The organism is Streptomyces sp. NPDC048623, assembly GCF_040650755.1.
GTDB lineage: Bacteria > Actinomycetota > Actinomycetes > Streptomycetales > Streptomycetaceae > Streptomyces.
The window spans coordinates 1-57,671 of record NZ_JBEZHV010000026.1; the positions used below are offsets into that span (position 1 = coordinate 1).

44 protein-coding genes, 6 tRNA genes, 1 pseudogene and 1 riboswitch (1 of these 52 running past the window's edge) are annotated in these 57,671 nt (G+C 72.3%); of the genes and pseudogenes, 19 read left to right on the top strand and 32 right to left on the bottom strand.

Annotated elements, in window-relative coordinates; genetic code table 11:
- Positions 1-419: 419 nt before the first annotated feature.
- The gene (locus AB0C73_RS29700) at positions 420-986 is read right to left on the bottom strand and encodes a MarR family transcriptional regulator (RefSeq protein WP_362536181.1); all 567 of its coding nucleotides are present in this window, start codon (positions 984-986) and stop codon (positions 420-422) included.
- A gap of 142 nt (positions 987-1,128) precedes the next feature.
- Here AB0C73_RS29700 and AB0C73_RS29705 point away from each other — a divergent pair, with 142 nt between their 5' ends.
- Positions 1,129-2,409 carry an MFS transporter gene (locus AB0C73_RS29705; protein WP_362536331.1) on the top strand — a complete coding sequence of 427 codons (1,281 nt, stop codon included), beginning with the start codon at positions 1,129-1,131 and terminating at the stop codon, positions 2,407-2,409.
- Between the two features lie 44 nt (positions 2,410-2,453).
- Here AB0C73_RS29705 and AB0C73_RS29710 read toward each other — a convergent pair whose 3' ends face one another.
- Entirely contained in the window at positions 2,454-4,094 is a 1,641-nt protein-coding gene (locus AB0C73_RS29710; RefSeq protein ID WP_362536183.1) for a SpoIIE family protein phosphatase, read from the bottom strand.
- 106 nt (positions 4,095-4,200) lie between these two features.
- Positions 4,201-5,589 (bottom strand): NAD(P)/FAD-dependent oxidoreductase, encoded by a 1,389-nt coding sequence (locus AB0C73_RS29715; protein ID WP_362536184.1) that lies wholly within the window; start codon positions 5,587-5,589, stop codon positions 4,201-4,203.
- A 353-nt stretch (positions 5,590-5,942) separates the two neighbouring features.
- Here AB0C73_RS29715 and AB0C73_RS29720 point away from each other — a divergent pair, with 353 nt between their 5' ends.
- Complete coding sequence (locus tag AB0C73_RS29720) at positions 5,943-6,746, top strand: helix-turn-helix domain-containing protein (RefSeq protein WP_362536185.1); 804 nt, start codon at positions 5,943-5,945, stop codon at positions 6,744-6,746.
- Positions 6,747-6,955: 209 nt separating this feature from the next.
- Positions 6,956-8,941 (top strand): sigma-70 family RNA polymerase sigma factor, encoded by a 1,986-nt coding sequence (locus AB0C73_RS29725; RefSeq protein ID WP_362536187.1) that lies wholly within the window; start codon positions 6,956-6,958, stop codon positions 8,939-8,941.
- Between the two features lie 23 nt (positions 8,942-8,964).
- Here the strand turns inward: AB0C73_RS29725 and AB0C73_RS29730 are convergent, their stop codons facing one another.
- Both AB0C73_RS29730 and AB0C73_RS29735 read right to left on the bottom strand, forming a co-directional pair.
- Positions 8,965-12,198: a BTAD domain-containing putative transcriptional regulator gene (locus AB0C73_RS29730; RefSeq protein ID WP_362536189.1), complete on the bottom strand. Its 3,234-nt coding sequence runs from the start codon at positions 12,196-12,198 to the stop codon at positions 8,965-8,967.
- Between the two features lie 127 nt (positions 12,199-12,325).
- Complete coding sequence (locus tag AB0C73_RS29735) at positions 12,326-14,455, bottom strand: asparagine synthase-related protein (RefSeq protein WP_362536191.1); 2,130 nt, start codon at positions 14,453-14,455, stop codon at positions 12,326-12,328.
- A 553-nt stretch (positions 14,456-15,008) separates the two neighbouring features.
- Between AB0C73_RS29735 and AB0C73_RS29740 the strand changes: the two genes are divergently transcribed.
- From AB0C73_RS29740 to AB0C73_RS29755, 4 genes are all read left to right on the top strand, one after another.
- Complete coding sequence (locus AB0C73_RS29740; RefSeq protein WP_362536193.1) at positions 15,009-16,487, top strand: MFS transporter; 1,479 nt, start codon at positions 15,009-15,011, stop codon at positions 16,485-16,487.
- Positions 16,488-16,592: 105 nt separating this feature from the next.
- Positions 16,593-17,792 (top strand): L-2-hydroxyglutarate oxidase, encoded by a 1,200-nt coding sequence (gene lhgO, locus AB0C73_RS29745; RefSeq protein WP_362536195.1) that lies wholly within the window; start codon positions 16,593-16,595, stop codon positions 17,790-17,792.
- Between the two features lie 31 nt (positions 17,793-17,823).
- Positions 17,824-18,657, top strand: coding sequence for a tRNA (guanosine(46)-N7)-methyltransferase TrmB (gene trmB, locus AB0C73_RS29750; RefSeq protein ID WP_362536197.1), 834 nt, complete (start codon positions 17,824-17,826; stop codon positions 18,655-18,657).
- A 242-nt stretch (positions 18,658-18,899) separates the two neighbouring features.
- Positions 18,900-20,192 (top strand): PrsW family intramembrane metalloprotease, encoded by a 1,293-nt coding sequence (locus AB0C73_RS29755; RefSeq protein ID WP_362536333.1) that lies wholly within the window; start codon positions 18,900-18,902, stop codon positions 20,190-20,192.
- Positions 20,193-20,205: 13 nt separating this feature from the next.
- Here AB0C73_RS29755 and AB0C73_RS29760 read toward each other — a convergent pair whose 3' ends face one another.
- The 8 genes from AB0C73_RS29760 to AB0C73_RS29795 form a co-directional block, all read right to left on the bottom strand.
- Positions 20,206-21,153: an aldo/keto reductase gene (locus AB0C73_RS29760; RefSeq protein ID WP_362536199.1), complete on the bottom strand. Its 948-nt coding sequence runs from the start codon at positions 21,151-21,153 to the stop codon at positions 20,206-20,208.
- A 48-nt stretch (positions 21,154-21,201) separates the two neighbouring features.
- Positions 21,202-22,314, bottom strand: coding sequence for a M23 family metallopeptidase (locus AB0C73_RS29765; protein ID WP_362536201.1), 1,113 nt, complete (start codon positions 22,312-22,314; stop codon positions 21,202-21,204).
- An 11-nt stretch (positions 22,315-22,325) separates the two neighbouring features.
- Positions 22,326-22,473: riboswitch (cyclic di-AMP (ydaO/yuaA leader) on the bottom strand.
- A 201-nt stretch (positions 22,474-22,674) separates the two neighbouring features.
- On the bottom strand, positions 22,675-23,796 hold the full coding sequence (locus tag AB0C73_RS29770; RefSeq protein ID WP_362536334.1) for a PP2C family protein-serine/threonine phosphatase: 1,122 nt from the start codon (positions 23,794-23,796) through the stop codon (positions 22,675-22,677).
- A gap of 229 nt (positions 23,797-24,025) precedes the next feature.
- Complete coding sequence (locus AB0C73_RS29775) at positions 24,026-25,345, bottom strand: MFS transporter (RefSeq protein ID WP_362536203.1); 1,320 nt, start codon at positions 25,343-25,345, stop codon at positions 24,026-24,028.
- A complete protein-coding gene (locus AB0C73_RS29780) occupies positions 25,342-26,430 on the bottom strand; it encodes a PLP-dependent cysteine synthase family protein (protein ID WP_362536205.1) in 1,089 nt (362 codons plus the stop codon). The genes AB0C73_RS29775 and AB0C73_RS29780 overlap by 4 nt, the downstream gene beginning before the upstream one ends.
- 106 nt (positions 26,431-26,536) lie before the next feature.
- Complete coding sequence (locus tag AB0C73_RS29785) at positions 26,537-26,938, bottom strand: hypothetical protein (RefSeq protein ID WP_362536207.1); 402 nt, start codon at positions 26,936-26,938, stop codon at positions 26,537-26,539.
- Between the two features lie 150 nt (positions 26,939-27,088).
- Positions 27,089-27,162, bottom strand: a tRNA-Met gene (locus AB0C73_RS29790).
- A gap of 62 nt (positions 27,163-27,224) precedes the next feature.
- The gene (locus AB0C73_RS29795; RefSeq protein ID WP_362536208.1) at positions 27,225-27,719 is read right to left on the bottom strand and encodes a rhodanese-like domain-containing protein; all 495 of its coding nucleotides are present in this window, start codon (positions 27,717-27,719) and stop codon (positions 27,225-27,227) included.
- 193 nt (positions 27,720-27,912) lie between these two features.
- Between AB0C73_RS29795 and AB0C73_RS29800 the strand changes: the two genes are divergently transcribed.
- Complete coding sequence (locus AB0C73_RS29800) at positions 27,913-28,830, top strand: sigma-70 family RNA polymerase sigma factor (RefSeq protein WP_362536210.1); 918 nt, start codon at positions 27,913-27,915, stop codon at positions 28,828-28,830.
- A gap of 1,156 nt (positions 28,831-29,986) precedes the next feature.
- Here the strand turns inward: AB0C73_RS29800 and AB0C73_RS29805 are convergent.
- Both AB0C73_RS29805 and AB0C73_RS29810 read right to left on the bottom strand, forming a co-directional pair.
- Positions 29,987-31,963: a HEAT repeat domain-containing protein gene (locus tag AB0C73_RS29805; RefSeq protein WP_362536211.1), complete on the bottom strand. Its 1,977-nt coding sequence runs from the start codon at positions 31,961-31,963 to the stop codon at positions 29,987-29,989.
- A gap of 336 nt (positions 31,964-32,299) precedes the next feature.
- Positions 32,300-32,794: a hypothetical protein gene (locus AB0C73_RS29810; RefSeq protein ID WP_362536213.1), complete on the bottom strand. Its 495-nt coding sequence runs from the start codon at positions 32,792-32,794 to the stop codon at positions 32,300-32,302.
- A gap of 630 nt (positions 32,795-33,424) precedes the next feature.
- Between AB0C73_RS29810 and AB0C73_RS29815 the strand changes: the two are divergent.
- Together AB0C73_RS29815 and AB0C73_RS29820 are read left to right on the top strand one after the other, a co-directional pair.
- Positions 33,425-33,748, top strand: a pseudogene (locus AB0C73_RS29815) (site-specific integrase); the annotation flags it as partial.
- Positions 33,749-33,820: 72 nt separating this feature from the next.
- Positions 33,821-34,228: a S1 RNA-binding domain-containing protein gene (locus AB0C73_RS29820; RefSeq protein WP_362536215.1), complete on the top strand. Its 408-nt coding sequence runs from the start codon at positions 33,821-33,823 to the stop codon at positions 34,226-34,228.
- 36 nt (positions 34,229-34,264) lie between these two features.
- On the opposite strand, the gene AB0C73_RS29825 is transcribed toward AB0C73_RS29820, so the two are convergent.
- The 3 genes from AB0C73_RS29825 to AB0C73_RS29835 all read right to left on the bottom strand — a co-directional run bounded on the left by AB0C73_RS29825 (position 34,265) and on the right by AB0C73_RS29835 (position 36,827).
- On the bottom strand, positions 34,265-35,656 hold the full coding sequence (locus AB0C73_RS29825; RefSeq protein ID WP_362536217.1) for a Mucin-2: 1,392 nt from the start codon (positions 35,654-35,656) through the stop codon (positions 34,265-34,267).
- 61 nt (positions 35,657-35,717) lie between these two features.
- Positions 35,718-36,119, bottom strand: coding sequence for an ankyrin repeat domain-containing protein (locus AB0C73_RS29830; protein ID WP_362536219.1), 402 nt, complete (start codon positions 36,117-36,119; stop codon positions 35,718-35,720).
- 21 nt (positions 36,120-36,140) lie between these two features.
- Positions 36,141-36,827: a hypothetical protein gene (locus AB0C73_RS29835; protein ID WP_362536221.1), complete on the bottom strand. Its 687-nt coding sequence runs from the start codon at positions 36,825-36,827 to the stop codon at positions 36,141-36,143.
- Positions 36,828-36,884: 57 nt separating this feature from the next.
- On the opposite strand from AB0C73_RS29835, the gene AB0C73_RS29840 reads away from it, so the two are divergent.
- Entirely contained in the window at positions 36,885-37,433 is a 549-nt protein-coding gene (locus AB0C73_RS29840; RefSeq protein ID WP_362536222.1) for an SMI1/KNR4 family protein, read from the top strand.
- Positions 37,434-37,591: 158 nt separating this feature from the next.
- Here the strand turns inward: AB0C73_RS29840 and AB0C73_RS29845 are convergent.
- The 4 genes from AB0C73_RS29845 to AB0C73_RS29860 form a co-directional block, all read right to left on the bottom strand.
- Positions 37,592-37,667 (bottom strand) — tRNA-Lys (locus AB0C73_RS29845).
- Between the two features lie 146 nt (positions 37,668-37,813).
- Positions 37,814-40,030: a DEAD/DEAH box helicase gene (locus tag AB0C73_RS29850; protein ID WP_362536224.1), complete on the bottom strand. Its 2,217-nt coding sequence runs from the start codon at positions 40,028-40,030 to the stop codon at positions 37,814-37,816.
- Positions 40,031-40,230: 200 nt separating this feature from the next.
- Positions 40,231-40,839 carry a hypothetical protein gene (locus tag AB0C73_RS29855; RefSeq protein ID WP_362536226.1) on the bottom strand — a complete coding sequence of 203 codons (609 nt, stop codon included), beginning with the start codon at positions 40,837-40,839 and terminating at the stop codon, positions 40,231-40,233.
- Positions 40,840-41,043: 204 nt separating this feature from the next.
- The gene (locus AB0C73_RS29860; protein WP_362536228.1) at positions 41,044-41,400 is read right to left on the bottom strand and encodes a metallopeptidase family protein; all 357 of its coding nucleotides are present in this window, start codon (positions 41,398-41,400) and stop codon (positions 41,044-41,046) included.
- Between the two features lie 127 nt (positions 41,401-41,527).
- Here AB0C73_RS29860 and AB0C73_RS29865 point away from each other — a divergent pair.
- From AB0C73_RS29865 to AB0C73_RS29875, 3 genes are all read left to right on the top strand, one after another.
- A tRNA-Glu gene (locus AB0C73_RS29865) sits at positions 41,528-41,600 on the top strand.
- A gap of 40 nt (positions 41,601-41,640) precedes the next feature.
- Positions 41,641-41,714, top strand: a tRNA-Asp gene (locus tag AB0C73_RS29870).
- Positions 41,715-41,736: 22 nt separating this feature from the next.
- Positions 41,737-41,810, top strand: a tRNA-Phe gene (locus tag AB0C73_RS29875).
- A 43-nt stretch (positions 41,811-41,853) separates the two neighbouring features.
- Here the strand turns inward: AB0C73_RS29875 and AB0C73_RS29880 are convergent.
- The 3 genes from AB0C73_RS29880 to AB0C73_RS29890 form a co-directional block, all read right to left on the bottom strand.
- On the bottom strand, positions 41,854-42,690 hold the full coding sequence (locus AB0C73_RS29880; protein WP_362536230.1) for a cytochrome c biogenesis CcdA family protein: 837 nt from the start codon (positions 42,688-42,690) through the stop codon (positions 41,854-41,856).
- Positions 42,687-43,421: a DsbA family protein gene (locus tag AB0C73_RS29885; protein ID WP_362536232.1), complete on the bottom strand. Its 735-nt coding sequence runs from the start codon at positions 43,419-43,421 to the stop codon at positions 42,687-42,689. Before AB0C73_RS29885 ends, AB0C73_RS29880 begins: the two co-directional genes overlap by 4 nt.
- Before the next feature lie 66 nt (positions 43,422-43,487).
- Positions 43,488-43,844, bottom strand: coding sequence for a hypothetical protein (locus AB0C73_RS29890; protein WP_362536234.1), 357 nt, complete (start codon positions 43,842-43,844; stop codon positions 43,488-43,490).
- A gap of 108 nt (positions 43,845-43,952) precedes the next feature.
- On the opposite strand from AB0C73_RS29890, the gene hrpA reads away from it, so the two are divergent.
- Positions 43,953-47,939 carry an ATP-dependent RNA helicase HrpA gene (gene hrpA, locus AB0C73_RS29895; RefSeq protein ID WP_362536236.1) on the top strand — a complete coding sequence of 1,329 codons (3,987 nt, stop codon included), beginning with the start codon at positions 43,953-43,955 and terminating at the stop codon, positions 47,937-47,939.
- 160 nt (positions 47,940-48,099) lie between these two features.
- Positions 48,100-48,173 (top strand) — tRNA-Asp (locus AB0C73_RS29900).
- 412 nt (positions 48,174-48,585) lie between these two features.
- Here AB0C73_RS29900 and bldC read toward each other — a convergent pair.
- Positions 48,586-48,792 (bottom strand): developmental transcriptional regulator BldC, encoded by a 207-nt coding sequence (bldC, locus tag AB0C73_RS29905; protein ID WP_003949541.1) that lies wholly within the window; start codon positions 48,790-48,792, stop codon positions 48,586-48,588.
- Positions 48,793-49,346: 554 nt separating this feature from the next.
- A complete protein-coding gene (locus AB0C73_RS29910; RefSeq protein ID WP_362536238.1) occupies positions 49,347-50,195 on the bottom strand; it encodes a hypothetical protein in 849 nt (282 codons plus the stop codon).
- Between the two features lie 154 nt (positions 50,196-50,349).
- Between AB0C73_RS29910 and AB0C73_RS29915 the strand changes: the two genes are divergently transcribed.
- Both AB0C73_RS29915 and AB0C73_RS29920 read left to right on the top strand, forming a co-directional pair.
- Positions 50,350-51,438, top strand: a complete 1,089-nt coding sequence (locus AB0C73_RS29915; protein WP_362536240.1) for a Glu/Leu/Phe/Val dehydrogenase dimerization domain-containing protein — start codon at positions 50,350-50,352, stop codon at positions 51,436-51,438.
- A 332-nt stretch (positions 51,439-51,770) separates the two neighbouring features.
- Positions 51,771-52,025: a DUF3073 domain-containing protein gene (locus AB0C73_RS29920; RefSeq protein WP_362536242.1), complete on the top strand. Its 255-nt coding sequence runs from the start codon at positions 51,771-51,773 to the stop codon at positions 52,023-52,025.
- A gap of 166 nt (positions 52,026-52,191) precedes the next feature.
- Here the strand turns inward: AB0C73_RS29920 and purM are convergent, their stop codons facing one another.
- The 4 genes from purM to AB0C73_RS29940 form a co-directional block, all read right to left on the bottom strand.
- Positions 52,192-53,262, bottom strand: coding sequence for a phosphoribosylformylglycinamidine cyclo-ligase (gene purM, locus AB0C73_RS29925; protein WP_362536244.1), 1,071 nt, complete (start codon positions 53,260-53,262; stop codon positions 52,192-52,194).
- A 134-nt stretch (positions 53,263-53,396) separates the two neighbouring features.
- A complete protein-coding gene (purF, locus tag AB0C73_RS29930; RefSeq protein WP_362536246.1) occupies positions 53,397-54,923 on the bottom strand; it encodes an amidophosphoribosyltransferase in 1,527 nt (508 codons plus the stop codon).
- Between the two features lie 253 nt (positions 54,924-55,176).
- A complete protein-coding gene (locus AB0C73_RS29935) occupies positions 55,177-55,995 on the bottom strand; it encodes an META domain-containing protein (RefSeq protein ID WP_362536248.1) in 819 nt (272 codons plus the stop codon).
- A gap of 37 nt (positions 55,996-56,032) precedes the next feature.
- Positions 56,033-56,860, bottom strand: a complete 828-nt coding sequence (locus AB0C73_RS29940) for a sterol carrier family protein (protein WP_362536250.1) — start codon at positions 56,858-56,860, stop codon at positions 56,033-56,035.
- A gap of 64 nt (positions 56,861-56,924) precedes the next feature.
- On the opposite strand from AB0C73_RS29940, the gene AB0C73_RS29945 reads away from it, so the two are divergent.
- Complete coding sequence (locus AB0C73_RS29945; RefSeq protein WP_362536252.1) at positions 56,925-57,335, top strand: nuclear transport factor 2 family protein; 411 nt, start codon at positions 56,925-56,927, stop codon at positions 57,333-57,335.
- Positions 57,336-57,412: 77 nt separating this feature from the next.
- Here AB0C73_RS29945 and purL read toward each other — a convergent pair whose 3' ends face one another.
- Positions 57,413-57,671: the final stretch of a phosphoribosylformylglycinamidine synthase subunit PurL gene (gene purL, locus AB0C73_RS29950; protein WP_362536254.1), read on the bottom strand. It continues 1,991 nt past the right edge of the window; only the last 259 of its 2,250 coding nucleotides appear in the window; its start codon lies off the right edge, out of view; the stop codon is at positions 57,413-57,415.

Below are 57,671 nucleotides of genomic sequence, written 5' to 3' on the forward strand. Positions count from 1 at the left end.
TCTTGCGTTTCCGACTCTATCAGATCTTTCCGATCCGATTTCCTCGGTGCTTTCCGGTCCCTTTTCGACTTTCGTCGTTCCGGGCCCTTCCGGCGGTTCCGACTCTATCAGATCCTTTCGGCGTCTGATTCCCAGTCAGCGGGTTTGTCTTCCCGGCCCGTTGGGCCGTTCCGACGTCCTGAACTCTAGCGGATTTCCCCGGCGACTCATAACTGAGCCATTCGAGCCTTCGAAATGAATTTCGGCATGCCGAAATTCGTCCCGGTGGGGAGATCGTGCGGAGTTGAGGTGCCGCTACTGCGGCGGGATGGCTGCCGAGGAACCGTTCCGGCTCCGTGACAACTCGGAGAACATTACGCATGCACGAGGGGCGTGTCAAGGCCCCCTCGCCCACCTCAGGAGGGACGAGCCAGGGACGTCTAGTCCAGGTCCGTGAGCCGGCCGCCCGCGTCCGGCTGGGTCAGCTCCACCCTCCGCAGCAGGCGGATCAGCATCTCGCCGAGCACGCCGCGCTCCTCCGTGGAGAGGTCCTGGAGGAGCTCCTCCTCGAAGTCGGTCGCCATGCGCATGGCCTCCAGCCACTTCTGGCGGCCCTCGTCCGTCAGCTCGACGATCACCCGCACGCGGTTGTTCTCGTCGCGGTCGCGGGTCACCAGGCCCTCGCCGGCCATGCGGTCGATGCGGTGGGTCATGGCGGCCGGCGTGAGGCCGAGGCGCTTGGCGAGCTCGCCGGGGCCAAGGCGGTAGGGGGCGCCGGAGAGGACCAGGGTCTTCAGGACCTCCCATTCGGCGTTGCTGATGCCGAGGTCGGCGACCTGGCGGCCGTACGCCACGTTCATCCGGCGGTTCAGCCGGCCGAGCGCGGAGACCACCTTCTCGACCTGGGGGTCGAGGTCGCGGAACTCGCGCTGATAGGCGGCGATCTGCTCGTCGAGGCTCGGCTCCTGGGGGGCCGTGGCGCCGGACTGCGCGGGGGTGTCGGACATGCGGCGAGTATCCCACGGGGGCCGTTGGCGTTGAAGTCCTTCTATGTGTATCGTTAAGGATCGAACTTTAGAGTTGAAGTCTTCAGGGTTCAGGGCTACAGCACTGAACCCGCGACCGAAGTGGGTGAGTGTGACCAAGGCGATGGGCGCGGCGATGCGCCGGATTCAGGCAGGCAGCGCGCTGAGCGCGTTCGGACTCGGCTTCACCGTGCCGTACCTCTATGTGTACGTCGCTCAGGTGCGGGATCTGGGCGCGAGCACCGCGGGTGTCGTTCTCGCCGTCTTCGCCATGGCCGCACTCATGGTCCTCCCCTTCAGCGGGCGCGCGATCGACCGGCGCGGGCCGGTGCCCGTGCTGCTCGTGTCCTCGCTGCTCGCCGCGGCCGGCGCGCTGGCGATGGGTCTCGCCTCGACCGTGCCCGCGGCGATCGGTGCCGCGGCGCTGCTCGGCGCCGGTACGGCCGTGATGCAGCCGGCGCTCGCCACGATGATCGTGTGGTGCTCGACGCCGGCCGGCCGGACCCGCTCGTTCGCCATGCAGTTCTTCCTGCAGAACCTCGGTCTGGGTGTCGGTGGTCTGATCGGCGGCCAGCTGGTCGACGCCAGCCGGCCGGACAGCTTCCTGCTGCTGTTCTCGATCGAGGCGGCGATGTTCCTGGTGCTCGCGGCGATCGTGCTGACCGTGAAGACGCCCCGGTCCCCCGCGCTCCAGGGCCCGCGGCCGGCCGGCCGCGAGGCCGGCGGCGGGGTCCGCGCACTGTTCGCTCACAAGGCGATGGTGCAGCTGTGCGTGCTCGGTTTCGTGCTGTTCTTCGCCTGCTACGGGCAGTTCGAGTCGGGTCTCGCGGCGTACGGCACGGAGGCCGCCGGGATCACCCCGTCGGCGCTCGGTATCGCTCTGGCCGCCAACACCGGAGTCATCGTGGTCGCCCAGTTCCTGGTGCTCAGGTTCGTCGAGCGCCGCAGGCGGACCCGGGTCATCGCGGCCGTCGGTCTGATCTGGACCGTGGCCTGGCTGTTCGCCGGGTACGCGGGCCTGGGGCACGGCAGCCAGGCGATGGCGACGGCGGCGTTCGTCTCCACGTACGCGCTGTTCGGTCTCGGCGAGGCGATGCTGTCGCCGACGGTCGCGCCGCTGGTGGCGGACCTGGCGCCGGAGTCGATGGTCGGCACGTACAACTCGGCCTTCGCCCTGGTGAAGCAGCTGGCCCTGGCGGTCGGCCCGGCGGTCGGCGGGCCGATGGGGGCCGCGCTGCACGGCCCGTACATCCTGACCTTCGTGCTGTTCTCGCTCGGGATCACCTTCCTGGCGGTCCGGCTCGGCAGGCGGCTCACGCCGGCGCAGGACCAGCCGTCGCTCGCGGCCAAGCCCTCGCGGGTGGTGGCCCAGCACCAGCCCGCGAAGGAGACCGCCGCCGCCTGACCCGTACGGTCACCTGATCCGTACGGTCACCTGACCCGTACGGATCAGTCGGGCAGGGCGAACTCGCACCACACCGCTTTGCCGCCGCCCGGAGTGCGGCGGCTCCCCCAGGACGAGGCGATCGTCGCGATGATCGAGATTCCGCGACCCGCCTCGTCCTCCGTTTCCGCCCTCCGGCGGCGCGGCAGATGGTCGTCCCCGTCCGTCACCTCGACGATCAGGCGCCGGTCGGTACGGCGAAGCCGGAGCCGCATGGGCGGGGTGCCGTGCTGGAGGGAGTTCGCGACCAGCTCGCTGGTGGCGAGGACGCCGAGGTCGCACAGCTCGACCGGGAAGCGCCAGCTGGCCAGGACGCCGGAGGCGAACGCACGCGCGCGTGGCGCGGCCTCCACCCCGCCGAGCAGCTCAAGGGCCGCGTTGTGGAACAGCTCGGCGTCGACGCCCTTGCGGGCGGGGTGCTGGACGACCAGGACGGCGACGTCGTCGTCATGGTCCGCGGTCACGCCGAGGGAGCGGAGCAGCCGGTCGCAGACGACCTGCGGGGTGCCGGTGGCGCCGGAGAGCGCGCGCTCCAGGGCGCTGACGCCCTCGTCGATGTCCTCGCGGCGCCGCTCGACCAGGCCGTCGGTGTAGAGGACGGCGGTGGAGCCGGGCGGCAGCGCGATGGAGCCGGAGGTGTGGAGCCAGCCGCCGGTGCCGAGCGGGGGCCCGGTGGGGTCCTCGGCGCGGCGGACCGTGCCGTCCTCGTCCCGGACGAGGATCGGGAGGTGGCCGGCGGAGGAGTAGACGAGCTTGCCCTCGTTGGGGTCGTGGACCGCGTAGACGCAGGTGGCGATCTGGCTGGCGTCGATCTCGGCGGCGAGTCCGTCGAGCAGCTGGAGCACCTCGTGCGGGGGCAGGTCGAGGCGCGCGTAGGCGCGGACGGCGGTGCGCAGCTGGCCCATGACGGCGGCGGCGCGCACCCCGCGCCCCATGACGTCGCCGATGACGAGGGCGGTGCGGCCGGCGCCGAGGGTGATGACGTCGTACCAGTCGCCGCCGACGGCGGCGTCGGTGCCGCCGGGCTGGTAGGTGGCGGCGATGCGGAGGTCGTCGGGCTGCTCCAGCTCCTGCGGGAGCAGGGAGCGCTGGAGGGTGACGGCGGTCTCGCGGTGGCGGCGCTCGCTGGCGCGGAGCCGCTCGGCGGCCTCGGCGTGGTCGGTGACGTCGGCGGCGTGGACGAGGACGCCGCCGTCGGCGAGTCGGGGGCTGTCCACGGGGAGGCAGGTGACGGTGTAGGAGCCGCCGTCCTGGGTGCGGCGGGACTTCACGGTGCGGGGCTTGCCGCTGCGCAGCACCTGGTCGAGCAGGGGGAGCAGGCCGAGCTCCTCCGCCTCGGGGCAGGTGTCGGCGACGGTCGCGCCGGCCGGGCGGGGGCCGAAGGCCGCGGCGTACGCCTCGTTGACGTACGCGATGCGGTGCTCGGGGCCGTACACGAGCGCGACCAGGCCGGGGAGACGGCCGATGATCTCCCGCACGGTGAAGTCCTCGAGGGCGGGGACGTCGGCGGTGCCGGTCTCGGCGGCCAGGTGGTCCGGCTGCGGCCCGTACTCACCGCGGGCCGCGGGCACGGAGCCTTCGGTCCCACGGGACGCCGCGCGGCGCTGCGTACCGGGGAGCCGGGCGCTCCAACGGGTGAAGTTCACGGATCTGTATGCCTCGTGGTGTCGTTGCCGTGCAGAGTCACTCTGTGCAGGTGTGAGCCCACCTATGGTCACACGTCCAGTGTGGACGAGTGCACTGACAGTGATGTCAGCCCGCGGGCTCGTCCGGGGACTTGTCGGGGGACGGGTCCTTCGGCGCGGGTGGAGGTGTGGCGGCGAGTTCGAATTCGGCGCGCGGGTGTTCCAGCGAGCCGAGGGAGACGATCTCGCGTTTGAACAGGCCGGACAGGGTCCATTCGGCCAGGACGCGGGCCTTGCGGTTGAACGTGGGGACCCGGCTGAGGTGGTAGACGCGGTGCATGAACCAGGCCGGGTAGCCCTTGAACTTGCGGCCGTAGACGTGGGCGACGCCCTTGTGGAGGCCGAGCGACGCGACGGAGCCGGCGTGGGCGTAGGCATAGTCCTTGTGGGGCTGTCCGCGCAGTGCGGCGACGATGTTGTCGGCGAGCACCTTCGTCTGGCGCACGGCGTGCTGGGCATTGGGGGCGCATTCCTTGCCGGGCTCCCCGGCGGTGAGGTCGGGGACGGCGGCGGCGTCGCCGGCGGCCCAGGCGTGGTCGACCCCGGCGACGGTGAGCCGGGCGGTGCAGACGATCCGGCCGCGGTCGTCCACGGGCAGGCCGGTACGGGCCACGATCGGCGCGGTCCTGACTCCGGCGGTCCACACGAGCGTGCGGGTGGGCAGCCGGGTGCCGTCGCTGAGGGTGGCGACGCGGTGCTCGCAGGAGTCGAGGCGGGTGCCGAGGCGCACGTCGACATTGCGTCGGCGCAGCTCGCGTACGGCGTAGCGGCCCATCTCCTCGCCGACCTCCGGCAGGATCCGGTCGGAGGCCTCGACGAGCACCCAGCGCAGGTCCTCCGGTCTGAGGTTGTGGTAGTAGCGCGCGGTGTAGCGGGCCATGTCCTCGAGCTCGGCGAGCGCCTCCACGCCCGCGTAGCCGCCGCCGACGAAGACGAAGGTGAGTGCGGCGTCGCGGATCTCGGGGTCGCGGGTGGCGGCGGCGATGTCCATCTGCTCGATGACGTGGTTGCGCAGGGCGATGGCCTCCTCGACGGTCTTGAAGCCGATGCCGTGGTCGGCGAGGCCGGGGACCGGGAGGGTGCGGGAGACGGAGCCGGGCGCGATGACCAGCTCGTCGTAGCCCAGCTCCAGGTGCCCGGTGCCCTCCTCCTCGGTGGCGAGGGTGGAGAGGGTCGCGGTGCGCTTGGTGTGGTCGATGGAGTGGACCTCGCCGATGACGATGCGGCAGCGGCCGAGGACCCGGCGCAGCGGGACGACGACGTGGCGGGGCGAGATCGAGCCGGCCGCGGCCTCGGGGAGGAACGGCTGGTAGGTCATGTACGCGTCGGGCGTGACCACCGTGATCTCGGCCGCGCGGCTCCTCAGCTCCGTCTTGAGCTGCCGCTGCAGGCGCAGCGCGGTGTACATACCGACGTAGCCGCCGCCGACGACGAGAATGCGCACAGGTTCGGTCACTGTCCCATGACGCAACGCCGTCCGGGGTTTGTCCACAGGCCCGGCAAATTGTGTGACCGGAGGGGTACGGAGGCGCGGGGTGGCGAACGAACCGGGCGCGGCGGGAAGTCCGCAGGTCAGGGTGGGGGTGCCCGGTGGCGTCCGGGGCCGGAATCGGGAGGGTCCGGGTCCTTGCTCCGATCGGGGGGCGCACCGTACGGAACTGCCCCTTCTGAATTGACCCCGACTCAACTATGTTCGTACTTCGTCGGGGTGTCGGACGGCTGCGCGTGGACCAGGGGCGCGGCCGGATCGGACCCCCGTGTCAGGGCGGGGAGTCTCCGGGGGGAGACATCATGAGCGGGGGAACGCTTATGCAGATTCAGGATTCGTACGGACAGGTCCGTACGGCGCAGTCGGCGCCGGGCGGACGGTCCGCGCCGCTGCGGGTGGACGCGCAGCGGAATCTGGAGCATGTGCTCCGGGCGGCGCGCGAGGTGTTCGGCGAGCTCGGGTACGGGGCGCCGATGGAGGACGTGGCGCGCCGCGCCCGCGTCGGTGTCGGCACCGTGTACCGCCGCTTCCCCAGCAAGGACGTGCTGGTCCGGCGGATAGCCGAGGAGGAGACCGCGCGGCTCACCGAGCAGGCGCGGACCGCCCTCGGCCAGGAGGACGAGCCGTGGTCGGCGCTGTCCCGTTTCCTGCGCACCTCGGTTGCCTCGGGCGCCGGTCGGCTGCTGCCGCCGCAGGTGCTGCGGGTGGGTGTGGACGACGTGCTGCTGCCGACCGGGGCCACCGGGGCTGTGGACGACGAGGCTCGGGTGCCGCAGCAGCGGGCCCTGCAGCCGGGCGCGGGCACGCCCGCCGCTCCGGGTGTGAACGGCCAGGCGGTGAACGGGCAGGCGGCGTACGGCGAGCAGGCCGAGCAGCGGGTGGTCGCGCCACGTGCGGTGCCGGCGGCCGAGCAGGACGACCCGGGGGCCGCCGAGCTCCTGGAGGTCGTGGGCCGGCTGGTGGACCGGGCGCGGGAGGCGGGCGAGCTGCGCGCCGACGTGACGGTGTCCGACGTCCTGCTCGTGATAGCCACGGCGGCGCCCGCGCTGCCGGACGCGGCGCAGCAGGCGGCGGCCTCGGCACGGCTCCTGGACATCCTTCTGGAGGGCCTGCGCTCGCGATAGGCCACGGCCGGCCCGGGCGGCTGAGGAGGCACGGTTCTCGTCGGTCCGAGTGGACCGACGAGCATGGCACGAACGGATGAGCGGTTACGCCCGTACGCGGGAAGTCGCCCCGGACGGGTGGTAAGTGGACGCGGGGGTTCGGCATGCCCGCGCTCTGTGGCAGGCTTGGCCATTGTTCGGGTCCGAGCGTGTATACGGGGGCTTCCGCGATGAGCGGTGAAGGTCGGGACGAGACGCCGGGCGCCGCCGGCACGGCGGAGCCGGGCGGGCTGCCCACCGGGCACGTTCCGAGCCAGGGCGGTCCGGCCGATCCCGGGGCCAAGGCGCCTGCCGAACCGAGCGTGCCGCAGCAGCGCGAGGGCGGTTCCCCGGCGCACCCGGTGGCCGACGAGGCCGGCTCCGCGTCTCACTCTGCCTCCGGTTCCGTGCTGCCGCCGCCGCTGGACCTCGGACCGTCCGACGCCGAGCTGATCCAGCGCATGCGGGACGGCGACGACAGCGCGTACGAGGAGCTGTTCCGCCGGCACTCCGCCGCCGTCCGCCGCTATGCCCGCAGCTGCTGCCGGGACGCCGACACCGCCGACGACCTGACCGCCGAGGTCTTCGCCCGCACCCTGCAGGCGGTACGCGGCGGGGCCGGCCCCGAGCAGGCGGTGCGCGCCTACCTGCTGACCTCCGTGCGCCGGGTCGCCGCGACCTGGATCCGGACCCAGAAGCGGGAGCATCTGGTCGAGGACTTCGCGGTGTTCGCCGAGGATGCCGCCCGGGCCGCCGAGGTGTCCGACCAGTCGGCGACCTTCGGCGCCGGGCTCGACCTGGGCGCCGATGTCCTCGCCATGCACGAGGCCGAGCAGTCGCTCGCCATGCAGGCGTTCCGCTCGCTGCCCGAGCGCTGGCAGGCCGTGCTGTGGCACACCACGGTCGAGGAGGAGTCGCCGAGCGAGGTCGCCCCGCTGTTCGGGCTCACCGCCAACGCGACCGCCGTGCTCGCCAGCCGGGCCCGCGAGGGTCTCAAGCAGGCCTACCTCCAGGCGCATGTCAGCCAGTCGCTGACGGCGGGCGGCGACTGCGCCCGCTACGCCGACCGGCTCGGCGCGTACGCGCGCGGCGGGCTGCGGATGCGAGCCGAGCGCGGGCTGCGCAAGCACATCGAGGAGTGCGCCAAGTGCCGGCTGGCCGCCGGTGAGCTGGCGCATGTGAACGCCGGGATCCCCGCGCTGCTGCCGGTCGCCGTCATCGGCTGGTTCGCCGCCGGGTACTCGCTCAAGGCCGCCGGTGTGGTGGCCGGAGGTGTCGCCGGAGCGGGCGCGGCCGGTGCGGCGGCGGCCGCCACCGGCACGGGCACCACCACCGGCACGGCGGCCGCGGGTGCGGGCGCCGCCGCGTCCGAGGGCCTGGGCATCCCGGCCAAGGCGGGCATCGCCGCGGTCGCCGCGGTCGCCGCGACCGCGGGCCTGGTGTGGGCGCTGACCGGCTCCGAGCCGGAGCCGGTCGCCCAGCCCGCCGCCACACCGACGGTGGCCGCACCCGCCGAGACCCCGCCACCCCCGCCCCCGGCGCCGCCGGCGAGCCCGAAGCCCACCCCGAAGCCGACGCCTCCGCCCGTACAGGCACCGCCGCCCCCCGCGCCGAAGCCGACGCCGAAGAAGACCGTGGCTCCGAGCCCGGCACCGACCACCGATCCCGCCCCGAAGGCGGCGCTCAGGCCGCTCGCCAAGCCCAAGCCCCGGCCCAAGCCGTCCCCGACGCAGGGACCGGCCGTCTACCAGGTCAGCGTCCTCCAGTACGGCATCTTCGGCGACGGCACCAAGCCGGAGATCGACCTCGCCCGGAGCAGCCCGGTCTGGCAGCGCTCCGGCCTGACGATGGACGGCACCCGCTACGCCCACGGCGTGAGCATGCACGCCCCGTCCTCGCTGTACATCGACCTCAACCGGCAGTGCACCGGCTACGACGCGATCGTCGGCATCGACGACATCACCGTGCCCATCGGCCCGGGCGGCGTCCGCTTCGCCGTCTACGGCGACGGTGAACGCCTGTGGCGCTCCCCGGTCCTGCGCCGTGGCGACTCCCCGATCCCGGTCCATGTCAGCCTCGCCGGCCGCCGCACCCTCCGCCTGGTGGTGGAGGAACACACCCCGTTCGGCCAGGCCGCGGTGGCGGACTGGGCGGAGTCGCGGATCAGCTGCCGGTAGGCCCCCCTCGTGGGGACCGGGTGCTAGCCGCGCGGCACGGCGTACGGCTCGGTCAGTTCCAGGACCTCGTCGAGCGTGAGGCCATGGCCCGACGCGCGGGCGGCCTCGACGGAAGGCGCGTCGAGCACCGCGCCGGCCCGGGTGAGGACGGCGTCCACCTCGTGGAGTTCGGGGAGGCCGCGGGGGACGGCGGGGCGCCAGGTGTCGGTGGCGCCGAGGACGCGCAGGGCCAGGGCGGGCTCGCCGGCGAGGGACAGGGCTGTGGCCACTCCCTCGGCGAGGCCGGAGGTGATGAACTCGGCGCTCCCGGCGTCCCGGGCGAGCCGCAGTGCCTCGACGGCCCGGGCGACGGCCGGTGCCCCCGCGCCCTCCGCCGCCTCGATACGGGCGGCGAGGCCCTCGACCACGGCGGCGAAGTGCGGCGGCGGGGTGCCGGCGGCGATGAGCGTGCCGGCCTCCTCGACATGGCCGCGGGCGGCGACGACATCGCCTTCGTACAGGGCGATCCCGGCCCGCAGGAACCGTATGTACGTCAGGGCGTCGCCGGTGCGCAGGCTCTCGGCCTCCGCGGCGGCCTCCGCCAGGCGCTTGAGCGCCGCGTCCGTGTCGCCGCCGCGGAAGTCGAGCTCGGCGAGCCGGGCGGTGAGGAACGGGGCCTCGGCGTGCGCGCCGACCTCGCGGGCCAGGCCCAGCGCCTCCACATACGCCTCGCGGGCCTCCTCGTGCCGGCCGCGCATCATGTTGGCCTCGGCGGCGGCGCTGGCGACCTGGGCGCGTATCCAGCGGTCGCCGACCTCGCGGGACAGGGTGCGCAGCTCGGCGAGGTCGTCGTCGATGCCGGGCATGCCGCCGGGCCAGTCGATGACCATGTGGGTGCGGAACATCAGGGCGACACCGGTCTCCCAGTCGCCGCCGTGGCGGCGGCAGTTGGCGACGGCGCGGTCGAGGAGCTCGCGGATCTCCTTCGGCCGGCTGCCCAGGTAGGCCGTGAACGGCCAGAGGAGTCCGGGGAAGCGGGCGGACTCGGGGCCTTCGTGGGTGCTGAAGGCGGTGCGCACCCTGGCGACGATGGCGACGGTCTCCGGGTCGTCGATGAACTTCTCGATGCTCTGGCTCTCCACGGCGAGGAAGAAGTGGAGCATGTGGAGGTGCATCCGGGGCCAGAAGCGGGGGTCCTCGGGGTCCTCCGGGTCGGTGTCGAGGGCGAGCGTCCGGGCGACCCAGGAGACGCCCTCGGGGCGGTAGTTGCGCAGCCACCAGAACCAGCCCATGGCGAAGACGAGCCGGTGGGCGGTGGCCTCGTCGGGTTCGGTGACGACGGCGCGGTGCAGGGCGGCCCGCACGTTGTCGAGGTCGCGCTCGATCCTGGCGATCCACGGGAGCTGTTCGCCGGAGCGCAACAGGGGTTCGGCGGTCTCGGCGAGGGCGGTGAAGTGGGCGGTGTGGGCGGACTCGGCGGCGGCGAGCAGGGCGGGGGTCTCGGCGGCGCGCTCCACCGCGTACTCGTGGATGGTCTCCAGGAGGCGGTAGCGCATCTCGCCGTCCTCGGCGGGGGCGGCGACGACGAGGGACTTCTCGACGAGGCTGCCGAGGACGGCGACGGTGTCGGGCCCCCTGCCGGCGTTCAGGGCCTCGGCGGCGGCGAGGTCCCAGCCGCCGGCGAAGACGGAGACCTGGCGCAGCAGATCGCGTTCGGCGGCGTCGAGGAGGTCCCAGGACCAGTCGACGACGGCCCGGAGGGTCTGCTGGCGGGGCAGCACGGTGCGGGAGCCGGAGGTGAGGAGGAGGAAGCGGTCGTCGAGGCGGTCGGCGATCTGGCGCGGGGTGAGCAGCCGCAGCCGGGCGGCGGAGAGTTCGATGGCGAGCGGCAGTCCGTCGAGACGGCGGCAGATCTCCTCGACGGCGGCGGCGTCCTCGGCGGTGGCGTCGGCACGGAAGGCGGGGCGGACGGCGCGGGCGCGCTCGGCGAAGAGGCGGTGGGCCGGGGTCGGCGGGAGGGGTTCGACGGGGCGGACGGCCTCGCCGGGGACGCCGAGCGGTTCGCGGCTGGTGGCGAGGATGCGCAGCTCGGGGCAGTGGGTGAGGAGGGTCTCGGCGAGGGCGGCCGCGGCGTCGATGACGTGTTCGCAGTTGTCGAGGACGAGGAGGAGGGGGCGGCGGGAGAGGTGCTCGACGAGGTGGGAGGTGGGGTCGTCCTGGAGGGGGACGCCCTCGCGGGTGATCAGGTTGGTCTCGCGCAGCCGGAGGGCGGAGAGGACGGCTCCGGGTACGGCGCCGGGGTCGTCGAGCGGGGCGAGTTCGGCGATCCAGGCGGCGGGGCCGACGGCGAGGCGGGCGGCCTCCTCGGCGAGCCGGGTCTTTCCGGAGCCGCCGGGGCCGGTGAGGGTGACGAGCCGGGAGCGGTCGAGGTCGGCGCGGAGGGCGGCGAGGTCGGGTTCGCGGCCGACGAAGGAGGTGAGGCGGGGCCGGATGTTGCCGGTCTCGGGGAGGGGCACGGGCGCGGCAACGGGTGCGGGGCCTGGGCTCGGCGCCGGTGCGGGGGCCTCTCCGGCGAGGAGTTCGGCGTGCAGGGCGGTGAGTTCGGGCCCGGGGTCGGTGCCGAGGCCGTCGGCGAGGGTGCGGCGGGCGGCCTCGTACGCGGCGAGCGCGTCGGCCGGGCGGCGCTCGGCGCGCAGGGCGCGGATCAGCTGGGCGTGGAAGGTCTCGTCATAGGGGTACGCGCCGGTCAGCTCGGTCAGTTCGGGGACCAGGCCCGCGGTGGCGCCGCGCCGCAGGTCGGCCTCGACGCGCTGCCGGAGCGCGGCGAGCCGCTGCGCCTCGGGGCGGACGCCCGCGTGCTCGGGCAGATCGGCGAGCGCGGGGCCGCGGAACAGGGCGAGGGCGGTACGGAGCAGGGCGGCGGCCGCCTCTGGCTCGCCGGCGTCGAGCCGGGCGCCGGCCTCCCGCGCGTGCCGCTCGAACACGTACAGGTCGATGTCCTCGGGCCCGGCCGCCAGCCGGTATCCCCCGGGCCCCGACCCGACGGCCTCCTTCCCGAGCACCCTCCGCAGCCGCCCGACGAGCGCCTGCACCGCCGCCTGCGCGTCCAGCGGCGGCTCGTCCCCGTACACGTCGTCCACCAGCTCCCCGACGGACACCGTCCGCCCGCCCCGCAGCGCGAGCGCGGCGAGCAGCGCCCGCAGCCGGGCGCCGCCGAGGGGAAGGGGCGCGCCGTGGGCGTCGAGGACATCGGTCGTTCCGAGGATCAGATACCGCACCGGCCCATTCTCGCGGCTGCCCCCGCCGAACGCCTCGGGGTTTCCCTCGGGGTTTCCCCGGAGAGGGGCGCACGGGTCGCGCGCGCCGCCGGCTTGTCCCCAGGCTGTGGAGAGGGGGCCAGGGCCCTCACGCCGGGAGCGAGCGCGCCGTCGGGATCAGCGGGCCCGGGACCGCGCGGTGGCGTGGGGCGGCGGTGCCGGTCCAGCAGGAGCCGCGGCGGGCGAGGAGGCGGCGGAGCCAGAGTTCGGTGGAGACCAGGTCGGCGAGGCCGTCGAGGGGGACGGGTTCGCCGTCGGTGGCGGCGCGCAGGGCGCGGCGGACCACCCGGGCCTCGATCAGGCCGGCGTCGGCGAGGAGCGGGGCGTCGAAGAGGGCCATCAGCTGGGGGAGGGCGGCGCGCAGGCCGGCGCGGATGGCGGCGGGCGGGACGGCCGGGTGGGGGGCGCCCCAGCCGGGCGGGAGGTCGTGGATGCCGGCGCCCGAGAGGACGGTGCGCAGGACGCCCGCGCGCGCGTCCGGCTGGACCCGCAGCGATTCCGGGAGGTCGCGGCAGGCCCGTACCACCTGGTTGTCCAGGAAGGGGGCGTGCAGGCGCTGGCTGCGGATCTCCGCGGCCTGTTCCAGGACGCGCAGGTCGGCGGCGGCGCGGGCGAGGGCGGCACGCGCGCGTGCCTCGCCCGGGCGCTGCACGGAGGCCGGCAGGGTGGCCGCGCGGTTCAGCCGGACCGACACCTCGGCCAGCGCCTCCCCCGTGAGCCAGCGCGCCGCGGGCCCCGGCCGGGACCAGGCGAGCGCGGACAGCGAGGCCTCCAGGGGACCGTGCGCCCCGGCGGGCGCCCGGTTGGCCTCGAGCACGCGCGTGGCGGCGGCCTCCAGGCCGGTCCGGTACGGCGTACGGGCGAGCCGCCGGGCCGCCCGGTAGACCTGGAGCGGGACCAGGAGCGCGCCCGCCGACGGTCCGGTCGCCCTGGCGAGCGCGGTCACCGGCCGCACCAGGGAGCGGCGCCGGCGGTCCATCAGGAGGTCGGCGAGGCGCGCCGGGTGGGCGTCCAGGACCTGCCGGGCGCCGAAGCCGGTGAAGTGGTCGGCGCTGCCGCCCGCGAGCCGCCGCCGGTGCCGCTCGGCCGACACCAGAGAGGGGCCGGGTTCGTCCGTCAGCGGCCCTTCGAGATCGGCGTACGGGAGCGCCTCCTCGCCCGCCGCGACCACCACGTGGTGCAGCCGCGGGTTGGCGGCGATCTCGCGGGCCCGGCCCAGTTCGTCCTGACCGCCGGGCCTGGTCAGGTCGTTGAAGGTGACGGCGAGCAGCCGCTCCCCGGCCCCCGTGCCGTGCCCCAGGATCGTGCCGGGCACCCCGGGCAGCCCCGCCGCGAGCAGCGCGAGGGTGCCCGACGCGCTGCCGCCGGACAGGTCGGCGCCGATGCCGGGCGCGGGCGCGCCGCCACGGGCCGCGCGCCGGTCGGCGGGCCCCATGCCGGGCACCGGGCCCGGGTCGGGCAGCGGCACCTCGGGCGCGTGCCGGGGCGCGGTGAGCCGGGCCCGTACCGCCTCGACCAGCGCGTCCCGCACCCCCTCCACGGCCTGCCGGGGATCGGCCTCGGGCGCGGCGACCGCGAGCGAGGCGACCGTCTCGTAACCGGTGATCTCGCGCGAGCCCTCGCGCAGGATCAGCGCGTGGCCGGGCGGCACCCGGCGCACGCCCTCGTACGGCGTGGAGTCGCGCAGCGCCTCGGGGGTCTCGGGGCAGGCGAGGAGCGCCGCCAGGTGTCCGATGTCGAGCTGTGCCTCGGTGAGGTCGGCGAGCGGCAGCGCGGCGGTGCCGAAGGCCGTGCCGCCCGCCCACGGGGTGTGGAACACCGGCCTGGCGCCCGCGAGGTCGCCGGTCACGGTGATGCGGCGGCCGGCCTTCACCACGGCGGTATAACTGCCCGCCCAGGCGGTGAGGTGCCGCAGTGCGCCCCCGCGCGCGGTCAGCAGTCCTCGGCGCAGTTCGTCGTCGCTCGCGGCGCAGCAGCCGAGGACGGCGAGCCGGGTCTGCGCGTCGACGTCGACGAGCCGCACCTCGTCGGGCCGCCAGTCGCCGACCGCCCACAGCGGATCGGGGTCGCCCCACAGGAGCTGCGCGCCCACCGGGTGCACCGTGCGCCCCTCGGTGGGGTCGCCGACCGCGCCGGCCGCTCCCGGTGTGCCGGGCGCCGCCGTGTGCACGGCGCCGAAGCGCGCGGCGACACTGCTCCAGCCCACCAGCCACCGCATCGCCGCCTCCACAAAGGTCGAGTGGAGGACATGCTGCCATGACAACGGCGCACGGGGGGTGTCACGGGAGGCATCGCGACAACGCGAATGCGCCCCTGGCATGGGCCAGTTGAGCACTCCCGCCGAACCGTCGCGTTTCGGCCATTCTCAACTGCCCGGCGGGGCCGGGGTTTCTTCGGCAGTCCGGGAGGCTGACGCCTCCCGGAGCCGTCCGCCGCCCGCGGGGAATGGGGCGGCGGTGTCCCCCAGCCCACCTGGTCCGGGACATCGGTCCTCGGCCAAGTGGGCCGACCCACGCAGCACTCATGGAAGCGCTCTCCCCGACCCCGGACGAGAGCGCACGGCCGGGCGCACGGCCACACGGCCGGAGCACGGTGACCCCGGCGCGGACCGCCGCTCATTCCATCGCACAACAATCTCGCCATACGGACGTCCGCCCCTTAACGGTCGGGATCCGGCGAACTACGCTGTGCTTACGAATGCCGCACGCCTATGCCCGGCGTTGTGTCCGGGGTGCGGCGGCCGTCTGGGTGTCGTGTCGAGGGGTGGCGTCATGTCCAGGGAGCAACGCGGGCCGAACGAAAAGCTCGGCACGGTTCTCGCCCTCGCGGGAATCAGCAATGCCGGGCTCGCCCGGCGCGTCAACGATCTCGGTGCGCAGCGGGGCCTGACGCTTCGCTACGACAAGACCTCGGTGGCCCGGTGGGTCTCCAAGGGCATGGTGCCGCAGGGCGCCGCCCCCCACCTGATCGCCGCCGCCATCGGCCAGAAGCTCGGCCGGCCCGTCCCGCTGCACGAGATCGGGCTCGCCGACGCCGATCCCGCACCCGAGGTGGGCCTCGCCTTCCCGCGCGACGTCGCCGACGCGGTCCGCTCCGCCACCGACCTGTACCGGCTGGATCTCGCCGGTCGGCGCGGTGGCGGCGGCATCTGGCAGTCGCTCGCGGGCTCCTTCTCCGTGAGCGCCTACGCGACCCCCGCCTCACGCTGGCTGATCACACCCGCCGACCCGTCGGTCGAGCGCCTCGTGCCACGCCCCGACGGCACGGCGGGCGGCGCCGGCGGCGGCATGGGCGCCACGGGAACGGCGGCCGCCGGCGACATCGCGGAGCACGCGCGCGTGGGGCACAGCGACGTCGCCAAACTGCGCGAGGCCGCCGAGGACGCCCGCCGCTGGGACTCCAAGTACGGCGGCGGCGACTGGCGCTCCTCCATGGTCCCCGAGTGCTTACGCGTGGACGCCGCACCGCTGCTGCTCGGCTCGTACTCCGACGAGGTCGGCCGGGCCCTGTTCGGCGCGACCGCCGAGCTGACCCGGCTGGCCGGCTGGATGGCCTTCGACACCGGCCAGCAGGAGGCCGCCCAGCGCTACTACATCCAGGCGCTCCGGCTCGCCCGCGCCGCCGCCGACGTGCCCCTCGGCGGCTATGTCCTGGCCTCCATGTCGCTCCAGGCCACCTACCGGGGCTTCGCCGACGAGGGCGTCGACCTCGCCCAGGCCGCGCTCGAACGCAACCGGGGCCTGGCCACCGCCCGCACCATGTCCTTCTTCCGGCTCATCGAGGCCCGCGCGCACGCCAAGGCCGGTGACGGCACCGCGGCCGCCGCCGCGCTCAAGGCCGCCGAGGGCTGGCTGGAGCGCTCCCGCGAGGGCGACCCCGACCCGAGCTGGCTCGGCTTCTACTCGTACGACCGGTTCTGCGCCGACGCCGCCGAGTGCTACCGCGACCTGAAGCTGCCCCGGCAGGTGCGCCGCTTCACCGAGCAGGCGCTCTCCCGGCCCACCGAGGAGTTCGTGCGCTCGCACGGGCTGCGGCTCGTGGTGTCGGCGGTCGCCGAGCTGGAGTCCGGCAACCTGGACGCGGCCTGCGCCGCCGGCACGCGCGCGGTGGAGGTCGCCGGACGGATCTCCTCCGCCCGCACCACCGAGTACGTACGGGACCTGCTGCACCGCCTGGAGCCGTACGGGGACGAGCCCAGGGTGATGGAGCTGCGCGAGCGGGCCCGCCCGCTGCTCGTGACCCCGGCGTGACCGGGGCCGCCCCGGCCGCACCGCGTGACACTCGTCCCATGGTGCGGTCGGTTTAGCCGGGATGTCAGTGGGCCAGTGCACTATCAGGGGTGGGAGGTGGCGCTGGTGTCCAGGTCGGACCGCTACGACTGTGACGTGCTCGTGATCGGCGGCGGGATCGTCGGTCTGTCGACCGCGTACGCGATCACGCGCGCCGCGCCGGGCACCCGGGTCACCGTCCTGGAGAAGGAGCACGCCCCCGCGCGCCACCAGACCGGGCGGAACAGCGGTGTGATCCACAGCGGGATCTACTACCGGCCCGGCTCGCTCAAGGCCCGCTTCGCGGTCGAGGGCGCGGCCGAGATGGTCAAGTTCTGCGCGGAGTACGGCATCGCGCACGAGGTCACCGGCAAGCTGATCGTCGCCACCGACCGGGACGAGCTGCCCCGGCTGCACGCGCTCGTGCAGCGCGGCCGGGAGAACGGGATCCCGGTGCGCGAGCTCGGCCCCGCCCAGATCTCCGCGTACGAGCCCCGGGTGCGCGGCCTGGCCGCGATCCATGTGGGCAGCACCGGCATCGTCGACTACGGGCAGGTCGCGGCCACCCTGGCCGAGGCCTCCGGCGCCCGCATCCGTTACGGCTCCGCGGTCACCCTGATCGACCGGCGCCCCTGGGGCGTGGCCGTGCGCACGGCCGCCGGACAGGTCGTACGCGGCCGGGTCCTGGTGAACTGCGCCGGCCTGCACTGCGACCGGGTGGCGCGGCTCGCGGGCGACGACCCGGAGATGCGGATCGTCCCCTTCCGCGGGGAGTACTACGAGCTGGCCGACCCCTCGCTCGTCCGCGGCCTGGTCTATCCGGTGCCCGACCCGGCCTTCCCCTTCCTCGGCGTCCATCTGACCCGCGGCATCGACGGCGGCGTCCACGTCGGGCCGAACGCGGTCCCGGCGCTCGCCCGCGAGGGCTACGGCTGGTCGGTGATCCGCCCCCGCGAGCTCGCCGGCACCCTGGCCTGGCCCGGCAGCTGGGCCATCGCCCGCGCCCACTGGCGCTACGGGGCGGGCGAGCTGCACCGCTCGCTGTCCAAGCGCGCCTTCACCGAGGCGGTACGGCGCATGCTGCCGCTCGTGCAGGAGCGCGACCTGCACCGGGCCACCCCGGGCGTGCGGGCACAGGCCGTCCTCAGGGACGGCACCCTGGTCGACGACTTCCTGATCCGCGAGTCCACCCGCACGGTGCATGTGCTCAACGCGCCCTCACCGGCGGCGACGGCCTCGCTCCCGATCGGCCGCGAGGTCGCGGGCCGGGCGCTGGCGCTGCTGTAGGACACGCCGGGCCCCGTAGAATCGGGGCATTGTGTCTGAGCAGCCTGAGAACACCCCGCACACCGCCCCCGCCACCACCGGGCAGCCCGCCGAGCGGTCGGCCGAGCAGCGCGCCGAGGAGCGCGTCGTACGGCTCGGCAGCCAGCGGTTCGCGCCCGGCGAGGGCCCGCTGGCTGATCCGGCGGGCTCGCACTACGAGCGGCGGATCCGCAGCTTCCAGCCGCGCCGCAGCCGCGTCACCACCGGCCAGGCCGAGGCCCTGCTGAAGCGCTGGCCCGACTGGGGCCTCGACATCGACGGCAAGCGGGTGCTCGACCTGGACGAGATGTTCGGCGGGCTGCCGGTCGTCCTGGAGATCGGCTTCGGCATGGGCGAGGCCACCGCGCAGATGGCCGCCGCCGACCCCGGCACCGGCATCCTCGCCGTGGACGTCCACACCCCCGGCCAGGGCAATCTGCTCGGCCTCGCCGACCGGAACGGGCTCACCAACGTCCGGGTCGCCAACGGCGACGCGATCATCCTGCTGCGCGAGATGCTCCCGCCGGAGTCCCTCGCGGGCTGCCGGGTCTACTTCCCGGACCCCTGGCCGAAGAGCCGCCACCACAAGCGGCGCCTGATCCAGCCGGACTTCCTGACCCTGCTCGCCCCCCGGCTCACGAAGGGCGGGCTGCTGCACTGCGCCACGGACTGGGAGCCGTACGCGGAGCAGATGCTGGAGGTGCTCAACGCGCACCCCGACTTCGAGAACAGCCAGGCCGACGGCGGCTACGCGCCCCGGCCCGGGTTCCGGCCGCTGACCCGCTTCGAGGGCCAGGGCCTGGACAAGGGGCACGTGGTCCACGACCTGCTGTTCCACCGCCGGTAAGGCCCGGGGTTCCACCGCCCGTAGGCCCGGGGGTTCCACCGCCGGAAACTCCGACGCCGCACCGGACTTCGGCCGGCACCGAGTTGTCCACAGGCTGGAAGAACCCCCTCGCCGCTGTCGGTGCAGGTGGCTAGGGTCGTTGCGTGTCGTCGAATCCCATCGCCGGACCTGCCATCGAGCCCGGCTCCGTCCCCGCGCAGGCGGTCGCCCACGACCGGGCGTTCGTCCCCGCGCCCGCTCCCGTGCCCGCGCTCGAGAGCGAGCAGCCGGACTTCGCCGCCGTGCCGGAGCGGTCCAAGTGGCGCTACAAGCCGCGCAAGGCATTCTGGCGCAGCCGGGTGGTCCGGGCCGTCGCCGTGATCACCGTGCTCGCGCTGTGCGCGCTCGTGATCCTGGCGATCGTCCGGGACGAGACCGGCACCGAGGGCTTCCTCGTCGGCCTGGGCCTCGCCGTGCTGCCCGTCCCGCTGCTCGTCTTCGCGTTCCGCTGGCTCGACCGGGTCGAACCGGCACCCTGGAAGAACCTGCTGTTCGCGCTCGCCTGGGGCGCGTTCGCCTCCACCCTGATCGCGATCTTCGCCAACTCCTTCGCCGTGAAGTGGATCAGCAGCGCCCTGGCCGACCCCGGCTCGGCCGAGTCCCTGGGCGCGACCGCCGTCGCCCCGGTCGTGGAGGAGACCGCCAAGGGCGCCGCGGTGCTGCTGCTCTTCCTCTTCCGCCGCCGCGACTTCACGGGCCCGGTCGACGGCCTGGTCTACGCGGGCTTCACGGCCACCGGCTTCGCCTTCACCGAGAACATCCTCTATCTGGGCAACGCCTTCGGCGAGGACCAGGACCTCGGCTCGGGCGGACTCGGCGTCACGATGGCCACGTTCTTCGCGCGGGTCATCATGTCCCCGTTCGCGCACCCGCTGTTCACCTCGCTCACCGGGCTCGGCCTCGGCTTCGCCGCACTGCTCCCGGCGAGTGCCCGGTTCCGCCGCACCCGGATGTGGCTGCTGCCGCTCGGCGGCCTGCTGCTCGCGATGGGTCTGCACGCCACCTGGAACGGCTCGGCGAGCTTCCACCCGCTGGCGTTCGTCCTCGTCTACGGCATGTTCATGGTGCCGGTGTTCGCCCTGCTGACCTGGCTCGCGATATGGAGCCGGCAGAAGGAGCTGCGCACGATATCCGGCGAGCTCCCCGCCTACGCGACGGCCGGCTGGCTCGCCCTCGACGAGCCGCTCGCGCTCTCCTCGATGCGGGCCCGCGCGCTGGCCCGCGGCTATGCGGCCCGCAGCCTCGGCAAGCCGGGCGCGCAGGCGGTCGGCGAGTACGAGGCCTTCGCCACCACCCTGGCGTTCCTGCGCCACCGGGCCCGGCGCGGGCAGGTCGCGCAGGACTTCACCGCCCGCGAGCAGGAGCTGCTGCACCACCTGTGGCAGCGCCGCCGAATAGCCTCGCCCGCGCTGACGTACGCGGCGCGGGCGACCGGCCGGGTGTGGGTGCCGCCGCAGTACCTGGACTACGGCGGCTACAACCCGTACCGCAGCTGACGGCTCGGGGGCCTCAGGCCGCCGACGCCTCCGTGAGGACGGCGAGCTCGGCGTCGGTCAGCTCCAGGTCGGCGACCGCGAGGAGCGCCGGGAGCTGTTCGACCGTACGGGCCGAGGCGATCGGCGCGACGACGGTGGGGCGGGAGGCGAGCCAGGCGAGGGCGACGGTGGCGAGCTCGGCGCCACGGGCCTCGGCGACCGCGTCGAGGGCGGCGAGCACGCGCCGCCCGCGCTCGGTCTCCAGGTGCTTGCCGGCACCTGCGGCCCGGACGCTGTCCACGGCCTTGCCGGCGCGGTACTTGCCGGTGAGGAAGCCGGCCGCGAGGCCGTAGTACGGCACGGCCGCGAGGCCGCCCTGCGCGGCGGCGTCGAGCAGCGGGCCCTCGTAGGTGTCGCGGGAGACCAGGTTGTACTGCGGCTGGAGGGCGACATAGCGGGTGAGGCCCTCGGCCTCGGCGAAGTCGAGGGAGGCGCGCAGCCGCTCCGGGGAGAGGTTGGAGGCGGCGACGGCCCGCACCTTGCCGTCCTTCACCAGCTGGTCCATGGCGGTGACGATCTCCTCCACCGGCACGGACTCGTCGTCGAAGTGGGTGTAGTAGAGGTCGATGTGGTCGGTGCCGAGCCGGCGCAGCGACTCCTCGGCGGCGGCCTTGATGTTCGTGGCGCCCAGGCCCTTGAAGCCGGGGTGGGCGCCGACCTTGGTGGCGACGAGGATGTCGGAGCGGTTGCCGCGGGAGGCCATCCAGCGGCCGATCACCCTCTCGGACTCGCCGCCCTCGTTGCCCGGCGCCCAGGCCGAGTAGACATCCGCGGTGTCGACGAAGTTGCCGCCGGCGGCGGCGTAGGCGTCGAGCACCGCGAAGGACTGTGCCTCGTCGGCGCTCCAGCCGAAGACGTTGCCGCCGAGGGCGAGCGGGAAGACATGCAGATCGGAGGTGCCCAGCTTGCGGAGAGAAGTCATGAGGAGATCAACTCCGCGCGCCGCCACCGCTATTCCGGCGTCCAGGACTCAGACGGACAGGCCCTTGTCCTGGAGCCAGGCCATCGGGTCGATGCCGGTGCCGGACGGGGTGTGCACCTCGAGGTGGAGGTGGGGGCCCGTGACGTTGCCGGTGGCGCCGACGCGGCCGATGGTCTCGCCGGTGCCGACGGTCTGGCCGACGCCGACGGTCATGGAGGAGAGGTGGCAGTACCAGATCTCGGTGCCGTCCTCGAGCTCCAGGACGATCCGGTAGCCGTACGAGCCGGACCAGCCGGCCGACTTCACGGTGGCGCCGTGCACGGCCTTGACCGGGGTGCCGGTGGGGGCGGCGAAGTCCAGGCCGGTGTGGTAGCCGGAGGACCACATGGAACCGGCCTGGCCGAAGGTCGAGGTGATCGTGTACGAGGAGGTCGGCAGCGCGTAGCTGGCGGCGAGCTGGGCCAGGCGCTCGGCCTCGGCCTTCGCCGCCGCTTCCTCCTCGGCCTTCTGCTTGGCCTCGGCGGCCGCCTTCGCCTCCGCGTCGGCCTTGGCCTGGGCGTCCGCCGCGGCCTTCTCCGCCTCGGCCGCGGCCTTCTCGGCGGCGGCCTTCTCCGCGGCGGCCTGCGCGGCGGCGTCGGCGGCGGCCTGCTGCTGCTCGGCCTGCTGGAGGATGCGGGCGCGCAGCGCCTCGCCGGCGTCCGCCGTCGCCGTCTCGGTCCGCGCCTCGGCACCGGAGCCCTGGCCGGCGGTCTCGGTGGTGGTGTAGGTCAGCGCGGTGAGCGGCTGGGTGGCGTTGCCCGCGGTGTCCTCGGCACCGTCCCCGTCGACCGCGTCGATCAGCGCGCCGACGCCCGGCAGGCCGGAGGCGTCGGGCAGGTTGACGTCCGGCAGGGCGATCGAGACCGGCGGCTTCTGCTGCGCGGTGGCCAGGCCGCCCGCGCCGACGGCGGCGATGACACCGACACCGAGGACGGTGGAGGAACGTGCGAAGTTGGAGCGCTGCTTGACGACCCGGTGGCGTCCGCCGGCGCGGCTCTGCGCCCGCAGGGAGTCCTCGGTGGGGTTCCACTCCTCCGCGGCCCCGTCCAGATCGCCGCCCGCCGAGGCGGAGGTGCCGAAGGGGGCGAAGGGGGTTTGCGGAGCAGGGGTGTTGGACGCCACGGAGGCGCTCTCCTTTCCTTCCTTCTCGCCTACCGGGTTAGCTGACGGGTTCGGAGCAGGAAGGTCTCCTACGGACCGTGCCGCACGAGTGCGGTGGGGCCCGATTCACCCCAAGTGGTGGTTCCCCGGTTCCCTTGCGGGATTCGGCGCGTGCGCACGGTGCCGTCTCTTGCGACGGCTGGGACGACCGCGCTGCGTTATCGAACGTTAATAGACACGGCCCCCCGATTCCAAGCCGTTCCCCTTGATCATTAGCTGAATTAGGAGGGAATCGCCCGAGTTGAGCGCCCTTCAGAAAGGAGGAGATTCACAGCAGGAATCTGACGTTGCGTCAGTTGTTATCGCAGGGAGATCCTGCGACTACGCCGTGTCATGGCCGCCGCCCCCACCGTCCGGCGGCACCACACGCATCGTGCGGCGCCGCTCCGGCTGCCCCGCCGCCGGGCGGCTCACCGCGAGCAGCGCCATGTCGTCCGTCGTGTCCCCACCCGTGTGCAGGCGCACATCCGCCACCAGCGCGTCGAGCAGTTCCTCCGGCCCCGGGAAGATCCGCCCGTCGAGCCGCCCCCGCGGGTCGTAGAAGGTCCCCGTCGTGTCCCGCGCCTCCGAAAGACCGTCCGTGTAGAACAGCAGGGTCGCACCCGGCGGATACGGCGACACGTCCGCCCGGTCCGGCAGCACCGCCAGCTCCCCCATGCCCAGCGGCAGCGCGTGCTCCGTCGGCACCAGCGGCCTGACGCCCCCGTCCCCGTACAGCAGCAGCGGTTCGGGGTGCCCGCGGTTGACCACCCGTACGACCTGGTCACCGCCCGGGATCTCGGCGAGCACCGCCGTCGTGAAGCCCTCGAAGGCGTCGAACCCGGTGCGCCTCATGCCCTCCCGGGCCAGCGCCCGTTCGAGCCGCGCCGCGACCCCCTCCAGGGTCGCCTCCAGCTCGGCGGCCTCCCGGAACGCGCCGATGACCACCGCCACCGCCTCCACCGCGTCAAGCCCCTTGCCCCGGACGTCCCCGACCACGAGACGCACCCCGTAGGGGGTCTCCTGGACCGCGAACAGATCGCCGCCGATGAACGCGTCGGCCTGCGCCGCCTCGTACCGCGCCGCGATCTGCAGCCCGCCGATCCGCTCCTCCGGCGCCGGCAGCACCGCCTTCTGCGCCGTCTCGGCGATCACCCGCGCCGAGGCGAGACGTTCCCCGCTGCGCCGCACCACCCGGCTGATGAGCACGGCGAGCCCGGCGACCGTGAGGACCGTCAGGGACTCCGTGACCGCCTGGACCGTGTCGGCCGTGGTGCCGTAGTCGTGCAGCCCGAAGCTCGCCAGGACCGCCGCGATCCCGGTGAGCAGCGTCGTCAGGGTGGAGAAGAAGGGAGCGGCGATCAGCGGCGCCGCCGAGAAGAGAGGCGCCGCGGTGTAGACGGGCGGGGTGAGGAAGTCGTAGGCGACCCCGCCCAGGATCACCAGCGGGGGCAGGGCCCGCAGGAAACGCCGGGCGCCGCGGTACGCGTCCGAGGACGGAGACGTGGACGCGGACGCGGACGGGTGCCGGGAGGCGGACGCGTACCGGGACGAGCCGGGGCCGCCGTCGCCCCCGGGCCCACGCCGCGTTCCCGCTGCTCGCGCCACCCTGTGCTCCCTCCCCGGCCCGGTACATGCGTACGTACGTCCGTGTCGACGGCCGCGGACACCACCGCGACACCTCAGGGTGCCGTCAGCCCGCGCGGGTCGGCGACTCCTCCTCGGCCGACTGGCGTACGGCGGCGGCCGGGCGCTCCGCGAGCCGCCCGCCCCGCGCGAGCGCCGCCATGGCCGCCGCGCAGCCGAGCCCGACCGCGCACAGCACCAGCCACGGCGCCGCCGACCAGCCGGTCGCGTCGAGCAGCACGCCCGTCCCCAGGTTCCCCAGGGTGATGCCGATCCCGCAGACCGTGTTGTAGAGCCCGTAGTGGGTGGCGACCCAGCGCCCCCGGGACAGCGCCACGACGGTGTCCATCTCGTACGGGTAGAGCACCGCGTTCGCCACGGCGAGCACCGCCGCGCACAGCAGCAGCGCCACGAGCGGGCGCCCGAGCGCGGCCGGGACCAGGAACGCCGCGCCCATCAGCCCCAGCCCGAGCACCAGACACCGCTCCCGCGAGAGCCGCGCCCCGCACCAGGCGGTGATCCGTAGCTGCCCGGCGAGCGCCACCAGGGCCGACACCACGAACAGGGCCGTGGTCGCCGCCGTGCCGTCCGCGGCCAGCGGCAGCGCCAGATAGACCTGGAAGGACAGCACGTACGAGCCGGTCATCGCCAGCGAGAACAGCCAGAAGGTGCGGTTCGAGAGCACCGTGCGGAACTGCCCCCGCGCCGCCTCCCCGTCCGGGGCCGGGGTGGCCTCCGGGGCCGGGGTGGCCTCCGCCGCCTCCGCCGCCTTGTGCCGTACGGGCAGATGCCTCAGCTGTACGAGCGTGAGCCCGGCGAACAGCAGCGCCGCCACCCCACACGTCAGCCGGAACGACACCCCTGTCAGGGCCACCCCGACGAGCGGCCCGAGCAGGATGCCCGCCTGGTAGTACGCGTTGAACAGGGCGAACGCCTGGACGCGCCGCTCCTCCCCGGCCTCCGCCGCCAGATACGCGCGCACCGCCGGGTTGAACAGCGCCCCGGCCAGGCCCGTCGCGAGCGAGGCGGCGATCAGCCACGGCAGCGACTGCGCGAAGGCGAGCGCGCCGAAGCCGACGGTCCGCAGCGCGCACCCGGCCACGATCAGCGGCTTGAAGCCGAGCCGGTCGGCGAGCGCGCCGCCGACCAGGAACATGCCCTGCTGGGACAGGTTCCGGGCGCCGAGCACCAGGCCGACGGCCCAGGCGGCCATGCCGAGACCGCCGGCCAGATGGGCCGCCAGAAACGGCATCAGCATGTAGAAGCCGAGGTTGATGGTGAGCTGGTTGAGGAAGAGCAGCCGCACGGCCGGTTCGAAGGTGCGCGTCTGCTTCCAGATCCCGCCCTGGACGGGCACGGCCGTGGCCTTGTCCGTAGTCGCGCTCATCGGACCCGCTCCTCGCGGCTCGTACGGGCGGCGCGGTCGGCGCGGGCGGCCCGGTCGGCACGGGCGGCGCGGTCCAGGACCCTGCGGGTCCAGCCGCTGACCGGCTCGCCCTCGGCGAAGACGGCCGGCTCCTCCCGTACCGGACCGACGAGCAGACCGTGAGCCGTGCAGTACTCGTCGTTGAAGACGGTGTCGAAATAGCGCTGCGGCCCGTCGGGGAAGACGGCCGCGATCCGGGTGCCGCGCGGCCGGGTGCGGGCCAGCCAGCCGGCCACGAGCGCGACCGCGCCCACGCTCCAGCCGCCGGTCGCGAACTGCCGGGCGGCCAGGCGGCGGGCCGCCCGTACCGCCTCGGCCGGACCCACCCAGTGCACCTCGTCGAAAGCGCCGTGGTCCACGTTGCCCGGGTGGATGGAGGAGCCGAGACCGCGCATCAGGCGGGGGCCGGCGGGCAGGCCGAAGACGGTCGAGGCGATCGAGTCGACCCCGACGAGTTCCAGGGCCGGGCTCGAACCGGCGCGCAGCGCGCGGGAGATGCCGGCCGAGTGGCCACCGGTGCCGACCGCGCAGACCAGCACGTCGATCCGGTCGAGCTGCCCGGAGAGCTCGGCGGCGAGCCCGGCGTACGCCTCCGGGTTGTCGGGGTTCCCGTACTGGTCGGGCCACCAGGCCCCGGGGAGCGCGAGCAGCAGCTCGGCGACCCGGTCCATCCGGGCCTGCTGCCAGCCGCCCCGCGGGCTGGGCTCGGACACGACATGGACCTGGGCGCCGTGGGCGGTCAGCATCCGCTCCACGATCGGTTCGAGCCCGGGGTCGGTGACGACATGGACGGGGTGGCCGTGCAGGATCCCGGCGAGCGCGAGGCCGAGCCCGAGGGTGCCGGAGGTGGACTCGACGATCGGCGCGCCGGGCCGCAGCTCGCCGCGGCGGCGGGCCGCCTCGACCATGTGGAGCGCGGCACGGTCTTTGATGCCGCCGAAGTTGAAACCTTCGAGCTTGGCCCAGTAGCCGTCGTCCATCCACAGGACGGGGGTGTTGCCGACGGTCTGCCCGGCGGCGGAGAGGAGGTGGGCGGGGTGCGTCATGGGGGTTGCGTCCCTTGGGGTGAGGTCCCGCGCGACGCCGGACGGGGCGCGCGGGCATGCGGAAGGAGGAGCCGGGGTCGAGGTCGTGTTCGACCGTGACGCCGGCTCAGTTCCGGTTCACTCCGAGGGCGATGAGCAGTCTGCCCGGCTCGGGGCCGGGCCCGGCGCGGCCGTGGACGCAGCGCGTGTGCGGGGCCGCGGGGAACATCTCGTCGTACGCGAGGACGACGGCGCTCGTGGCGTCCGGCGCCGACAGCGGGGTCCCGGTGGACTGCGCGGGCAGATGGGCGTCGAAGGACCAGCCCTCGCCGGGCCGCTCGCAGCCGTGCGGCAGGGCGGGAGCGGTGACGCTGGTGCCGGCGCCGGCGCCGGGGCCGGCCGCGAGCGGCAGGGAGTGCCCGTGGGCGCCGTGGCACACGCCCGCGACGAGTGCGAGGAGCGCGAACAGAAGGAGGACGGCGGGGGCCCGCCGTCCTGCCTCGCGCACTGCCACTCGATGGTCACTCATGGTGTGCGCGAGGTTACGCGGCGCGCTCGACGGCCCGCAAAAGGACGTGCGCGGTTTTGGCCACCGTTTACTTCGGACGTGCGATCGATCGACACAGGAACGACGAAGGCCCGGATCCGTCATCCGGATCCGGGCCTTCGTGCTACTGAGTAGCGGGGACAGGATTTGAACCTGCGACCTCTGGGTTATGAGCCCAGCGAGCTACCGAGCTGCTCCACCCCGCGTCGGTGAACACAACCTTACGGCATGGGTGCCCCGGATCGGAAATCCATATCCGCGGCCGCTCTCAGCAGCCGCAGTCCTCGGCGTCGGCCGGCGCCGTCAGCGGGTCCGCGGCGCGCTGCCCGGGCCCTTCCCAGGTCTCGTACGCGAAGCCCTCGCGCACCCAGTACTCGAAGCCGCCCAGCATCTCCTTCACCCGGAACCCGCGCTCGGCGAGGGCGAGCGCGGCGCGCGTGGCACCGTTGCAGCCGGGGCCCCAGCAGTACGTGACGACCGGGACGGCCTTGTCGAGGAGCCGCTCGGCCTGCTCGGCGATGAGCGCGGTCGGCAGATGGACGGCGCCCGGGACATGCCCCTGGTCCCAGGACTCGGTGGAGCGGGAGTCGAGGAGGACGAAGCCGGGATCGGCGCCGGTGGCGCGGGCGCCCGCGAGGGCGGCGGCCACGTCGGAGACGTCGGCGTGGAAGGCGAGGCTCGCGGAGAAGTGGGCCGCGGCGACGGCCGGGGCGGCCGGCGGCACCCGGAGCACGGGGTTGACCTGGGGCGATGTCGTCGTCATGGTCATCAATCTAGGGACGGTGAACACCGTTCTGAAGGGACCGTCCACGGCGGTCGGGGGCCTCGGCCGGGGATTCCCGGGTGTTCGGCGGCGTGCGGCGCGGATCTCACGTTTCTCATGCCGGGACCCGTCACATTCCCGGACGCCGGTCCGTCATGTCGGTGTGGACCACGACGAAGGGGAAGCACGGCTGATGGACAAGGACCAGGACCTGGACCAGGACCTGCTCGCGAAACGGTTCGAGGCCGACCGCGGCCGTCTGCGCGCGGTCGCGTACCGGATGCTCGGCTCGCTCAGCGAGGCGGAGGACGCGGTCCAGGAGGCCTGGTTCAGGCTCGACCGCTCCGACATCGGCGACGTGCGCAACCTCAGCGGCTGGCTGACCACCATCGTGGGCCGGGTCTGCCTGGACCTGCTGCGCTCGCGCGCCGCCCGGCGCGAGGACCCGCTCGAGTACTACATCCCCGATCCGGTCGTACGGGAGGAGGGCGCCGCCGACCCCGAGCGGGAGGCGCTGCTCGCGGACTCCGTCGGGCTCGCGCTGCTCGTCGTCCTGGAGACGCTGGCCCCGGCCGAGCGCCTCGCCTTCGTCCTGCACGACATGTTCGCGGTGGCCTTCGACGAGATCGCGCCCATCGTCGACCGCACCCCGGCCGCCACCCGCCAACTCGCCAGCCGCGCCCGCCGTCGCGTCCAGGGCGCCACCCCGGCGACACCGGCCCCCGACGCGACCCGTCAGCGGGAGGTCGTGAACGCCTTCCTCGCCGCCTCCCAGGGCGGCGACTTCGACGGCCTGCTCGCCGTCCTCGACCCGGACGTGGTCCTGCGCGTCGATGCCGGCACCCTGACCGGGGCCCTGACCGGCGTCCCGACCGCCGCCGCGTCCAAGCTGGTCCGCGGCGCCGAGGCGGTCACGGCCCAGGCCCTCACCTTCGCGAGGTTCCGCCACTCCTCCCGCCCGGTCACCGTCAACGGCGCCGCCGGCCTGGTGTCCCTGGTGGACGGCGCGCCGGTCGGCCTCATGGCGTTCACGATCGTCGAGGACCGCATCGTCCGGATCGACATCGTCGCGAACCCGGAGCGCCTGGCGGCACTCGGCGTCACCGGCTGACGAACGCCGAGGCGCCCCACCCGGTTCCGGATGGGGCGCCTCGTTCGGTAGGCCGTGTGGGACTCGAACCCACAACCAATGGATTAAAAGTCCTGGCCGGGTCCGAGTGGGTAAGGCCGGAGGGTGCCACACCGTCCGGGGCAGCCTGGTCGGACGGGGGGCACGGTGCCGCGAGGTCCGGACGGAACCGGGCCGTGCCGGAACGTCCGCTCACGCATCACTCACGCACGGACCGCGCTGCGGTGTGGTCGACGCCAATCCCGCTAGACACCCCATCGGATGAATCCGGCGTGTGGAGCCCGGTTATTCCACCGACTATGCCGGTACCGTCGGCTGCAACCGGTCCGCGGAGGCCCGGAGGACGTAGCGGGTCGCCCGGGTTTCCTGGCTCGTCCAGGGTGCGGCGCGCCCACTCCGCGACTCCCCTGATGTGCCTCCCGATGTGCGAACACGGACGCGAACCCCAGCTGACCCGGCAGCAACCAAGGACATCGCGCCATGCCACACACCACGGCCAAGGCCGCCTCGCTCATCCGCGCTGGCTTCACGGGAGAGGTTCCTGCCACCGCTCTCCCGGGAATCGATCGATCCGGCGGGCTGGGGCTGGACCACTGCACCCCGGAGCAGACCGAACTGCGCGCTCTGCTGGCCCTTGCCTGCTTCAACCACGGAACGCTGACCGCGCCCCGACTGCGCTGGCGGGTGGGGCAGATCGGTGCTTCATTGACCCGCTCGACCGCGCCACCCAGCGAGCCCGCTGGGCGCCCGCGAGCCGTCTGTGGGGGCACCAGGAGCGATGGGACCTCGAATGGCGGGGCTACCCCTTCCCTGGCGACCTCACCGCGGCTCTCACCCACCCCACGGCTGGCATCGAAGGCGTCACGGTGGACCGCACGTCGTCGCACAGTTGGCTTATCCGACTCGACGATGCCGAGTTGTATCTGCACGACGAAAAGCTATGAGCTTGGGAATCTGTGCGCGCCAAGCCCCGAAAAGGGGTTCTGACCTGCGGCTATCGGCAGTATCGAGGGTTGCTGCTGCGGTGCCTGAGCATATGGATTGACCGCTTTTTACCGCTCTGAAGGGCACGGTTGGGGCACGGGCGCGACAGGCACAGCACCCCCCACCAGGGGTGGGACCGGTCGAGGCGTTCGTCTCAAGGGGATGACGCGCTGAGCAGCTCCTGCACGGCAGAGCGGATGTCCTCGTCCTGGGTGAAGCCTCGCCAGCCGCCGTCGGACCGCAGCCGCCGGTCGCGGGCGGGTACGCCGCGTAGGAGGTCCGCGGCAGGTCGGGCCGCTTGCCCGATCCGGGCCAGATGCCGCATTGCGGGGAGCATGACCGGCAAGTAGGTTCCCTCGGCCAGGTCGCGTACGACCGCCGTCAGGACAGGAACAGTGTTCTCGGTGTCTCCGGTGGCGGCCCACAGAGCATGCGCGGCCTCGACGCGAGTCCAGGGGTCGGTGTCGGCGGTCATTGTCCTGAGCCGGTCCGCATGGGGCGCGGCATACGCTCCCAGACCGGCGAGCTTTCGCAGTTCCGGATGCCGGATGCGCTGTTTGACAAGGCTGCAGCCAAGGAGCTCCAGGACTGCTTCGGGTTCGCCGCAGACTCTCCAGTACGCCCAGGCCGCGAGTTCCCCATTCGGCCCGTCGGCACGCACCCGGGACAGCAGCAGGCTCCCTGCTTCGGCCCCGCCCCTTCCGATTCCGGCCAGGGCCGTTGCCGCCGCAGTCCAGGTCCGGTCGTCCCCCAGCAAACCGAGCAGTCGTGGAACGGCCTTCTCTGCCACCGGTCCCCACTCGGCGAGCGTCTTGCAGATCTGGTGGAGCAGGCGGTCGTCCGTGACGGTGCCGATTCGGTCGCAGATCGCCGGAAGGAGCAGCTCGGCGTGATCCGAGAGGCGGCTCAGGGCCTCAGGGAGCGAGGGGAGGCCGACGTGATGCCAGTCGGTCACGGGGTAGTGGGCGGAGTTTGACGCGAAGCCGGATGGTGCGCCGGCGATGAGCTCGATCAGGCTCGGCAGGCAGCGCGGGTCATTCATCCGGGCCAGCGCCCACAAGGCAGCTTCACCCACGCTCTCCCGTCTCCGTGTGGTGCGGACCGCGCCGTCGGTCAGGAGGGAGGCGGCCTCGTCCGCGTGGGTGGTGGCCTCCGGGCCGAGGCAGGCCAGCAGTTCGACAGCCCGGAAACGGACTTCGGGGGCGGGATCGTCCAGCCGCCCGACGAGACGTGGCAGAAGGGCGGCGGTCGGCGAACGCCACTTGGACAGCAGTCCGCCCGCCTGGGCCAGGGCGCCGATCCGCTGTTCGTCGTCGTGATGGTCGGCCAGCAGGCCGAGCGTGAAGGAGGGATCCGGACCGGTGATCAGTTCCGAGGTCCAGTGGTGGACACCCAGTGCTCCGGTCTGCACCGAGCTGGTGTGGCGCCACAACTCGACGCTCGGGTCCCGGACCGCTACGAGCACGTCGTCCAGCCGCCGCGCGGGAAGGCCGGGATCGATCGGGGCCAGTGCGTGCACCGCCGCCAGGCGCATCTGCGACTGAGGAGCGTCGAGCAGCCCATGGAGCAGGTCGAACACCTCGGCGCCGCGTGCGCCGGCCGGCGCACGCAGAGCAGCGTGCCCCAAGGCGAGAACCAACTCAAGGCGAGTCGCCGGATCGTCCTCCGCCTCCCAGGACCGAATCAACCCGGGAAGAATCAGTTCACCAGGACTGTTGCAGGCCCCGAGCACGTCGGCTGCGGCTCGCCGGATCTCCGGCTTGGGATCGTCCAACAGTCGCAGCAGCTCGGGCAGAGCCCGCTCCCACCCCGACGCCCAGCCCGGATCGAGGAACCGGGCTTCGACTCGTCCGGCTTCCGCTGCCAACATCGCCACCAGTTCCAGCATCGCGCAGCGGTTCGGCACCTGTGGTGCCGCTGCCAGGCGCAGCATGAAGGGCAGCGCGGCCGATGCGGCGGAACAGATCCAACCGCCCTGATGAAACAGCAGGTTGAGCAACTCGGACGAGGCGTCGTCGGCATCGTCCGGATCCGGACCGGCACACCGGCGGAGCAGTCCCGGTATCTCCTCGGCAGAACCGTAATTGTGTTTCAGCCCAGCCCAGTCGACCGCATCGACTCCCACCCACATGGGCGCGACCCTATCGGTCTGGTCGACCGCGGTGCTCGGGCCGTCCCTGATCCTGCACCAAGGGAGCAGAGGTAGGCCGGCGAGTGGGGCGCAGAGGGACCTGAGGAGTATGGACAACGACGAATCCCCAGGTCGCTGACCTGGGGATTCGCAGAAGAGCGGATGACGGGAATCGAACCCGCGCTCTAAGCCTGGGAATCACCCAGCACTTGAGCGCTCAGTGGCCCTCTGACCTGCGGAGAAGGGCATCAGATGCAGGGCTCTCGGCCGTGTTCCCGTGCCTGTTGTTGACCGCTGATCACCGCCCCTGCTGGCACGTTGTGGCACGAGGTTCCGTCAGTCGTCCCCGTCGGTTGCCGGTGCTCGCCCCACGATGTCGGACAGGGAGCCGCGGTAGGTGGTGCCGAGCTTGGTGACCACACCCACTGCGGAGCCCGGGCCATCCTTGAGCTTGCTCAGCCAGTTCTCGGGCAGCAGCACGCGGTCACCGACTTGGAGCGGGTCGCTCCCGCGCCAGCGATAGCTGTACCTGCCGACTTGCACGACTTGGGAGCCGTCGACCTCGTACACTCGCCGCGCACTGTCCAGCTGCTCCTCGAGCTCCTTGACGCGTTTCTCCAGATACGCGATGTGGGACTTGGAGGAGCTCGCGCCGCTTTCGCATCCAGCCTCGTAGCCTTCGTTCCACCCCCTCCCGTGCGCCTCGGCCACAGCTTTGTCCTGCTCGGTGGCGTGTGTGCCGCACGCCACGTCCGAGCCTGATATCCGGATCTTGCAGGGGTTGCCCGAACGGGTCGGGCGCCCGCAGGTCCGGTCCGGCTGGTAGGTCACGCGTAGCGGTCCTCTCGGTTGTCCCTACTGCGTTGCGTCGCAGGTCATGCAGCGGCTTACGGCCGCTCGCTCGGTGTTGCCCTGCGTGGCGTGGAGCGAGTGGGAAGGCGCGAGGCGACGCCATGCTCCCGGCGAGGGGGTGAGCACCCAGCCATAGAGGGGTGGTCGAATGTCGGCCGGGACGATGTGCCCGCAGCCGGGAAGGTGGGCCTTGCCGCTGGCGTGGATGATGATCGCGGCCGCCGGCCACTCGTCCCATTCACTGGCGGGCGCGCCGCTGCGAGGTGTGCGCGGAGCGCAGTCCGCACAGTTGTGCATTCCGTGGCGTTCGCAGTACTGCATCGCCCTCTTCCCCGTCAGGTCCGGCAAGCAGCCTACTTGTCTCGAGCTTGGCGCCAGGCCAATTCCCGGGTATGCCAGCCGACATGACGGGTTCACCCGGGAGGGCTGTTGAGCACCCCACGGACGCGCACGGGGATGTCGGAGTCATGGCAGCGGACTGCCTCGTGATAGCCGGCGTCGGGGAGGTCCATCCAGACCGTGCGGCTGCGTCGCTGGATGAGGGCTTGGACGCCCACCCTGCCTGTCTCGTCGTCCGGATGCAGGTTCAGGTGGGTGACCGATCAGGCGAAGGAGCGGAAGAAGGCCGGTACCGCCTGGCAGGACACGGGCAAGGTCTTCACCAAGGAGGACGGCTCCTGGCTCCACCCGGAGACGGTCTCGGAGACCTTCCGCCGCATCCTCGCCACGACCGACCTCCCGCCCATCACCCTGCGGGACCTCCGCCACGTCTCGGCCACGCTCCCCCATGGCGCCGGCGGCGACATCCACACGATCAAGGAGACCCTCCGCCACTCCACGATCACCCTGACCTCGGACACCTACACAAGCCTGTTCCCCGAGGTCGACCGCGCTGTGGCCGAGGCCGCCGCCGCCCTAATCCCCCCCGGGTGAGCAGGGCCCAAGCTCCCTCCGAACCCAGCTGAGGCACGAAGGCTCTGAAGGCCGTGTGGAAGGGTGGCTGCCATGGACTGGCAGCCTGAGAACCCGGAGCTCTGGGCGTTCCTGGAGTCGCTGCGCCAAGGCGAGGTCGTGTCCGGCACGATCTCGGCGATCGAGCGGTTCGGCGTGTTCGTGGCCCTGGACAACAGCCCCAGCCATCCCGCGTACCCCGGCGCCGGGTTCATCGCGATCCCCGAGCTGTCCTGGCGGCACATCGACGATCCCGCCGATGTCGTCGAGGTCGGGGACGGAATCGAAGGGCTGGTCCCCTCCGCAGAGGTCCATGGCAGGCCCGCATCAGGGCCGGCGGAGACCCTCCGGCCTGGCGACAAGGCAACGTTCGTCGTCACGGACATGGAGCGCCCACAGCGCAGACTGCTCCTCTCCCGAGGGCAGGAGGCACCAGCTCTGGTCGAGCCGGACAAGCCGTAGGGGAGCGAAGCAGAGCAGAGCGGTTCTGCTCAGCGGTCAGGCAGGAACGCCGGCCCGGTCCAGGACGGCGGCCATCTCGTCCTCGGGGAGCGCCGGGTTGGCACCCGCGCTGGAGGCCAGTTCGGGGACGTGGAGAGCCTCCCGGAGCCGGTGGAGCGGGAGGCGCGGGTCACCTGCCGCCGCCTGACGCGTCCAGACCGCGGGGTCATGGCTGAGCCGTTCGATCAGTTCTGGCGTGGCCGCCGGGTCCCGGACGGCCAGCCGACGGTAATTCCCGTCCGGGTGGTCCGCGTAGCGCACGGCGAGACCCTCGCGGGGAAAGCGGGGATGCGTCTCCGCCATCCAGGCGGAGAACGTCCCGCCGAGCCGCGCGAACACACGCATCAGGACCTCCTCCGGGGTGTCGGGGTGGTGAATGCCCAGGAGGTTCTCCAGCACCGGGTCCTCGACTCGTGCGAGCAGGCGCAGCAGGTCGGGCGGCAGGTGGGGGCTCTGGGCGGCGGCGCGCCGGAGCAGCGGGTGGGTGGAGGTCGCGGCCCGACGCAGCACCTCGGGGTCGGCCAGCCCGTCCCGTACCCACTGCACGACGTCGCCCCTGTCGAAGTCCCCGGCCGTGAAGTCGATCGCCATGCGCCGCGTCTCGTCCAGCTCGGGCCGGAGGGAGACCGCGAGCCGTACGGCCTCGTCGGGATCGACGGCGAGCCGCTCCACGAGGTCGGCGGGCAGCGACGGGTTCTCGGCGAGGGCGGCCAGGTGCGTCCGCTCGGCGACGCACCGCTCGGCATCGGCGCGGACGAGGAGCCCGCGACGCAGCGCTTCGGCGGCGGACTTCGGATCGCGGAGGAGTTCGGCGGTGACGTGTGCGTCCCATCGGCACTCCTCCAGTGCGGCGGCCCGCCGCACCTCGGGGTCGGGGTCGGCCGGCAGCGCCGACCGCTCGCCCGGCGGCAGGATCTTCCATGCACGCACCGCGACCCGGCGCGCCGCCGGATCGCGGTGCGCAGCCATCGAGGCCACGAACGACGGCGCCAGATGGGGCGAGTCCAGCAGGGCCGCGCGGACGGAAGGGTCGGGGTCGTCGAGCAGGCGGGCGCACACGGCGTCCGGCAGCGGCTCGACCGTCGTACGTGGAAGGCGCTCGGGGCCGTACGCGAGAGCAGCCCGCACCTTGGGAGAGGGGTCGTCCGCGAGCCGTGCCCGCTGCGCAGGCTCCGCCCTGGCGCTCATGGCGAAGTCGATCCGGGCGCGCGGGTTCGGGTGGGCCAGGATCACCGCGACGGCCGGCTCGGGAAGTTCGGCTCGCTGGAGGGCGTGACGGGGCGGGCCGTCACCGCCACCGTCGAAGGCCAGCAAGCGCAGCAGCAGCGGTGTTGTCAGCGCCGGATTGCGGGCGATTCCGTCCAGCGCGGACGCGTGGAACGCGGCCATGATTCCCCTGCCCCTGTGTCTTCCCCCGGTTGGTCCGCAGCCATGATCTCCCGGATGCCCGTCAGGAACCGCCGAGCGGCACTGTCCGTCCGGCCGGGTCTGCGTTGTCCGGGTGCCGGGCGACTCGGCCGTGCTGAGCGGTGAACCGGTCCAGCAGCCGGATCGCCATGTCGTGGCCGTAGAACTGGGCCATCTCGTAAGCACTTCCACTGCCGTCGAGGGCGACGGCGGGGTCGGCACCGTAGGCAAGGACGATCGCGGTGAGAGCGCTGTCGATCGGCTGCCCCGACTGAAGAGCCGAGTCCCCCTCCAGTTCAATGGCGTGCGTCAGCAAGGTCATGCCGCAGCAGACCTCGTTCACGTCCGCTCCCTCGTCCAGGAGGCGCGTGAGCGTGGCGTGATCGCTCGACTCGACCGCCTGATGGGCGGGCGTCCAAGGGCTTTCGATTTCGACGATGTTCACCACAGCATCATGTCCGACTGCTCACCACCTTGACCGGCCGGACTGGCCGGAACAGGGCAATGGACGCCGTCGCAGCCCTTCCGGTGTGAAGGTGAACGCCTCCGCCACAGGGACGTCGCCGAGCCGTACGGCGAGCAGAGCGGGCTCCTCCCTTTCTGGAGGCCACGGCGCGTCGGGCCCGTCCGTGCCGTTCCAGAGGTGGAAGAAGACCATCGGCTGCCCCACGTCCTCGGTGAAGTAGCCGAGGACCTTGCCGAAGTACGGATTGGTCCCCCCGATCAGCACCGACGGTTGCCCGTAGCGGCCGGTCACGTCCGACCAGGTCCTGTCCGAGGCTGCCCAGCCCTCCACCGTTGCGCGAAGGCGTGTGTACTCCTCGCCGGTCAGCAGACGGTCGTCCGTCAGCCAGCCCTGCCGGCGTGCGAACTCCGCGTAGAGGGAGGCCATGCCGTACCCGTCGTCGCGCGGGAGGAACTCGTCGAAGGCGTGGGTCAGTCCCGTGGCGCTCCAAGCTCCCCGGGTTTCCAGCGTGCGCCGCTCCTCCTCCCACGCCTCCGGTCGGCGCTCCACGAAGAGGAGGTGATCCAGCAGGATTCTGATACTCACCTCTCCGCCCATCATGCCGATGCGGCGCAGCCCCATGCCGAGCTGCCCGACGAGGTACGCGTGTATCTCATCCGGCGAGGCGAGAGTGTTAGCTGAGGACACAAAGGCAGTCTGCCGCACCGGCCCTGGCTGTCAGAGGTGTCGGCGAGGATGCCCGGCATGAACGAGTACGACGATCTGCTGGAGCGCGTCTCCATCAGAGCCGCGGCGAGCAGACCGCACCGTCCCCCTGTGACCGCAGGCGCCCTCGCCGCGGCCGAGGAACGCCTTGGGTTCCCCTTGCACCCCCTCCTTGCAGCCCTCTACCGGCAGGCGGGGGACGGGGGCTTCGGCCCTGAGTACACGCTCTTCCCTCTCACCCGAGCAACGGCTGCCGAAGAAGACACCGTGGTCGACGGCTACCTCGACCGCGTACCGCCCGCCGACGCGGACACCTGGTGGTCCTGGCCCAAGGGGGTCGTGCCGATCCTCGACTGGGGCTGCGCCATGATCGCCGCCGTCGACTGCCTGAGCGAGGACGGGACGGTCCTTCTCTTCGATCCGAACGCGATTACCGACCAGGACCTCACCGGCGCCTGGTTCGTCGACGCGAGCAGCCTGACCGAATGGCTGGAGACGTGGCTGGCCGGCACCGGCTGGTACGAGGAGGACATGGTCGACGAGGAGTTCGACATGGGCCCGTGGTCGGATGCCGCTTCACGCTTGTAGCCGGGGAGGCCCTCTCCTGCCCCTCGGTCCGCATCCAGCTCAGCCCGTCCGCTCACGCACCGCTCACGCAAGCACCCCCGAACGACGAAGCGCCCCGACCGGCCGAAACCGGTAGGGGCGCTCCGTAGCAGGTCAGAGGGTCACCCCTCACCTGCACTTGGTAGGCCGTGTGGGACTCGAACCCACAACCAATGGATTAAAAGTCCACTGCTCTGCCAATTGAGCTAACGGCCCGTGGACAAGCACACCCGAGCAGCATAGCCCGATACGCCCTGCAAACCGATCGGGTATCGGCCCCGGCACACCGAGGGCCCGGACAGTGCCGCGAGAGCGGCACTGTCCGGGCCCATCAGTCACCGAGCCGTGAGGCTGCCGGTGTGTCAGCCGTTGTGCTTCCAGCGCGGCTTGTCGTCCCGGCGGAAGCCACCGCGGTCGTCGCGGCGGTCGCGGTTGAACGACGGACGGTCGTCACGGCGGTCACGGTTGAACGGGCGGTCGTCGCGACGGTCGCGGTTGAACGGACGGTCGCTGCCGCGGTGGCCGCCGGTGGGGCGGTCGTCGCGACGGAAGCCACCGCGGTCGTCACGGCGGTCGCGGTTGAACGACGGACGGTCGTTGTCCCGGCGGTCGCGGTTGAACGACGGACGCTCGTCACGACGCTCGTCACGGCGGAAGCCGCCACGGTCGTTGTCACGCCGGTCGTCACGACGGTCGTCACGACGGTCGCGGTTGAACGACGGACGGTCGTTGTCGCGGCGGTCGCGGTCGCGGTTGAAGGACGGACGCTCGTCACGGCGGAAGCCACCGCGGTCGTTGTCCCGACGGTCGTCACGACGGTCGCGGTTGAACGACGGACGGTCGTTGTCCCGGCGGTCGCGGTCGCGGTTGAAGGACGGACGCTCGTCACGGCGGAAGCCGCCACGGTCGTTGTCCCGACGGTCGTCACGACGGAACGACGGGCGGTCGTCACGGCGCTCCTCGCGGCGCTCCGCGTCGCGGCGCTCCTGCCGGGCGCGCTCCGCCTCCGCGGCGGCGGCAGCGGCGGCGAGCTCGGCCTCGGCGGCCTCGGCCACCTCGGCGACGGCGGCCTCCGGGTCCTCGCCGCGCTCGCGGGCGGCACGGGCCACCAGGCGGTCGGCCTCCTCGCGGAGCTCGACGGCGCGGCGCTGCAGGCGCTCCAGCTGCTTGGTCAGGTCGGCGACCTCGCGCTCGGCCTGCTTGGCGGCGTTGTTCGCGGAGTCGGCCTGGACCTCGGTCAGCGAGCGGGCGCCGGTGATCTCGGCGACCTCCGGGTCGAACGCGCCCGCACCGCCGACGATGTGGCGCGAGGCGTCCACGCCCGCGTCCTCCATCAGGCGGAAGATCTGGCGGCGCTGGTGCGGCAGGGCCAGGGAGACGACCGTGCCGGACTGGCCGGCGCGGGCGGTACGGCCCGAGCGGTGCAGGTAGTCCTTGTGGTCGCCGGCCGGGTCCACGTTGAGGACCAGGTCGATGCCGTCGACGTGGATACCGCGCGCGGCGACGTCGGTGGCGACGAGGACGTTGACGTAACCGTCCTTGAAGTCGGACAGGGTGCGGGTGCGCGCGCCCTGGGTCATGCCGCCGTGCAGCGCGTCGGCCTTCACGCCGGACTCGCGCAGCTGCTCGGCGACGCGGTCGGCGCCGAGCTGCGTGCGGACGAAGATGATGGTGCGGCCCTTGCGGGCGGCGATGGCGGCGGTGACCGGGGCCTTGTCCTTCGGCTTCACGACCAGGACGTGGTGGGTCATCGTCGTGACGGCGCCGGCGGACGGGTCGACCTCGTGGGTGACCGGGTTCACCAGGTAGCGCTTGACCAGGCTGTCGATCTCGTTCTCCAGGGTGGCGGAGAAGAGGAGACGCTGACCGCCGGCCGGGACCTGGTCGAGCAGCTCGGTGACCTCGGGCAGGAAGCCCAGGTCGGCCATCTGGTCGGCCTCGTCGAGGACGGCGACCTGGACCTGCTCCAGGGAGCAGGCGCCGCGGTTGATGATGTCGCGCAGTCGGCCCGGGGTGGCGACGAGGATGTCGACGCCGCGCTCCAGGGCGTAGATCTGGTTGCCCATCGACGTACCGCCGCAGACGACCTTCATACGGAGGCCGAGCACGTCGCCGTACGGCTGGAGGGCGTCCGCGACCTGCATCGCGAGCTCACGGGTCGGGGTGAGGATGACGCCGCGGGGCTTCTTCTTCTCCGTGTCGCCACCGGCCAGGGTGGTGAGCAGCGGGAGGCCGAAGGAGAGGGTCTTGCCGGAGCCGGTACGGCCGCGGCCGAGGATGTCCTTGCCGGCCAGGGCGTCCGGGATGGTCGCGGCCTGGATCGGGAAGGGCGTGGTCACACCGTTCTGGGCGAGCTTGCGCACGACGCCCTCGGGCAGACCCAGGTCGCCGAAGGTGATCTCCGGGACCTCGGGGGTGTCGTCGGCCTCGTCGGCGGCGGTCACGTCGGACTCGACGTCGAGGTCCGTGTCGAGATCCATGTCGAGGTCGGTGTCGAGTTCGGCCTCGACGGCCTCGACGGCCGCGTCGACGATCTCGTCGTTCTCGGGCAGGACGGCGTGATCAGAAAAAATGGACATGCGAAATGCGAAACCTTCCGGAGTCTCGGCACGCGCCCGTCAACTCCGTGTTTCGCACTACGACCGCCTCAATGCGGTCAGCCACGGCAAGGGAGAGTACGCGCCAGTCACGGCGCTCTTCGGTCTTGGCGCCGGGCAAATGGGATCAAACGATCTACCACCATACGCACTCTCCCCCACCCAAGGCAAACCGATCCCCGTCACACCGGTCCGGCCTGCGGCGATGCCTTCGGCTCCTTGGCCCGGCCCGGGCCGTCGGCCGCCCGCATCGCGCCCAGATGGGTGTCCGCGCCGGGCGTCGTGGTCGGCGTCTCGGAGACCGTCGGCTCGGGCGTCGGATCCTGGGTCGGCTCGGGGGTCGGTTCCTGGGTCGGCTCGGGCGTCGGATCCACCGGCGGCTGCGTCTCCCCGCCCGGCTGCCCGGACCCGCCGCCCACCGCCGCGTCGCCCGGGACCCCGGCCGGCGGCTGCTGCGGCTTCGGCGCCCCGCCCGGGCCGCCGCCCGCGTCCGGCGCGCCCGACGGCTCGGCCGACGCGCTCGGCGAGCCGCTCGGCACCGGCGTCTCCTCGCCCTCGCCGTCCGGATCGGGTCCGCTGCGGCCCGTGCGGTCGTAGCCGCTCCCGGTGTGACCGCCGGAGAGCCCGCCGTCGGCCGCGGTGCCGGCCGCCTCGCCGCGCTTGCCCGCGGACGTGCTGGGCGCCGGCTTCGCCCCGTCGTCGCTCACACTCATACAGCCGCTCAGGCCCGCGCAGGCGGCGACCGCCAACGCGGTGGCGGCCCATCTCACGGGGGTGGGCAAATGGCGCACGGAGGGCACCTCCAGGACACGACGACGACAGTCGACGACGACAGTCAGGAAACGGACGCGGTTCGAACGCGTCGCCCTGCCCAACTCCCGTGGCGCCACGAGGACACGCCCGAAAGGCACACCCTCTCGGCCGGCCCCGCCCCGGCGGCCCGGTATGGCACGACGGCCCGGCCGTGCCGGGCCCTGCCAGGCCGCGCCGTCGGCTCAGCCGTAACCGAGCGCGTGCAGCCGCTCGTCGTCGATGCCGAAGTGGTGGGCGATCTCGTGCACCACCGTGATCTCGGTCTCCGCGACCACGTCCTCGCGCGACTCGCACATCCGGAGCGTCGGCCCCCGGTAGATGGTGATCCGGTCCGGGAGCACCCCGGCGTACCACTCGCCCCGGTCGGTCAGCGGCGTCCCCTCGTAGAGGCCGAGCGGCTCCGGGTCGCCGGTCTCGGGCGCCGGCTCGTCCTCGACGAACACGGCGACGTTGTCCATCAGCCGGGTCAGTTCCGGCGGGATGCGGTCCAGGGCTTCGGCGACGAGTTCCTCGAACTCCTCGCGCGTCATCTCCAGCACGCGCCCATTCTCCCTCGCGGCCTGCCGGGGAAACCGCCCCGGGGAAACCGTTTTGGCGATACCGCCTGCCATCCCATATGCTTCTCACGTCCCCGAGGCGCTGAGAGGCGCCCAGGTGGGGCCGTTAGCCCTCATCGTCTAGTGGCCCAGGACGCCGCCCTTTCAAGGCGGTAGCACGGGTTCGAATCCCGTTGGGGGCACGCACCACCGTGTGCGAGACTAGTGCTCGCACACAAGCAAGGCTCTGTGGAGCAGTTGGTTAGCTCGCCACCCTGTCAAGGTGGAGGTCGCGGGTTCAAGTCCCGTCAGAGTCGCTGAAGCTGGAAACAGCTTCGTGGCTGGGTAGCTCAGTTGGTACGAGCGATCGCCTGAAAAGCGATAGGTCGCCGGTTCGACCCCGGCCCCAGCCACAACCGGAAGGCCCCGTTCTCACGAACGGGGCCTTCTTCGTTCCTACGTCCTTTCCCCCTGGCGGTCTCCCCGCCGGGCGCGCCACGCGAGCGCGCCCGCCACCACCGCCACGACGGCGACGAGCAGCGCCCAGTCGGGGATCGCGCGGCCGAGGACGGAGACGCGCTCCTCCACGGCGAAGGACGCGTCGACCGACAGCAGGCCGGGCAGGGCCGTGGTGCCGTCGAAGGCCAGGAAGAGGGCGCCGAGGGCGATGAAGAAGAGGCCCGAGAGCAGCGAGGTCGAGTGGGCCTCGAAGCGGCCGACACGGATCGGGCGGCCGCGCAGCCAGCGCCGCCGGCCCAGCTCGTAACGCTCCCAGAGCAGCGCGAGCACGAACAGCGGGACGGCCATGCCGAGCGCGTACACCGCGAGCAGCAGCCCGCCGTAGACCGGGCTGCCGCTGAGCGCGGCCACGGTGAGGACGCTGCCGAGGATGGGGCCCGCGCAGAAGCCGGCCAGGCCGTAGACCAGGCCCAGGGCGTAGACGGAGAGCGCGGTGGTGGGCCGGATCCGGCCGCTGACCTCGCTCATCCGGCGGGACGCGAAGCCCAGGCCGAGGATCTGGAGCACCCCGAGGGCCACGATCGTCCAGCCGCCGAGGGCCACGAGCAGGTCCCGGTGTCCGTAGAAGAGGCGGCCGGCGAAGGAGCCGGCCGCGCCCAGCGGGACGAGGGTGGTGGCCAGGCCCGCGGAGAAGATCCCGGTCCGGGCCACCAGCTTGGCCCGGGTGTCCAGGGAGTAGGCGAAGAAGGCGGGCAGCAGCAGGGCGCTGCACGGGCTGAGCAGCGCGAGCAGCCCGCCGAGGAAGGCCGCGAAGTAGCCGATGCCGGAGGTCACCGACCGGCCCCCGGCTTCCCCTCGGCCGCCTTCGCCGCCGCGTCGATCGCCTGGGTGAAGGCCTCCATCGACTGGGCACCGGCGATCGGGCGGCCGTTGACCAGGAAGGACGGGGTCGAGGTGGCGCCGATCGAGTAGCCCTGCTCCTGGTCCCTGCGCACCGCCTCGCGGGCCGCCGAGCCCTCCGCGTCGCGGGCGAAGCGCGCGAGGTCCGCGACGCCGGCCTCCTTCGCGAGGGCGGTCAGGCGCTCCTTGCCGAAGCCCTGCTCCTTGGCTCCGGGGGCGTACGCGGCCTTGTGGAACTCCCAGAACCGGCCCTGCTGCCCGGCCGCCCACGAGGCGCGCGCGGCGGCCTCCGACTCCTCGCCGAAGATCGGGAAGTTCCGCCACTCGATGCGCAGGGTGCCCGCGTCCACGTACTTCTTCACCAGGGCCGGCTCGGTGTCGCGGGCGAACTTCCCGCAGAAGCCGCACTTGAAGTCGGCGTACTCGATGAGGACCACCGGCGCGTCGGCCCGGCCGAGGGCCAGCTTGTCGGCGCCGTCGCGGCGGGCGTACGCCTCCAGCTCGGGGTAGACGCCGGCCGACGGGTCGGCGGACACCTCGGCGACCGAGGACCCTGAGGGCGCGGACGGCTTGGTGGCGGCGTACGAGGCGAGGCCGAGCAGCGTGGCCGCCAGGGCCACCCCCGCGACGATCACGACAGGCTTGGACTTGCTGGGCTTGGGCATGCTGAAGCGCTCCTGGGACAGGACAAGACAGGACAAAGGGGACGGATGACCGAAAGCACCCGTCGTCTAGACCCGCAGGATCGACAGCTCCACCGGTGACGGCGGTACGCGCTCCGGCGGCGCCCGCCCCGCCCGTACGTCCGCCACGTCCTGGTCCGCGCCCACGCCCCCGCACGGCATCCGCTCCCCCGCGAGCGCCGGCAGCAGCTCGCCGAAGGCGTGCCCGCGCGGCGGTACGGCGGGGGCGGCGGCCCCTTCCTCGGCGCCGTGGCTCTGGCCACAGCCGGGACCGGCCGGGCCGGCCGAGACCGCCGTCGCCTTCTCCGCGGTCCCCGGAACCGTCCCGCAGACCACCAGACCGAGCACCAGCCCCGCCAGCGCCGCGCACGCCAGCAGCGCGCGCAGGACCGGGGTGCGGGACATGAGGAAACCTTTCGGGAGTGCGTGCCCGAATTATTACGCAGAGGCGTGGCGCAGCCCTCGTAAATCGGTTCGCCGCTCCTCCTCGGCAGGTGCGATCCTGGATCCCGTATGTCTACTTCCTTCGCCGCCCTCCAGTCCGTCCTGGCCGAGGTCTCGCTGCGGGACTCGCACCGGCTCGGCCGCCGTCTCGAAGGCGCCCGCCGCATCCGCAAGCCCGAGGCCCGTGCGGCCGTCCTGGACGAGATCGCCGTCGAGGCCGGCAAGGCCAAGGACCGGGTCGACGCGCGCTTCGCGCGCGTGCCCGCCGTCACCTATCCCGAACAGCTCCCGGTCTCGCAGAAGAAGGACGAGATCCTGGAGGCGATACGCGACCACCAGGTCGTGATCGTCGCCGGTGAGACCGGCTCCGGCAAGACCACGCAGATCCCGAAGATCTGTCTGGAGCTGGGCCGGGGCGTCCGGGGCATGATCGGGCACACCCAGCCCCGCCGGATCGCCGCCCGCACGGTCGCCGAGCGCGTGGCCGAGGAGCTGAAGACCCCGCTCGGCGAGGCGGTCGGCTGGAAGGTCCGGTTCACCGACCAGGTGAACCCCGACGCGACCTTCGTGAAGCTGATGACGGACGGCATCCTGCTCGCCGAGATCCAGACGGACCGCGAGCTGCGCGCGTACGACACGCTGATCATCGACGAGGCCCACGAGCGGTCCCTCAACATCGACTTCCTGCTCGGCTATCTGGCCCAGCTGCTGCCGAAGCGCCCCGACCTCAAGGTCGTCATCACCTCCGCGACCATCGACCCCGAGCGTTTCTCCCGCCACTTCGGCGACGCGCCGATCGTCGAGGTCTCCGGACGCACGTACCCCGTCGAGGTCCGCTACCGCCCCCTCCTGGAGGAGGACTCCGACGAGGCGGACCGGGACCAGATCACCGCGATCTGCGACGCCGTCGACGAGCTCCAGAAGGAAGGCCCCGGCGACGTCCTGGTCTTCCTCTCCGGCGAGCGCGAGATCCGTGACACGGCGGACGCGCTCATCAAGAAGAAACTCTTCAACACCGAGATCCTCCCCCTGTACGCGCGCCTGTCGCACGCCGAGCAGCACCGGGTCTTCCAGGCGCACTCCGGCCGCCGGATCGTGCTCGCGACGAACGTCGCCGAGACCTCCCTCACCGTCCCCGGCATCAAGTACGTGATCGACCCGGGCACCGCGCGCATCTCGCGCTACTCGCACCGCACCAAGGTGCAGCGCCTGCCCATCGAGCCGGTCAGCCAGGCCAGTGCCAACCAGCGCAAGGGCCGCTGCGGCCGCACCTCGGACGGCATCTGCATCCGGCTGTACTCGGAGGACGACTTCCTCACCCGCCCCGAGTTCACGGACGCGGAGATCCTGCGCACCAACCTGGCCTCCGTCATCCTCCAGATGACCGCGGCCGGCCTCGGCGACATCGAGAAGTTCCCCTTCATCGACCCGCCGGACCACCGCAACATCCGCGACGGCGTCCAGCTCCTCCAGGAGCTGCACGCCCTGGACCCGGCGCAGAAGGACCCGCGCAAGCGGCTCACGGACACCGGCCGCAAGCTGTCCCAGCTGCCCGTGGACCCGCGGCTCGCCCGGATGGTCCTGGAGGCCGACCGGAACGGCTGCGTCCGCGAGGTCATGGTGATCGCGGCGGCGCTGTCCATCCAGGACCCGCGCGAGCGGCCGGCCGAGAAGCAGGCGCAGGCCGACCAGCTGCACGCCCGCTTCAAGGACGAGACCAGCGACTTCCTCGCCTTCCTCAACCTCTGGCGCTACATCCGCGAGCAGCAGAAGGAGCGCGGCTCGTCGTCCTTCCGCCGCATGTGCAAGCAGGAGTACCTGAACTTCCTGCGGATCCGCGAGTGGCAGGACATCTACGCCCAGCTGCGGACGGTCGCCAAGCAGATGGGCATACACCCCAACGAGGAGGACGCGCCCGAGCACTCGGTCCATGTCTCCCTCCTCTCCGGCCTGCTCTCCCACGTCGGCCTGAAGGACGTGAAGGAGTCCAAGGACGGCGCGAAGGACGGCAGGCGCGAGGGCGGCGGCCGCAACGAGTACCTGGGCGCCCGCAACGCCAAGTTCGCGATCTTCCCCGGCTCGGCGCTCTTCAAGAAGCCCCCGCGCATGGTCATGTCCGCCGAGCTGGTGGAGACCTCGCGCCTGTGGGCCCGGGTCAACGCGCGCGTGGAGCCCGAGTGGATCGAGCCGCTCGCCCAGCACCTGGTGAAGAAGACGTACAGCGAGCCGCACTGGGAGAAGGACCAGGCGGCGGTCATGGCCTTCGAGAAGGTCACCCTGTACGGCGTGCCGATCGTCGCCGACCGCAAGGTCAACTACGGCCGGATCGACCCCGAGGTCTCCCGCGAGCTGTTCATCCGCAACGCGCTCGTCGAGGGCGACTGGCGCACCCACCACAAGTTCTTCGCCGACAACCGCAAGCTGCTCACCGAGGTCGAGGAGCTGGAGCACCGGGCCCGGCGCCGGGACATCCTCGTCGACGACGAGACGCTCTTCGACTTCTACGACAAGCGGGTGCCCGAGCACGTCGTGTCCGGGGCGCACTTCGACTCGTGGTGGAAGCACAAGCGCCACGAGGAGCCGGAGTTCCTGGACTTCGAGCGCGAGATGCTGATCAACGAGAAGGCGGGGGCGGTCACCAAGGCCGACTACCCGGACTCGTGGCGGCAGGGGCAGCTGAAGTTCCGGGTGACCTACCAGTTCGAGCCGGGCGCGGACGCCGACGGCGTCACCGTGCACGTACCGCTCCAGGTGCTCAACCAGGTGACGGACGAGGGCTTCGACTGGCAGATCCCGGGTCTGCGGGAAGAGGTCGTCACCGAGCTCATCCGCTCCCTGCCGAAGCCGATCCGCCGCCACTACGTGCCGGCGCCGAACTTCGCGGGCCGCTTCCTCGACTCGGTCGTGCCGGTCCAGGAGCCGCTCACGTCCGCGCTCGCGCGCGAGCTGCAGCGGATGGTCGGCGTGCCGCTGACCGCCGAGGACTTCGACTGGGCGAAGGTCCCCGAGCACCTCAAGATCACCTTCCGGATCGTCGACGAGCGGCGCCGCAAGCTGGCCGAGGACAAGGACCTGGAGGCGCTGAAGCTGAAGCTGCGCCCGAAGGCCCGTCAGGCGCTGTCCAAGGCCGCCGCGGCGGCCACGGCGGGCCCGGACGGCTCGGGCCCGTCCCTGGAGCGCTCGGGGCTCAGGGACTGGTCGATCGGGACGCTCACGCGGGTCTTCGAGACCAAGCGGGGCGGCCAGCCGGTCAAGGCGTACCCGGCGCTCGTCGACGAGGGCGACACGGTCGCCGTACGGCTCTTCGACTCGGAGGCCGAGCAGGCGCAGGCGATGCGCCGCGGCACCCGGAAGCTGATCATGCTGAACATCCCGGTGAACCCGGCGAAGTTCGCCTCGGACCGGCTGAGCAACCAGCAGAAGCTGGCCCTGTCGGCGAACCCGCACGGCTCGATCCAGGCCCTCTTCGACGACTGCGCGACCGCGGCGGCCGACCGGCTGATCGCGGACCACGGCGGTCCGGTGTGGGACGAGGAGTCCTTCCGGAAGCTGTACGAGAAGGTGCGCGCCGATCTCGTCGAGCTGACCGTACGGACGGTGGGCCAGGTCCAGCAGGTGCTGGCGGCCTGGCAGGCCTGCGAGCGGCGGCTCAAGGCCACCAGCAGCCCCGCGCTGCTGCCGAACCTCCAGGACGTGCGGGAGCAGCTCTCCTGGCTGATGCCGGCCGGTTTCGTGACCCGTACGGGTCTGAAGCGGCTGCCGGACCTGATGCGCTACCTGGTGGCGGCGGACCGGCGGCTCCAGCAGATGCCGACGGGCGTGCAGCGGGACACCACCCGGATGGAGAAGGTGCACGAGATGCTGGACGAGTACGCCTGGCTGCTCGAACAGCTCCCGAAGGGGCGCCCGGTGCCGGCGTCGGTCACGGACATCCGCTGGATGATCGAGGAGCTGCGGGTGAGCTACTTCGCGCACGCGCTCGGCACGGCGCACCCGGTGTCGGACAAGCGGATCGTGAAGGCGATCGACGCGGCGGTGCCGCAGCCGGTCCGGTAGGCCCCCCGCACGGCAGGCCCCGCCCGGCAGGCTCCGCCCGGCAGGGCTCGCGCCGCAGCGGGCCCGGGGGCCCCTCCCGTAACCCTCCCGCAGCCGGTTCGACCGCACCCCCTGACCTGCTGTACTCTTTTCCTCGCAGCCGCGGTTCAGAGGCTGCGATGGCTCTGTGGAGCAGTTGGTTAGCTCGCCACCCTGTCAAGGTGGAGGTCGCGGGTTCAAGTCCCGTCAGAGTCGCAGCAGAGAAACAGGAAGGCCCGCACCGATCGGTGCGGGCCTTCCTGCGTTTCCCGGGCGCCGGTACGGGACAAGGCTCGTACGAGACAAGGCCGGTACGGGGCAGGGCTGGTACGGGGCAAGCCTCTGGCGGTGTGACGGGTGTCACTCAATCAGTTTTCAGAACGGCGGAACTTACCCCTTCCCTACACACCCCCGATTTAATATGTGCAATTGCACCCGGTCTACGCGGGTGAACCGGGACATAAAAAAGATCGCGCTGGACCCGGCGGAGTCCAGCGCGATCGATGACGGGGGCCTGTTGGGGCAGGTCGCGCGTCGGCAGAGCTTGGGGTGGGCGGCCGGGTTGGGGGACCCGGAAAGTGCCCGGTACTGCGGGGTGTTACGGGGTGCTGCGAGTGTCGCGGGCGCCTCAGGCCTCGCTGCGCTGCTGCGGAATGCCCGCCAGCAGGGCGCGGACCTCGGCCTCGCGGTACCGGCGGTGTCCACCCAGGGTGCGGATGGACGTGAGCTTGCCGGCCTTGGCCCAGCGAGTCACCGTCTTCGGGTCCACGCGGAACATGGTCGCAACCTCGGCAGGGGTCAGCAGCGGCTCGGCATCAGGGGTGCGAGCGGTCATGAGCGGCCTCCTCGGGAGAACCGAACCATCTCGGTTCTTTCCTCTAAATTCTGCACCTTGACCCGCCTTGCCCGAAATGGCGGAAGCGGGTCGAGTCGGTTATAGGACGAACGGCTTGTCCTCGGCACTACAACTACACCATCCGTCCAGCCACGTCGGCCAAACCGATGGAATTGCCCTCGCAGGTGTTCATCAGCGGCGGAAGTCGATGGACCATGCCATAACGGACAGTCACGCCACTGTGACGATCAGTCACAGAGCGATCAGGAGTCCTCAGACCCCCCATAGAGTGCAATGTCGAGCGTTCCGCCCATAGTTGGGCGGAAGGAACCCTCCCCGGACTCCTTGTCCTATTTTGGCACGAGGGTGGGTGATGGGCGCAAGGGTGCATTAAGTGCTGTCCGTCACCCTTGAGCCAAAGGCCCGGATCAGGACCTACGTCCCGTCCCACCCGTCCCGGTGGTCCCAGTGGCCCCACAAGAGCACACCAAAGACCCGAACCGGTGTCCAGGGATGAAGATCATTTACATCAGGTGAACATGTCCTGTCCATGATCAATTGGCGAACTGCAGGTTATGCACGGCCCGCCAGCGGTCCGCGAACCGCCCGTAGGCCGCCTGCGCGCCCTCCCCGTCACCGGCCCGCAGCGCCTCGATCCCCGCCGCCACGTCCGCCGCCGACCGGTCCGCCGCCAGTGCCTCCGCCGTGAGCGCGTGCACCAGACCGCCGTAGTCCAGCTCCACAAGGGCCCGCGGATGGAACTCCTCCAGCCAGCGCCCCACCCCGATCAGACTCTCCGTCATCGGGCCCTCCTCGATCGTCTCGCGCAGCGCCTTCAGCGCCCGCGCGAGCCGCCGGCGCGCCTGCACCATCGGCGTCCGGTACCGCAGGACGGGCGCCTGCCCGGGAGGCTCCCCCGGCACGTACTCCCGCTCCTCGTCCGAGAAGAGCGCGAACCAGGCCACCGGCACCCGCCACACCGCGCCGCGGATCCACGGCCGCGCGTCCGGGTTCCGCGCCAGCCACCGCTCGTGGTCCGCCGCCACCTGGGCCCGCACCACCGGCGGCAGCATCGCGTCCAGGACCGGCGCCGGCAGCGTGCCGCCGACCAGGTCCGCCATCGCCAGCCAGCCCCGAAGACGCGTCCGCCACGGGCAGACCAGGACCACCCCGTCGACCTCCGCCACGAACGCGTCCGCGCTCTCGTGCACCGGCACCGGGACCGGCGGCACCGGCAGCAAGTCCGCGAGCGAGCGCCGCAGTTCGTCCTGGACGCCCGGCGGGTCCGCCCGCCCGGCGTAGCGCGCCCAGTGGCCCCGCTCCGGCTCCGGGAACGCGGCCAGCGGCTCGTACACCCGCAGATAGGCGGCATAGGGGACGAGCACCGAGGAGGGGACCGACATGTCGCAAATCCTTCCACGCGCGTACTCCGCGAGGGGGTGATCCTCAGCACTGCGCCCCTGCTACGGCCAGGTAGGACTTACCCTCGTCCCGACCTGGTCCCACCCCCACCCACAGGGGGGACCTTCCGCCGCTTCTTACTTGGGAGTCACCACCGTGACCGATGTGACCGGCGTGCCCGACGTAGTGCACACCCTGTTCCACTCAGCGCAGGGCGGCCACGAGCAAGTCGTGCTGTGCCAGGACCGCTCCACGGGCCTGAAGGCCGTCATCGCCCTCCACAACACCGCTCTGGGCCCCGCCCTCGGCGGCACCCGCTTCTACCCGTACGCCACCGAGGCCGAGGCGATCGCCGACGCGCTCAACCTCTCCCGCGGCATGTCGTACAAGAACGCCATGGCCGGACTCGACCACGGCGGCGGCAAGGCCGTCATCATCGGCGACCCCGAGCAGATCAAGACCGAGGAGCTGCTCCTCGCGTACGGGCGCTTCGTCGCCTCCCTCGGCGGCCGCTACGTGACGGCGTGCGACGTCGGCACCTACGTCGCCGACATGGACGTCGTGGCCCGCGCCAACCAGTGGACCACCGGCCGCTCCCCCGAGAACGGCGGCGCCGGCGACTCCTCCGTGCTCACCGCCTTCGGCGTCTTCCAGGGCATGCGCGCCTCCGCGCAGACCGTCTGGGGCGACCCGACGCTGCGCGGCCGCAAGGTCGGCGTCGCGGGTGTCGGCAAGGTCGGCCACTACCTGGTCGAGCACCTGATCGGCGACGGGGCCGAGGTCGTCATCACGGACGTCCGCGAGGAGTCGGTGCGCCGGATCACCGAGAAGTTCCCGCAGGTCACCGTGGTCGCCGACACCGACGCGCTGATCCGCGTCGAGGGCCTGGACGTCTACGCCCCCTGCGCGCTCGGCGGCGCCCTCAACGACGCCACCGTGCCGGTGCTCACCGCGAAGATCGTCTGCGGCGCGGCCAACAACCAGCTGGCGCACCCGGGCGTCGAGAAGGACCTGGAGGAGCGCGGCATCCTCTACGCGCCCGACTACGTCGTGAACGCCGGCGGCGTGATCCAGGTCGCCGACGAGCTGCACGGCTTCGACTTCGACCGCTGCAAGGCGAAGGCGACGAAGATCTTCGACACCACTCTGGAGATCTTCGCACGTGCGAAGGCCGACGGCATTCCGCCGGCCGCCGCGGCCGACCGGATCGCCGAGCAGCGCATGGCCGAGGCCCGCCCCGCCTGAGCCTGACGGCACACCCGGCGCGAGCCCGGGGGTGCGGCCCGTCGGTCGATCGGACGGCGTGAGTGATGTGTGGGCGATTCGCGAGACTTCGCTCACGCCGTTCGGCGGGTCGGACCTCAAGAAGAGGTTAAAATCGCGATTGACCAGCGAGGACAGGGCACCTCGATGGTTCTGTACCGGGGTATGTGATGCGCGCGGCGTACCGTAGACCGACGGAAACAGGTACCGTTGAAGCCCTACGGACCGGTCTCTCATTCGAGAGTCCGTTCCGGATCATGAACGCGTGTCAAGACTCTGGGGCCAGAGAGCCCCGTCACCGAGGGGGTCGAGCCATGGGGCGCGGCCGGGCAAAGGCCAAGCAGACCAAGGTCGCCCGCCAGCTGAAGTACAGCAGCGGCGGGACTGACCTGTCGCGTCTGGCCAACGAGCTGGGCGCATCGACTTCGAGCCAGCCGCCGAATGGCGAGCCGTTCGAGGACGACGACGAGGAAGACGACCCGTACGCGCAGTACGCGGATCTCTACAACACGGACGACGAGGACGAGGACGACGAGCCTGGTCCGGCGTCCACTCAGCGTCGCGCTTGACCTTCTGAACACCGAAACCCGGTCCGGGGTACCTGGACCGGGTTTCCGTGTTGCCCAGGCGCTCTGAGGCCCGTCCTGGGGCATTGAACAGACCTTTGGCGGAAACGCCGAAGGAGCGCCCCCGTACGGGGCACTCCTTCGTGCGATCCGTGACTTCCTACTGGTCCTACTTGGCGTAGTCGCCGGTCAGCTCGGCGCCCGTCGCCTTGTCGCCGCGCTCGGTGATCTCACCGGCGACCCAGGCGTCCACGCCGCGGTCGGCCAGCGTGGTGAGGGCCACGTCCACGGACTCGGCGGGGACCACGGCCATCATGCCCACGCCCATGTTCAGGGTCTTCTCCAGCTCCAGGCGCTCGACCTGCCCGGCCTTGCCGACCAGGTCGAAGACGGCGCCGGGGGTCCAGGTGGAGCGGTCCACGGTGGCGTGCAGACCGTCCGGGATCACCCGGGCCAGGTTGGCGGCCAGGCCGCCGCCGGTGATGTGGCTGAAGGCGTGCACCTCGGTGGTGCGGGTGAGCGCCAGGCAGTCGAGCGAGTAGATCTTGGTGGGCTCCAGGAGCTCCTCGCCGAGGGTCCGGCCGAACTCCTCGACCTGCTGGTCGAGGGCCATGCCGGCGCGGTCGAAGACCACGTGCCGGACCAGCGAGTACCCGTTGGAGTGAAGACCGGAGGACGCCATGGCGATGACGGCGTCACCCGTACGGATACGATCCGCGCCGAGCAGCCGGTCGTACTCGACGACACCCGTGCCGGCGCCAGCGACGTCGAAGTCGTCCGGGCCGAGCAGGCCGGGGTGCTCGGCGGTCTCGCCGCCGACCAGGGCGCAGCCGGCCAGGACACAGCCCTCGGCGATGCCCTTGACGATGGCGGCGACCCGCTCGGGGTGGACCTTGCCGACGCAGATGTAGTCGGTCATGAACAGCGGCTCGGCACCGGCGACCACGATGTCGTCCATGACCATGGCGACCAGGTCGCGGCCGATGGTGTCGTACACGCCCATCTGGCGGGCGATGTCGACCTTGGTGCCCACGCCGTCGGTGGCGGAGGCGAGCAGCGGGCGCTCGTAGCGCTTGAGGGCGGAGGCGTCGAAGTAGCCGGCGAAGCCGCCGAGGCCGCCGAGGACCTCGGGGCGCTGGGTCTTCTTCACCCACTCCTTCATGAGCTCGACGGCGCGGTCGCCCGCTTCGATGTCGACGCCCGCGGAGGCGTAGGAGGCACCGGTGGTCTCAGCAGACATGGGTGAGAACTTTCGTGTCGTCGTACAGCTCGCGCTGCTCGTACTGCTCGCGTACTGCTCGTACTGCTTGTGCGTACTGCTCGTACTGCCGTGCTGCCCGCGCCACGGCGGGCGCGGCGCGGGCGGCGGGGGTCTTACGGACGGCGCAGGGCGTCGGCCGCCGCGGTGGCGGCGGGGCCCGCCGCCAGCTCGGTCTCCAGGAGCTGCTTGCCGAGCAGCTCGGGGTCCGGAAGCTCCATCGGGTACTCGCCGTCGAAGCAGGCGCGGCACAGGTTGGGCTTCTGGATCGTGGTCGCCTCGATCATCCCGTCGAGCGAGATGTACGAGAGCGAGTCCGCGCCGAGCGACGTGCCGATCTCCTCGACCGACATGCCGTTGGCGATCAGCTCCGCGCGGGTGGCGAAGTCGATGCCGAAGAAGCAGGGCCACTTGACCGGCGGGGAGGAGATCCGGATGTGGACCTCGGCGGCGCCGGCCTCGCGGAGCATCCGGACGAGCGCGCGCTGGGTGTTGCCGCGGACGATCGAGTCGTCGACGACCACCAGGCGCTTGCCCTTGATGACTTCCTTGAGCGGGTTCAGCTTCAGCCGGATGCCCAGCTGGCGGATGGTCTGCGAGGGCTGGATGAAGGTCCGGCCGACGTACGCGTTCTTCACCAGGCCGGCGCCGAACGGGATGCCGGAGGCCTCCGCGTAGCCGATGGCGGCGGGGGTGCCGGACTCCGGGGTCGCTATGACCAGGTCGGCCTCGACCGGGGCTTCCTTGGCGAGTTTGCGACCCATCTCCACGCGGGAGAGGTACACGTTCCGGCCGGCGATGTCGGTGTCGGGACGCGCCAGGTACACGTACTCGAAGACACAGCCCTTGGGCTTCGCTTCCGCGAATCGAGAGGTACGGATGCCGTTCTCGTCGATCGCGATGAGCTCGCCCGGCTCGACCTCGCGCACGAAGGTCGCGCCGCAGATGTCGAGGGCCGCGGTCTCGGAGGCGACCACCCAGCCGCGCTCCAGACGTCCGAGGACCAGCGGGCGGATGCCCTGCGGGTCACGGGCGGCGTAGAGGGTGTGCTCGTCCATGAAGACGAGGGAGAAGGCGCCCCGGACCTCGGGGAGGACCTTCGTGGCCGCCTGCTCGATGGTGAGCGGCGTGCCGTCCTCGTCGACCTGGCCCGCGAGCAGCGCGGTGACCAGATCGGTGTCGTTGGTGGCGGCCACCTGAGTGGACCGGCCCTCCTTCTTGGGGAGGTCGGCGACCATCTCGGCGAGCTTCGCCGTGTTCACCAGGTTGCCGTTGTGGCCGAGCGCGATGGAGCCGTGGGCGGTCGCCCGGAACGTCGGCTGCGCGTTCTCCCACACGGAAGCCCCGGTGGTCGAGTAGCGGGCGTGACCGACCGCGATATGACCCTGGAGGGAACCGAGAGAAGTCTCGTCGAAGACCTGGGAGACAAGTCCCATGTCCTTGAAGACGAGGATCTGGGAGCCGTTGCTTACCGCGATTCCCGCGGATTCCTGGCCCCGATGCTGAAGGGCGTAGAGCCCGAAATACGAGAGCTTTGCGACCTCTTCACCCGGAGCCCAGACACCGAAGACGCCACAAGCGTCCTGGGGGCCTTTCTCACCGGGGAGCAGATCGTGATTGAGTCGACCGTCTCCGCGTGGCACAACACCGAGTGTAGACGGGATCGACCACTGGTCCGAATTGGCGAACGGGCCGGAAAGGGCCTCTGAACCGGCGGGGATCTCCTCGTGCTTTCCTACGAACTGATCCTTGGATCCTTGTCGGAGCCCACAAACCAGAGGCCCCATGGGTTACTGGCGGGTAACCCATTCGGTCACCCGCCCGAGCGGACGCTCGTACAGGGCAGGCCGAACGGTCGGGATGTGACGGAGTTCGCAGTGGCGGGCCGGACAGGCCCTAGTCCGCGGTGGCCGAGAAACCCCCTCCGTCGACGTCCGTGACGATCAGCGTGCGGTGGGTCAGGCGGTACGTGAGCGGGCCGTCCAGGCGCTCGTACAGCGCGGTCTCCAGGGCCATCTCCGGGCCCGTGCACCTCATCCGGGTGGTCCCGATCGCGCCGAGCGTGATCGTCTTCGCGGTGATCGTCGCGGGCGCGGTGACCCGGTTGCAGCCGAGGGTGCCGGTCAGCCGCCCGTCCTTGCCGAAGGTCAGCCTGGCCTTGCCCTCGGAACCGGCCGGGAGCGAGCTCGCGGTCCCCTCGGGCCCGCCGTCGAGCAGCGCGTCGACCGTCCACGCCGTACCGACCAGCGGCGCGTCCGCCTCGGCGGTCAGCTCCAGGGTGTTGCGGCCGTCGACCGAGGAGAGCGTGAGCCCCCTGTCCTGAAGCTTCCCCCTGAGCTCGCCGGTGAAGGCCTTGAGCAGGGCCCGCTCGAAGCGTTCCCGGTCGGCGGGGCAACCGATGAGCGTGATCGGGCCGAGGGACACGGTGAGGGTGTCGCCCTTCACGGCGACGTCGGCGGTGAAACCGTTGCAGCCGCTGTTCCCGCCGACCTGGCCGTTCCTCTTGAACTCCAGACCCGCCCCGGACGGGGCCACGGACCGGGTCCCGTCGACCGTGACCGCGGCGATCGTCCAGTGCGTGCCGGCGACGGGCAGGTCGGGCGTGCCGGCGCCGGCGCCACCGCCGGGGCCCGCGCCCTGTCCCGTACCGCAGGCGGAGAGGAGGAGAGCGAGAGCGGTTCCGACGGTTCCGGCGAGGACGCGGGGCTTCTTCATGGCGGTGGGACGGGCCCCGCGGTCCCGTGGTTCCGCGTCAGCCCATCAGCGGCAGCAGCCCGGCCAGATCGGCCCGCTCCCCGCTCGCGCTGACCCGCGCCGCGTCCAGCTCGGCCGCCCAGTCCGTGCGGCCGGTCGCGAGCCGGAGCCAGGTCAGCGGATCCGTCTCGACCACGTTGGGCGGGGTGCCGCGGGTGTGCCGGGGCCCCTCGACGCACTGCACCACCGCGTACGGCGGGATCCGCACCTCCACCGCGCCGCCGGGGGCCTTCGCCGCGAGGGCGTCCGCGAGGAGGCGGGTGCAGGCGGCGAGCGCCTGCCGGTCGTACGGGATCGGCGGGAGGCCGGGGAAGTCCGGCCCGGTCGCCGCGGTCGCCGCGGTCGCCGCGTTCAGGTCGTCGGTGTGCACGACGAGTTCGACGGTCCGGGTGACCAGGAAGTCAGCGAGCCGCATCGCGCCGAACCGGGTCGGGACGAGCCGCTCGTCGGACGCGCCCGCGAGCCGCGCCTCGAACTCCGCCCGCGTCCGCTCGTACGCCCCCGGCAGGTCCTCGTCCGTGGCCAGTGCCCGGGCGTCCTCGTCGATGCCCGGCGCGCCCGTCGCCGTGGCGAGCGGCCAGTCCAGGAGGGCGAGTTCCTGCCGGGCGGGTTCGGCCGCGGCGAGCTTCCGTGACAGCGACCCGAGCACCATCGTCAGATGCGCGACCAGCTCCCGTACGGTCCACCCGGCGAGGCGCGTCGGCCTGTCGAACGCCTCGGGCGGCAGCGCGAGCACCCCGTCCCGTACGTGCGCGGCCTGGGCGAGCACGGCGGCGCGGGTCCTGGCGGGGTCGTAACTGCGGGTGCGCTTCTTGGCGGGTGGCATGGGCCGAGGCTAACGCCGAGACTTGAGGGAGGGGGCCAACCGCAGCGAGAGCGGGCGACGGGACATGACGCATCACGAACACCCCCATGCCGCCCTGGTACGCCGGGGCTACGAAGCGTTCGGCGCGGGTGACATGGAGACGCTGGCCGCGATGATGACCAGCGACTGCACCCAGCACGTACCCGGCGAGAGCCAGATATCCGGGCACTACAAGGGCCGGGACGCCGTCCTCGGGGACTACTACCGGAAGCTCGGCGAGCTGACCGGCGGCACCATGCGCGTCGAGCTCAAGGGCGTGTACGTGGACGGCCGCGGCCACGCCATCTCCACGCACCGCTTCTACGCCGAGCGCGGCGACCGCGGCATCGAGATGGACGGCGGCCTGTTCTTCACCATCGTCGGCGACAAGGTCTCCGACATCGACGAGTGCGTCACCGACATCACGGAGACGGACTCCTTCTGGGGCACCGGCTGAGCACCGGCTTCACGCGGCTGACAGCACCAAGGCCCCCGCACGCGTGCGTGCGGGGGCCTCGGTGTGTACCGAACTGATCAGGCCAGCAGGCCCGGGATCGGCGCCTCGTGGGCGGCGCGCAGCTCCTCCAGGGAGATGCTGAACTCGCCCTGCACCTCGACCGCGTCGCCGTCGACGACACCGATGCGGGTCGCCGGCAGACCCCGCGCACCGCACATGTCGGTGAAGCGGAGCTCCTCGCTGCGCGGGACGGACACGACCGCACGGCCGGCCGACTCGCTGAAGAGGAAGGTGAAGGCGTCCAGGCCCTCGGGCACGACCAGGCGCGCGCCGTTG

Coding starts and splice junctions, on each gene's coding strand:
- AB0C73_RS29700 (WP_362536181.1), bottom strand. CDS start 986: ATGTCCGACACCCCCGCGCAGTCCGGCGCCACGGCCCCCCAGGAGCCG.
- AB0C73_RS29705 (WP_362536331.1), top strand. CDS start 1,129: ATGGGCGCGGCGATGCGCCGGATTCAGGCAGGCAGCGCGCTGAGCGCG.
- AB0C73_RS29720 (WP_362536185.1), top strand. CDS start 5,943: ATGCAGATTCAGGATTCGTACGGACAGGTCCGTACGGCGCAGTCGGCG.
- AB0C73_RS29725 (WP_362536187.1), top strand. CDS start 6,956: ATGAGCGGTGAAGGTCGGGACGAGACGCCGGGCGCCGCCGGCACGGCG.
- AB0C73_RS29735 (WP_362536191.1), bottom strand. CDS start 14,455: ATGCGGTGGCTGGTGGGCTGGAGCAGTGTCGCCGCGCGCTTCGGCGCC.
- AB0C73_RS29740 (WP_362536193.1), top strand. CDS start 15,009: ATGTCCAGGGAGCAACGCGGGCCGAACGAAAAGCTCGGCACGGTTCTC.
- AB0C73_RS29760 (WP_362536199.1), bottom strand. CDS start 21,153: ATGACTTCTCTCCGCAAGCTGGGCACCTCCGATCTGCATGTCTTCCCG.
- AB0C73_RS29775 (WP_362536203.1), bottom strand. CDS start 25,345: ATGAGCGCGACTACGGACAAGGCCACGGCCGTGCCCGTCCAGGGCGGG.
- AB0C73_RS29780 (WP_362536205.1), bottom strand. CDS start 26,430: ATGACGCACCCCGCCCACCTCCTCTCCGCCGCCGGGCAGACCGTCGGC.
- AB0C73_RS29785 (WP_362536207.1), bottom strand. CDS start 26,938: ATGAGTGACCATCGAGTGGCAGTGCGCGAGGCAGGACGGCGGGCCCCC.
- AB0C73_RS29795 (WP_362536208.1), bottom strand. CDS start 27,719: ATGACGACGACATCGCCCCAGGTCAACCCCGTGCTCCGGGTGCCGCCG.
- AB0C73_RS29800 (WP_362536210.1), top strand. CDS start 27,913: ATGGACAAGGACCAGGACCTGGACCAGGACCTGCTCGCGAAACGGTTC.
- AB0C73_RS29805 (WP_362536211.1), bottom strand. CDS start 31,963: ATGTGGGTGGGAGTCGATGCGGTCGACTGGGCTGGGCTGAAACACAAT.
- AB0C73_RS29820 (WP_362536215.1), top strand. CDS start 33,821: ATGGACTGGCAGCCTGAGAACCCGGAGCTCTGGGCGTTCCTGGAGTCG.
- AB0C73_RS29825 (WP_362536217.1), bottom strand. CDS start 35,656: ATGGCCGCGTTCCACGCGTCCGCGCTGGACGGAATCGCCCGCAATCCG.
- AB0C73_RS29840 (WP_362536222.1), top strand. CDS start 36,885: ATGAACGAGTACGACGATCTGCTGGAGCGCGTCTCCATCAGAGCCGCG.
- AB0C73_RS29850 (WP_362536224.1), bottom strand. CDS start 40,030: ATGTCCATTTTTTCTGATCACGCCGTCCTGCCCGAGAACGACGAGATC.
- AB0C73_RS29885 (WP_362536232.1), bottom strand. CDS start 43,421: ATGCCCAAGCCCAGCAAGTCCAAGCCTGTCGTGATCGTCGCGGGGGTG.
- AB0C73_RS29890 (WP_362536234.1), bottom strand. CDS start 43,844: ATGTCCCGCACCCCGGTCCTGCGCGCGCTGCTGGCGTGCGCGGCGCTG.
- hrpA (WP_362536236.1), top strand. CDS start 43,953: ATGTCTACTTCCTTCGCCGCCCTCCAGTCCGTCCTGGCCGAGGTCTCG.
- bldC (WP_003949541.1), bottom strand. CDS start 48,792: ATGACCGCTCGCACCCCTGATGCCGAGCCGCTGCTGACCCCTGCCGAG.
- AB0C73_RS29910 (WP_362536238.1), bottom strand. CDS start 50,195: ATGTCGGTCCCCTCCTCGGTGCTCGTCCCCTATGCCGCCTATCTGCGG.
- AB0C73_RS29920 (WP_362536242.1), top strand. CDS start 51,771: ATGGGGCGCGGCCGGGCAAAGGCCAAGCAGACCAAGGTCGCCCGCCAG.
- purM (WP_362536244.1), bottom strand. CDS start 53,262: ATGTCTGCTGAGACCACCGGTGCCTCCTACGCCTCCGCGGGCGTCGAC.
- AB0C73_RS29935 (WP_362536248.1), bottom strand. CDS start 55,995: ATGAAGAAGCCCCGCGTCCTCGCCGGAACCGTCGGAACCGCTCTCGCT.
- AB0C73_RS29940 (WP_362536250.1), bottom strand. CDS start 56,860: ATGCCACCCGCCAAGAAGCGCACCCGCAGTTACGACCCCGCCAGGACC.
- AB0C73_RS29945 (WP_362536252.1), top strand. CDS start 56,925: ATGACGCATCACGAACACCCCCATGCCGCCCTGGTACGCCGGGGCTAC.